Here is a 54,435-nt window from a genome sequence, read left to right as displayed (position 1 = left end):
CTCCCGGTAGGCGGGGAGCATGAACCGGTCCAGGCCGGGCCGGTCCAGCGTCGCACTGCGGACCAGCGCCCGTACGGCGGCGCCCTGGCGGATGGTGACTCCGTGGGTCATCTCGGCTCCTTCGGTCAGTCGGCTCAACAGGCTGTGGACGACGGAGCGTTGGACCTCCAGCCGGCGCTCGGCCGCGCCCAGGTGGTCGCGCAGGGCCGGTGCGATGTCCTCGCCGCCCTCGCTGCGCGCGATCAGCCCCCGCACCTGCTCGATCGGGATGCCGAGCTGCCGGAGTGCGCGGATCAGCTGCGCCGTCCGGAGCTGGTCACGCCGGAAGTAGCGGTAGCCGCTGTCCGGGTCGACCAACGCCGGGGCCAGCAGACCGCTGGCGTCGTAGTGCCGAAGCGCGGTCACCGATAGGCCACTGGCCTGCGCGAACTGCCCGATGGGCAGCAGGTTCGTCCTGTCCACGGAGATGACTGTGCCGTCTCGCGTAACCCGAGAGTCAAGCGCCGAGGGGGAGGCTCCCCGAACGCGCGGAGGCCGGGCGGGCGCCCCCGCGCCGGCCCGGCCTCCGCGCCCCTCAGCGCCTGCGGGTCACCGGGGTCCGATCGGCCCGAGGTAGGTGCCGCCGGAGACGTCGATCGTCTGGCCGGTCACCCAGCGGCCCTGCGGGCCCGCCAGGAAGCCCACCACGTCGGCGACGTCCTCCGGCTCGCCGAGCCGGCCGAGCGCGGTGATCGACTCCAGGTCGGCGACCGCCTCCGGGATCGTCGTGAAGACCGCGGTCAGGTCGGTCTTCACCACGCCGGGCGCGACGGTGTTGACCGTGATGCCGCGGCCGCCGAGCTCGTTGGCCAGGGTCGGGCCCATCGACTCCAGCGCCGCCTTGCTGACGGTGTAGCCGATCTGGGTGGTGACCGCGAAACGGCTCGCCACCGAACCCATGTTGATGATCCGCCCACCGTCGTTCAGCAGCGCCAGCGCCCGCTGGACCACGAAGAACGGCGTGCTCACGTTGACCGAGAGCAGCGCCGCGAACTCCTCCTCGGTGATCTGGCCGATCGGGCTGAACGAGGAGATGCCCGCGTTGTTGACCAGGATGTCCAGGCCCTTCGCCCCGTGCTCGGCGAGCCCGGCCGTCAACCCCTCGAAGAGCTGCCGGACCGCGCCCGCCTCGCCGAACCGCGCCCGTACGGCGAACGCCCGCCCACCGGCCTCGGTGATCCGGGCCACCGTCTCCGCGGCCGCCCCGGCGTTCCCGCCGTAGTGCACCGCGACCAGCGCGCCGTCGGCGGCCAGCCGCAGCGCGACCGCCCGCCCGATCCCGCGCGAACCGCCCGTCACCAGTGCCGTCTTGCCGTTCAGTTCAGTCATCGTCGTCCCCCTGTGTTCGTCGCCGGTCCCCCGTCGGGATCACGGCGGTGGCCCGAGCCGTCCGGCCGTGCTCACGGACCGCGCCGGTGGTCCCCACCACCGGCGCACCTCCGCCGGCCCGTCCTGGCCGACGTGTCCGCGACGGCCCGAGGGGCCTGCGCCCGGCGGTCCAAGCCTTCCACCCGGCGCAGGCCGGGATCAATGCGGATTTCGCTACCATCCCGGTTACCGTGCGGTTATCGATCTAGGGGCGGGCGTGGAGCTGCGGGACATCGAGATCTTCCTGGTGTTGGCCGAGGAGCTTCATTTCGGCCGCACCGCCGAGCGGCTGCACGTCTCGAAGTCCCGGGTCAGCCAGGTGATCAAGAAGCAGGAGCGCCGGATCGGCGGCGCCCTGTTCGAGCGCACCAGCCGGTCGGTCACCCTGACTCCGCTCGGCAACCGCCTGCGCGAGGACCTGCGACAGGCGTACGACCTCATCAACGACGGGATCGCACGGGCCTCGGCCGCCACCGGGGGCGTCCACGGCGCCGTGCGGCTGGGCGTCATGGGCGTGCTGGGCCACGAGATGCAGCCGTTCCTCGAAGCATTCACGACGCAGTACCCGCACTGCGAGGTCACGCTGGCGGAGTTCCACTTCAGCGATCCGTTCGCGCTGCTGCGCACCGGGCAGGTCGACGTCCAGCTCATGTGGCTCCCGGTGCGGGAGCCCGATCTGACGGCCGGTCCCTGCCTGCTGACGGAGGGCCGGGTGCTCGCCGTCCCGGCCGCCTCCGGCTGGGCCCGGCGGGAGTCGATGTCGATGGAGGACCTCGGCGACTGCACGACCTTCGAGTTCGGCCCCCACGTTCCCGGCTACTGGGCCGACGCCATGCTGCCGCGGCACACCCCGGAGGGCCGGCCGATCCCGCGCGGGCCGTCCGCGCGGACCTTCCACGAGGTGCTCGCGCTGATCGCCGCCGGCCGGGTGGTCAGCCCGCTGAACGAGCACGTCACCCGGTACTACACCCACCCCGGCGTCGCCTACGTCCCGCTGCACGACGCACCGCCGACCGAGTGGGCGCTCGTCTGGCCCACGGCCCGGGAGAGTCCGCGCCTGCGGGCCTTCACCGAGACCGCCCGCAGCCTCGGTCCGCGCCCGGTCGGCGGCTCCGTCCCGGCGTAGGGCGAGTGGGCCGGCCCCGGGCCGCCGCCGCCCGCCCCCTCGGCCGGTCCCGCCACGACGTCACCGTCACGGCCCCACCGCCGGCCGCTCCGGACTCCCGCCCCGGCCGCCCCGTCCGCCGTCCGGCCCCCTTCCCGCGGTGCTCCGCCCACGAGGTCTGTAACGCGCGCCCCCTCCCGGCGCGTACTTGGGGGTGACATCAGTTCGAGAAGGGACCATCCGGTGGCGGACACACCCGCGGACTTCCTGGAGTTCGCCCATGCCCGCAGCGACCAGCTGTTCCGCACGGCGTGCCTGCTCACCGGCGACCGGCACCTGGCCGAGGACCTCGTCCAGGAGACCCTCGCCAAGATGTACCGGTCCTGGTGGCGCATCGACCGCACCCAGGCGCCGGTCGCGTACGCCCACACGGTGCTGGTGCGGACCTTCACCTCGTACCGGCGGCGGCGCAGCGCCGACGAGCGTCCGGTCGACCGCCTGCCGGAAGGCGCGGCGCCCGGCGGCGGCGACCCGGACCTGCGGCTGACGCTGCTGGACGGGCTCGCGCGGCTCGCGCCCAAGGAGCGGGCGGTGCTGGTGCTGCGGTATTGGGAGGACCGGCCGGTCGAGGAGACCGCGCGGATGCTCCAGATCAGCGCGGGCGCCGTCCGCACCCGCAGCCTGCGGGCCCTGCAGAAGCTCCGGGCCGTCCTCGGCGACGACCTGCTCGCCGACCTCGAACACATCTGATCGGGCCGTCGCCCCGGCATCCCCGACCCTCGAAAGGAGAGCACCGTGAGCCCCGATCAGCAGTCCGACCGTCGTCTGCGCGACGCGATGCAGTACACCTCCGACGCCTTCGGCCCGCACCGCCCCGATCTCGTCCGCCGCGCGGCCGCCCGTGGCCGCCGGCTCCGCCTCGTCCGCCGCGTGCAGATCGGCACGGCGGCCGCCGCCGTCGCGGGTGCCGCCGCGCTGGGGGCCGCGCAGCTCCCGCTCCGGGCCGCGCCCGCCCCGCCGGCGGCCGTCACCACCGCCCCGACGGCCACCCCCACCGCGACGGCCACGCCCACCCCGAGCAGCGCCCCGACCCGCTCCCCGTCCGCCGCCCCGCCGGTGGGCGGCCCGCGCACGGGCCCGGTCTCGGCCCAGCTGGCGGAGTTCCTGCCGCCGGGCAGGACCACCCGGGTCCTCAGCACCGGCTCCTTCGAGGACGGCCGGCTCGCCACGTCGGCCGGCGGGACGAGCGTGGCGGACGGGCAGGTGCTCTACGACGACGGGAAGGGCCGGGCCTCCGTCGCCGTCAAGGTCATGGACACCCCGCAGAGTACGAGCCGCTCCTGCGAGCAGGCCGTGAAGCCGCTCTTCTGCGACGTCCTCCCGGACGGCACGGTGGTGAAGGCCGAGAAGCTCTCGCTCGTGAACGGGCAGGTCGCGTGGGTGGTGACGGCGACCCGGCCGGACCTGCGGAGGGTCGAGGCGGCCGCCTTCAACACCGACCAGCTGCCCGTCACGGCCGCGAACCGCCCCACCCGGGCCGAACCGCCGCTCACCATCGACCAGTTGCAGGGGATCGCGCTCAGCCCGCACTGGAACCGCTGAGCGGGGGACGGCGGGAGCAGAGGACGGCGGGAGCAGGCGACGGCCGGGACGGGGTGGGTCACCGGCCCGGCCCCGCCGCCCTCGCGCGCGGGGGGCCGGGACGGGGCCGGGCGCTCAGCCCCGGGCCAGCAGGCCCGGCAGCTCGGCGACGGACGCGAGCACGTGGGTCGCCCCGTCCGCCCGCAGCCGCTCCTCCCCGTGGGCGCCGGTGAGGACGCCGGCCACCACCGGGGCGCCGGCCCGGGAGCCGGTCAGCATGTCGTAGCCGGTGTCCCCGGCGACGGCGATCTGCCGGACGGAGTCGGTCTCCGTCCGCAGCAGCGCGGTGAGCGCCAGGTCGGGGTAGGGGCGGCCGCGGCCGGCCTCGGCGGGGCAGAGGGTCAGGTCGGCGACGCTCTCCCAGCCGAGCGCGCGCAGGATGCGGTCCTGGGTCGCCCGCGAGAAGCCGGTGGTGAGGACGACCTTCCGGCCCTGGCCGCGGAGTTCGGCGATCGCCTCGGCGGCGCCGGGCAGGGCGGCGCAGTGGCCGGCGTCGACGAGGTCGTGGTAGGCGGCCTCGAAGGCGGAGTTGGCGGCCTGCGCCTTCTCCTCCGCCCCGAACAGGTGCCGGAAGACGGAGATCTTGGACTCGCCCATGGTGGCCCGGACGTGCTCCAGCATGCGGGCGTGCTCGGGGCTGCCGGCCTCGACGCCGAGCGAGCCGGCGGCGGCCCGGAAGGCCTGCTCGACCAGGCCGTCGTCGGCCACGGTGGTGCCGGCCATGTCGAGGACGACCAGACGGATATCAGGAGACATGTTCAACTACCCTCAGGTGATTACAGGTTGGCGAGTTCGGCGGTCTTCTCGGCGATGGCCGGCGAGCAGGTCATGCCGCGACCACCCGGGCCGGTGACCAGCCAGACGCCGTCCCGGACCTTCTCCCGGTGGACGACGCGGGTGGTGTCGACGCACTGCGCGTACACGCCGGCCCAGCGGCGGCGCACCCTCGGCAGCGGCCGGCCGAGCAACTCCTCGGCCACGCCGACCAGATGGTCGTACGGGTCCTCGACCACGTCGAAGCCGAACGGCTGGTCGTACTCGTGGGTGTCGCCGATGGTCAGGCCGCCGTCGCGGCGCTGGACCATCAGTAGCTGCATCTTGTGCTCGGCGGCGACCGGCGGCTGCGGCTGTGCGGCCTTGAGCTGCTCCAGGGCGCTGCCGGCGAAGGCGGGGTAGTAGCGGAAGCTGTCGCCGTCGGCGACCGAGGTGGTCAGCTCCTCACCCAGCGGATCGGTCTGCATCATCTGCAACCGGACGCGGCGGACCGGGAGTTGCGGTGCCAGCTCGCGCACCAGGCCGCCCAGCCAGGCACCGGTGCAGAGGACGACGAGGTCGCCGGTGTGGACGTCGCCGTGGTCGTCGCGGACGGCGTTCTCGCCGATCACCTCGCGGACCTCGCGCCCGGGCAGGAAGGTGTAGCGGCCGCTCGCCAGCAGGGCGGCGCGCAGCGCGGGCTGGGCCGTGCGCGGCTCGACGGCGGCGTCGCGCCCGCACCACAGGGCACCGAGCAGCTTGCCGCGCAGGGCGGGGTTGGCGGCCCGGGTCTCGTCCGCCCCGAGCAGCCGGTAGCCGCGCGCGGCGGCGTCGGGCCGGGTCAGCGCCTGTTCGGCGACGGCGAGTTCGGCCTCGGTGCGGATCGCGGTGAGCGAGCCGTTGGCCCGGAAGCCGAGGTCGGGCACCCGGGCGCCGATCCCCTCCCACAGCTCACGGGCGCGCAGTGCGGTGTCCAGCTCCTCGCCCCCGGCCCGGCCGCTGACCCAGACCAGCCCGAAGTTGCGCACGGAGGCGCCGCGCGCCTCGGCCTCGCGCTCCAGGTGGACGACCTCGTGACCGCGCTCGACGGCCTGCCAGGCGTGCATGGTGCCGAGCACGCCTGCTCCTACGACGATGACTCTCATGCGGCCAGGCTGGTGCGGCGAGGTGGCCGGGAGGAGTCCGGATCCGGTCCCACAGGTGAACCGACCGAAAAGTTGTACAGACAACCCGGCTCGACGAGGTGCGGGGTGGCAGCACCACCACCCCGCACCTCGCCCCCGGGGGTCACCCGGTCACGCCGCCCGCACCGGGTCGGTGCCGAGCCACCACGCCGGGGCGGCCGTCCCGTCGATCGTCCGGCCGTCGTCGCGCACGTAGTGCCGCACATCGCGTCCGGGCTCGCGCAGTTCACCGTCGAGGGCGCGCTCCAGCCACTCGGCGCCGAAACGGAACACCTCGGCCGCGACACCGCCCAGCGGATGGAACTCGTTCTCGTACACCCGCAGCTCCTTCGGGGCGCGGATCCGCTCGTACGTCGCCATCGCCTGCTCCAGCCGCGTCAGTTCGTCGAACTCCCCGATCCCCAGGAGGACCGGACAGGCGATGTCCCCGACGAGGTCGCCGAGCGGCATGCGGGCGGCGAGCTCGCGGTCGAACTCCTCCTCGTCGGTGTAGCCGGCCATGAACATGTAGTTGTTCTTGAAGCTGGGCTGCGCCCGGTCGAAGATCGTGTGGAAGTCGCCGCTGACGCCCTCGAAGCTCGCGAGCGCCGCGAGCCGGGGGTCCGTGGCCGCGGCCCGCATCCCCCAGTAGCCGCTCATGCTGATGCCGAACATGCCGATGCGGCCGGGGTCGACCTCGGGCAGGCCGACCAGGTGGTCGAGGTAGCGACTGATCGCGCGCTCGTAGTTGGTGAGATCGACGGTGAGCCCGCCGGCCCGGGACTCCCCCTGGCCGGGCCCCTCGATCGAGAGGGCGACCACTCCGCGCGAGGTGTAGTAGCGCTCCGCGGCGTAGATGTAGTCCTCCTTGATCATGTCCATCCCCGGACCGAGGACGACCGCCGGCGCCCCCTCGACCGTCCCGGCCGGCAGGTGCAGCAGGGCATGGAGCTGCCCGCCCTCGAAGTCCAGCACGACCCGGCGCACCCGGCGGCCGCGCAGCTCGCCGAGCCGGGCGACGCAGTGGTTGGTCCGCTCCCGGAAGGCGTGCTTGCGCGGGTCCGCCGCGTCGAGGACGGAGTACTGCGCCCGGCCCCACATCACCGCCGCCCGCAGATAGAGGTCGGCGGCGGTGCGGGGGTACCCGCCCCGCTCGTGGTGGACGGCCCGCTCCTCGGCCTGGCCGGCCACGGTCGCCCACGCCTTGGGCAGCATCGCGCCGCTGCGGACCAGCGCGAAGACCTTGTCGAAGTCGGTGTGGTCGTGGCCGAGCTGCTCCATCGTGCCCTTGGCCTGCGGGTGCAGGGCGTCGAATCCACCCTGGGCGAGGGCGAGGTCCAGGGCCCAGCTCTGTCCGGTCGATCGCACGGTCATGACGGGTACGCTCCGTTCGTCGCAGTTAGATAAGTACTTAATTATTAAGTCCTTATGCTTATCTTGCTGTCAACCCGCCACCGAGGAAACCGCCGGAGAAGGAGCACCCCCGTGCCGCAAGACCCCGCCGCCGACGACGCCACCCGCGCCCTCGCCCTGGACGGGCTGGCCCGCGCCGCCTACAGCCTCAGCGCGGCCGACGCCCGCCTGCGCGGCCGGGCCACCCGCTCGCCCGGTGCACTGTCGCTCACCCACGCGCGAGCCCTGCGGGTCCTGGCCGACGAGGGCCCGCTGCCGGTCGGCCGGCTGGCGGCGGGCACCGAGACGACCCCGGCCGCCACGACCCAGCTGGTCAACGGGCTGGAGGAGGCCGGCTACGTCACCCGCGAACGGCCGGAGCACGACCGCCGTTCCACCCTGGTCACCCTCACCCCGGCCGGCCGCGAGCGGCACCGGCTGCGCACCGCGTCACTGGTGGAGTCGCTGGAACGGCTGACCGCCGGCCTCGACACGGCCGAGGTGGAGACCGTCACGGCCGTCCTCCGCGGCCTGGCCGAGGTCTACGACGAACTCTGAGCCCGCCGCCCGCACGGGCACCCCCACCCACCACACGGGCCGCACCCCGGCCCGGAGACACCGTCCGGAGACCACCTCATGACCGAGCACACCCCCGAACCGTCCCGCCCCCGCGCGGGTCGCCGCGCCGCCGGAGCCGCCGCCGTGCTCGCGGCCCTCGCCGTCGCCGGCCTGATCTGGGCCGTCCTGCACCGGAGCGGTCTCGTACCCCCCGGCTACGGCCTCGCCCACCTCGCCGGCAAGTCGGGCGTCAAGGCCGTTGCGGTGGCCGGCGCGGGGATCGTCGCCCTCGGGTACTACCTCGCCACCCGCCGCCGCAGCGGAACGGACACCACCTCGGAGGCGACCCCGCCGGGGGCAACTCCGTCGGAGGCGATCCCGTCGGAGGCGATCCCGTCGGACACCGCAGCCCGGACGCCGGGGCCGACGCCGACCCCGGCGCCCCACCGCGAGGCCTGAACCGCCACCGGGACCAACGCCGGGACCGCCACCGGGCCGCTACCGCACCACCGCGGCCCGCAGGTAGTTGCGCCGGCCGAAGTGCGGCTCGTCCACCGCCGTCAGCTCCTCCACCTGGAACCGGTACAGCGCGGCGGCCCCGCCGCCGGTCAGGAACTGCCGCCGGACCTCCTCGTCCTGCCCGAAGGCGGGGTACCGGCCCTGGTACGCCGCGAACGCGGCCTGTGCCTGGTGCCCCCACGCCTCCCCCGCGCTGCCGGTCAGCTGGATGCCGCGCAGCTGCTCGCCGAAGACCGGCGGCGGCAGGAAGACGGTGGCCGCCGCCCGGGCCTCCTCGGCGAGGTGGTGGCTGTGCCGGGTGGCGCGCTCGCTGACGAAGTACAGGACGAGGTCGTCGTCGAACGCGTAGAAGGCCAGGTTGGCATGCGGGCCGCGCTCGTGGCCGGCCGTGGCGAGGGTGAGCACCATGGCCTCGCCGAGCAGCCCCTCCACCCCCTTGCGGAGCTCCTCCGCGGGCCAGTCCCCCTGGGTGACGTCGAGTCGGTACGGCATGGGCAGCACTTCCCTCCACGGGCGCGGGCGCCGCGGCGCCCCGGCACGACTGAGCCGGGCGGGCGCCCCGTCACGGAGGCCCCTCGCCCGGCTCACATGCTCCTCCCGCCGCCCCCGGCCGGACAAGGGCCGGGACGGCGGTGGCCGTTCAGCGCCGCTGCGCCTCCAGCGGCGACGGTCCGCCCGTCGTGACGACGGCGCCCGCGCCCAGCAGCGGCCGCAGCGCCCCAGCGCGGGCCCGGTCGACCAGCGGCGCGGCCCGGCCGGCGGCCAGCGCCAGCGGGATCGCCACCAGGACGCCGACCGTGGCCCCGACCAGCACGTCGTGCGGGTAGTGGACACCGACCCAGACCCGCGAGGCGCCCATCAGCACGGCGGCGATCGCGGCGATCCGGCCGAGCCGCCGGTCCGCGAACCAGAGCGCGGTCGCGGCGGCGAAGGCGATCACCGTGTGGTTGCTCGGGAAGGACCAGTCACCGGCGCCGGGGCAGGCCTCCAGCGTGCCGCGCACGCCCAGCTGCGCGCACGGCCGGACCTCCTCGACCACGCTCTTGAAGCCGGAGTTCACCACGTACGCGAGGACCACGATCAGCGGCGAGGCCAGCACCCGGGCCATCACGGACGCGCCGGCGCCGCGCGCCCGCCACCACGCGAGGACCATCAGGACGGCGAAGAGGCCGAGGCCGACCGCGGACCACACCTTGATCAGCTGGTCGAGCCAGTACGGCGCGGCGTCGGCCCAGCCGACCACCCGGCTGTAGAGGCCGCCGTCGATGCCGCTGCCGTCGTACACCGCGAGCGCGCGGGGGGAGGTGGAGGCCGTCACCGGGCGTCACCACCGTCACGCCGGGACTTCCGGGCGCGGAACAACTCAAGAACAATCGGGATCACGGAGACAACTACTACCAGACCGATGATGGGAAGCAGGTACTGGTCGATACTGGGCACCGTCGAACCCAGCGCGTATCCGGCCAGCACCACCCCCACCGTCCAGAGCGTTCCGCCGGCGACCTGCCAGAAGGTGAACGTGCGGACCGGCACCTCCAGGGCGCCGCAGAGCGGGTTGAGCACCGTCCGGACGACCGGGATGAACCGCGCCAGCACGATCGCCTTGCCGTGGCCGTACTTGGCGAGCAGTTCGTCGGCCCGGCCGATGCCCTGCCGGAGGCTCCTGCGCTCGGTGCGGGCCAGCAGCGCGCGTCCGCCGCGCCTGCCGATCAGATAGCCGACCTGGGCGCCGGCCAGCGCACCGACCAGGGCGGCCGGCAGCACCTGGTACAGCTCCAGCTGCGGGCCCTTGGTGACGCCGGGGACGCAGAGCAGGCCGGCGGTGAACAGCAGCGAGTCACCGGGCAGGAAGAACCCGACGAGCAGCCCGGTCTCGGCGAAGAGCACGGCGGCGATGCCGAGTGCGCCGAAGGACGCGAGCAGCGACGAGGCGTCCAGCACGTTCACCGCGAGTGCGTGAACAGCCGGATCGGCGGACGACTGGAGCAAGGCTGGCGGACCTCCCGTACGTTGGGGGCGGCACCAGCGGAGCACACCCCTGACCGTCTACAGTGACGTAGACGGTCTACATGACTGTAGACGAATCCTGGAGGAACCGCCGCCATGTCCGACGTACCGTCCGTCCGCCGGCCAGCCGGGGAGCTGGAGGCCGAGGTGCTGGCCACCCTGTGGGCCGCCCACCGGCCGCTGACGCCGCAGGACGTCCAGACGGCCCTCGGCGGCGGACTCGCCCGGACCACCGTCGCCACGATCCTCGCCCGGCTGCACGAGAAGGGCACCGTGGAACGCACCCGGGCGGGGCGCGCCTACGCGTACACCCCGACCGTGCAGGACCCCGCGGGCCTCGCCGCCCGCCGGATGCACACCGAGCTCGGGCGCGAGGCGGACCGCTCCACCGTCCTGGCCCGGTTCGTCTCCGACCTCTCCGCCGAGGACGAGCGGCTGCTGCGCGAACTCCTCGGCGACGGCGCGGCCGACGGACCCGCGGACGACGCCGGACCGGCGGCCCGGTGATCGCCGCCGTCTGGGCGCCGCTGCTGCTGCCCTTCCTCGCCGCCCCGCTGGCCCGCCGCCTCGCCGAGGCGCTCACCCCGCGCGCCGCCGCCTGGACGCTGGCCGGCACCGCGGCCGTCCTGGCCGGCGGCACCCTCTGCTCGCTCGGCCTGCTCACCGCCGCCGGACTGCTCCAGCTGCCGCCGGTCGCCGCACTCGGCCACCTCTCGCTGCCCTGGCTGACCGCCGCCGCACCGCAGGCCGCACTGCCGGCCGTGCTGGCCGGGCTGGCGCTCACCGTCCTGGCCGTGCTCGGCGTCCGGACCGCATGGCTGCGCCGCCGCGAACTGCACGCCGCCCGCGCCACCCTCGAACCCGGGGGCGGCGGGCACCCCGGCAACGACGCGCCGCAGCCCGGCGACGACCGGCATCCGGACGTGCGCCCCCTCGCCGCCTCAGTGCGCCACGCACGCGCCCGGTCCACACGGCGCACACCGCTCGTCGAGCGCGCCCGCGCACTCCTCCGACCCGCCGGGCCCCACCCGCTCGCGGTCCTGGACGACGAGCGGGCCGACGCCTTCGCCCTCCCCGGCCGCCTCCCCCGGCCCGGCCGGGCCGCCGAACCGGGGCGGATCGTGGTCACCGCCGGCATGCTGCGCGCCCTCACGGCGCCCGAGCGGGCCGCCCTGCTCGCCCACGAACGCGCCCACCTGACCGCCCGCCACCACGTCTTCCTCGCGCTCGCCGAGCACGCCGCCGCCGTCCACCCCGCACTGCGCACGCTGCGCACGCCGCTCGGCTACCACCTGGAGCGGTGGGCCGACGAAGCCGCCGCCGAGCGGGTCGGCGACCGCGCCGTGACCGCCCGCGCGGTCGGCCGCGCCGCCCTGGCGGCGAGCCGCTCCCCCCGGCCGGCCCGTCCCCGGCTGGCCCCGGCCGCCCACTCCGGGCCGGTCCCGCGCCGGGTCGCCGCACTGCTCCAGCCCCGCCCGGCCGCGTCCCGCAGCGGCCGCCGCGCCGCCGCCCTGGCCCTCGCCGCCTGCCTCGCACTGACCGCCGCCACCGCCCTGGACGCCACCGCCGACCTGCACCGCACCGTCGAGTCGGCCCAACAGGGCATCGAATCCCGCCCGTAGGGGCACGCCCCCGGCGGACCGCGGGAGCGGTCACGAGGCCGATCGCCCGAGGTCATGACTGCCATAGCGAGTTGGCATGTTCATTGTCATGTTGCCCGGTGTGCCGACTTGGCAGACCCCGTCCCCAGGACCGGGCCGCCCCCGTACTCTTTCGTCAGCGCGTCGGCCCCGGCGCGTCCTCGATCGGCGGCGAGGAGCAAACCGAGTGCGGCAGACCGGACGGCAGACCCGACGGCCCGAGCGCCGAACCCCGCAGCCCGCGCCCGAGCTGGCCAGGGTCTACGACCGCACCCTCACCGAGGCCGCCGCCCGCGACCTCACGCGGGAGACCGCCCCGGCCGACGGCGGGCCGACCGGCCTCGGACCCCGCCCCGAGATCGGCGACTCCTGGGCGCGCCTGCGCCGCCTCGGCCTCGACCCGGACGCCGGCGCCGCCACCGTCCACCTCGGCCCCGCCGAGATCGAGCACCGCCGCCGGGCCAGCGGGCTCGACGCACTGCTGCCCGTCCTGCGTGACACCCTGCTCGACCCGGCCGGCCAGACCCCGCTGATCCTCGCCATCGCCGACGCCGAGGGCCACGTCCTCTGGCAGGAGGGCGAACGCGGCCTGCGCCGCAGCGCCGACCGGATCGGCTTCCTCACCGGCGCCCGCTGGGCCGAGGAGAGCGTCGGAACCAACGGCATCGCCGCCGCACTGCGTGCCCAACGCCCGATGCAGGTCCACTCCTCCGAGCACTACCTGCGCAGCCACCACGCCTGGACCTGCGTCGCCGCGCCCGTGCACGACCCCGGCACCGGGCGGCTGGTCGGCGCCCTCAACCTCAGCGGCCCGGCCCACTCCGTCCGCCCCTACCTGCTCCAGCTCACCACCACCGCCGCCCGGCTCGCCGAGACCGAGCTGCGCGCCCGCCGCCTGGAGTCGCTGCACCAGCTCCGCATCCTGGCCGCCCCGCTGCTGGCCCGGGTCAACGGCCCCGCCCTGGTCGTCGACGGCGCGGGCTGGACCGCCGCCGCGGCCGGCCTGCCACCACCCGCCCGGCTGCACCTGCCCACCGAAGGCTGGGGATCGACCACCGTGCACTGGCTGCCCGGCCTCGGCCAGTGCGCGATAGAACCACTGGCCGACGGCTGGCTGGTGCGGCCGGTCCGCACCCGGGACGACGAGGCGGCGAACGGCGGGTCGGTCACCGCCGAACAGGCGGAGGGCGCCCGGCTCCGGCTCGACCTGCGCCGCCCCGACCGCCCCGAACTGTCGGTGCGCGGCGCGGCCGGCAGCTGGTCGCACGCGCTCAGCCCGCGCCACGCCGAGCTGCTGCTCCTGCTCGCCGTCGAGCGCGACGGCCACAGCGCGGCGCAGCTCGCCGACGCGCTCTTCGGCGACCCGGCCCGGACGGTCACCGTGCGCGCGGAGCTGTCCCGGCTGCGCCGCTACCTCGGCGGCCTGCTGGCCCACCGGCCGTACCGGTTCGCCGAGTCGGTACTGGTCAGCGTCCTCGGCCCGGACGACCCGTACGACCTGCTGCCGTCCTCCTCCGCGCCGGCCGTGCGCCGACTGCGGGCCGGCCTGGCCGGCGGGGTGGTCCAGCTGCCGGGCGCGCCGCCGGTCCCCGGCCCGCGCAGCCCCGGGGACGACGCCGTGCCCCCGCCGAGGCGGCGTCAGCCGCCGGCGAGCAGCGCGGAGAGCTGGGCGTCGGTCGGACCGTAGGCCTGTTCGGCCTGCTCCGAGACGAGCGCGTACGTCCGGTCCAGCCACGACTGGACGCGGGGCTTGGAGACCTCCAACAGTGCGCTGCCGTGGGGGGATTCGAGGGCCAGGTGCAACGTCGAGCCGTGGCACGGGCAGTACGCCGGCCACAGCTTGACGTCGCCCTGGCCGCTCAGCGAGCGCAGGCCGTCGCGCAGCAGTTCGCGCGAGAACACCCAATCGGCCTCGTCCGGCCGGCCGAGGTGGAACGTCAGCAGCACTTCGTACGGGCGCTCGGCGTCGAACCGGAACCGGGTGCGCACCTCGCCGACCACCTCCTCGCCCAACGAGATCCGCAGCGTCAGCACCTCCTCCACCGCCGCCGAAGCGGCGGTGGAGCTTGCCTCATCGCCGCCCGTGGGGGTGGCGGCGAGAGGGGCACTGGAGGCTGCTGGCAGCGGGTCGGGCGGCATGACGGTCTCTCCGGGACGGCGTGGGATGCCACCAGACTGCGGCACCCCGGGGCGGACCGGCAAGGGTTGCAAGGAGGTTGCAATAATCCCCGCCCGGTATCGGCACTCCTTACCCGCTCTTGTCAGACTGATCGTCAACTTCGTTTCGCTGTAAGGCTTTCCGCCCAACGGAACGATTCCGCACCGGAACCGACCGGCCGACCGGTCACCGCTGGTACGCTCGTGCCCCTGCACGACACGGGCCCCCGCGCGCCCGGGCCGGCGGCCTCCGCACGGGCGGCCGCCGGCGGACGGAACCGGACGGCCGCGGACCCGCCCCCACCGGACGGCCACCGGACGGGAGTCCGCCCGTGACGGCGCTTCGGCCCGGCGGCGACGCATGGAAGAATGCTGCGACCGCAACGGCGACTTCGGGGAGGGAGGGGTCCGGTGGCTCTGCGCGAGGACACCGAGCAAGGCGTGCACCACGAGCGCGACCGGCAGCGCGAACAGTACGGGCGCCGCGGCCGGCACGGCCGGCCGAAGCCCTTCGGCGGCCGACTCCGGCTGCCCACCCTGCGCTTCTCCGGCGCCGCGATGGCGATGTCCACCGTGGTCGGCATCAGCATCGCGACCACCTGCCTGCTCAACGAGCAGCAGGGTGTCGGACGCCGCGCCGGGGTGGCCCGGGTCGGCTCCACCCCGCCGCCCAGCCCGGACGCCACCACGCGGGCCGACGCCGCCGCGAACTCCTCGCCCGCCCCGGTCGAGCCCCGTCCGGCCGACCGCTCCGCCGGCCGGTCCACCGAGGCGCCCTGGGCTCGCGCCACCGCCTCCCACCCGCCGGCCTCCGGCGTGCCCGCGCCCCGGCCGGCCTCCCCGGACACGCCCGCGCCCGATGCGGCCGCGCCGTTCACCGGCCCCGTCCCGGCCCCCTCCGCCGCCCGCACCGGCCCGGCGGAGCAGCCCGGCGGCCCGTCGCAGGGCGGCGACGGGGCCGTGACCGCGGCCGGCTCCGCCGCGCAGGCGACCGCGACCCCGCCGACTGCCGGCCGGCCGGCCGACCAACAGCCGCCGACGCCCCGGCCCCTGGCCCCGGCGGAGCCCGGCACCCCCGTCGCCCCGACCGCCCCGACCGGCCCGGCCGGCCCCACCGAGACCGGGACCGCCCCCACCGGCCCGACCGGCCCCACCGACGACGACGCCGCCGACCAGGCCCTCACCGGCACCGCCCTGGTCCAGCCGCTCGGCCGCGACGGCACCCATCACCTGCTGACGCTCACCGTCACCGAGCCGCTCACCGCGCTCCAGGCCGAGTTCCGCCTCGCCGCGGGCGAACTGGCTCCCGGCACCGCCTGGACCGACCTGTCCGGCGCGGTCGTCACCACCCACCAGGAGCGCGGCACCCTGGTCTACCGGTTCACCACCCCGTCCGGTACCGACGTCCGCCCCGGCCGGTACACCTTCGGCGTCCGCGGCATGCGCCCCGCGCCGACCCCGCCCGGCCCCACCGCCGGCCCCACCGCCGGCCCCACAGTCGGCCCCACCGCCGGACCGGCCAGGCCGACCGGACCCACCGGCGCGACGCGGAAGCCCGCCCCGGCCGAGAGCTGGAACGCCGCCGCCTTCGGGATCGACCGCCCTCGGGCCGTCGCCGCCCTCGGCACCTTCACGCACGCCGACGGCGGCACCACGGACGGCAGCACCGGTACCGCCGGCCGTGCCGGCACCGGCACCGCCGCGCGCTGACCGACCATCCGACAACCCGACAGGTCACCGGCCTGCTCGGGCTCTTCCCAGCAACCCCGTTCGTTACTGTGGGTACCACTCGGCACGGAACCCCGGACGCGGGTCCCCAACGCCGTGCCACCGCATCCGAGGAGGAGTTCGTGTCCACGGTCCTGACCCAAGGCGGCAACGCCCCGCTGACCGCCGCGCGGGTGACCGTCGAGGTCACCGCACCCAAGGCGCTGGACGTCTCCGGCCTGCTGCTGACCGACGCCGGAAAGGTCCGCTCGGACGCCGACTTCGTGTTCTTCAACGCCCCGCAGGGCCCCGGCGTCACCCACCGCCCGGCCTCCGGCGGCGCCCCGGACGCCATCACCATCGACACCGCCGCGATCCCGGCCGGCATCACCAAGATCGTGGTCACCGCCAGCCCCGACGAGGCGGGCGCCACCTTCGCCGGCATCGAGCCGACCGCCACCGTCCGCGACACCGCCACCGGCGAGGTGCTGGTCACCTTCACCCCGCCGCAGCTCGGCCGGGAGACCGCACTGATCGTGGTCGAGGTCTACCAGCGCAACGGCGCCTGGAAGGTCCGCGCCGTCGGCCAGGGCTACGCCAACGGCCTGGCCGGCATCGCCACCGACTTCGGCGTCACCGTCGACGACGAGCCCGCCCCGGCGGCCGCCGCCCCCGTCGCCGCACCGGCTGCCCCGGCCGCTCCGGTCACGCCCGCCGCACCGGTAGCGCCGCCCGCTCCCCCGGCCGCACCGTCGGCTCCCCCCGTCGACCCGCGGGTGGCCCTCGCCGGCAACCCGCCCCCGGCCCCCGCCGCCGCGCCCGCCGCGCCGCCGGCCTCCCTCACCAAGGTCACCCTGGACAAGGGCCGGGTCAGCCTCACCAAGGGCGGCTCCGTCTCCCTGGAGAAGAACGGCAAGCCCTTCCTCTCCTCCGTCCGGATGGGCCTCGGCTGGGAGCCCGCCGGCCGCGGCCGCAACATCGACCTGGACGCGTCCTGCATCGCCTTCGACGCTCAGCGCGAGAAGCTCGACACCGCCTGGTTCATGAAGCTGGGCATCTTCAACGGCGCCGTCGCCCACTCCGGCGACAACCTCACCGGCGAGGGCGGCGGTGACGACGAGTCGATCACCGTCCACCTCAACGGCCTGCCGCCCGAGGTCTGCGGCCTGGTGTTCGTGGTGAACTCCTTCTCCGGCCAGAAGTTCACCGAGGTCAAGAACGCGTACTGCCGCCTGGTGGACGCCGGTTCGGGCCAGGAGCTGGTCCGCTTCGACCTCACCCAGTCCGAGCCGCACACCGGCGTGGTGATGTGCAAGCTGGTCCGCCAGTACTCCGGCGAGTGGGTGATGACCGCGGTCGGCGAGTACGTCGACGCCAAGACCGCCCGCGCCATGGTCAAGCCGGCCGCCTCGATGCTCTGACGGCGGCGGTGGCCGGACGGCGGGGAAAGCTGTTGCCTTCCCCGCCGTCCGACCGTGATCATGTCGCCATGCTGATCAGGGAAGCCACCACCGAGGACTGGCCGGCCGTCTGGCCGTTCTTCCACACCATCGTCTCCGCCGGGGAGACCTTCACCTTCCCGCTCGACCTGGGCTTCGACGAGGGCCGTGGCTGGTGGCTGCTCCCCGAGCCCAACCGCACGGTGGTCGCGGTGGACGAGGAGACCGGCGCGGTCCTCGGCAGCGCCAAGATGAACCGCAACCACCAGGGCAACGGCTCGCACATCGCCAGCGCCAGCTACATGGTCGACCCGGCCCACTCCGGCCGCGGCGTCGGCCGGGCCCTCGCGGAGTACACCATCGACTGGGCGCGCCGGGCCGGCTACCGGGCGATGCAGTTCAACGCCGTGGTCGCCTCCAACGAGCACGCGGTGAAGCTCTACGAGTCGCTGGGCTTCACCGTCATCGGCACCCTCCCCGAGGGCTTCCGCCACCCGACCGAGGGCTACGTCGGCCTGCACATCATGCACCGGGCACTCTGAACTCCCCTGCCGCTACTCCTCGATGGCGCCGCCGATCCGCCGCAGGTGCTGCCGGAAGCCGTACGACGGGTCGGCGGCCCGGCGCGCCAGGTAGTCGTCGAAGGCGGTCTGCCGTCGCAGTGTTTCGCCCGAGCGGATCCGCTCCGCCTGCGCGCGCTCGGTCCGCGCGATCCCGGCGGCCGTCTCCACCACCTCGTCCACCCGCGCGGCCGGGACGAACAGCACGCCGTCGGCGTCGCCGAACACCACGTCCTCCGAGCCCACCAGGTGCGGCCCGAACCGTGCCGTGACCAGTGCCTCCGGCTCCCGCGCGTCCAGCCGCACCGGGCCGAGCGGCAGGCTGCCGTAGCTGAACACCGGCAGCCCGATCTCCACCAGCTCCGAGGTGTCCCGGTGCAGGCCCCACACCACCAGCCCGGCCACCCCGGCGGCCCGCGCCTCCAGCACCGCGAGGTCCCCGACGCAGGCCTCGTCCGTCCGGCCGCCGTTGTCGATCACCAGCACGTCCCCCTGCCCGGCCGCGCCGTACGCCTCCAGGAAGACGTCCACGCTCCCGTAGTGCCGCGCCGGCAGCACCCGCCCGGCGATCCGGCTCCCCGGCACCACCGCCCCGACGCCCGCCGGCGCCGCCCGCAACCCCACTCCGAGCCGCACGCACGCATCCGCCACCAACGGCGTCGACAGTTCCGCGAAGGCCTTCAGCATCCCAATTCCTCTCACAGGAAGCCCGGTTCACCAGCCCAACGATGCCAGGGCGACCGACGCTCTCACCCCGTCGGATGAAAAAGAGGCGTGCCCGGCATAACGGCCGCGAACCCGCTACTAGCGTGACTCGCACCTGAAGGAGGGGCATCATGAGTGCTGTGGCGCATGAGCAACCGATCGCGGACTCTCCATCGCAGGAGAACATCCTGCTGGAGGGCTTCCTGAGCCTGCACTCCCCCGAGGGCTTCCGGGCCGAGCTCATCGAGGGAGAGATCATCGTGGCACCACCGCCGGACGGCGATCACGAGGACTACATCAGCCACCTGGTCAAGCAGGTGGTCCGATACTCCGCAACCGACATGAGTATCTCCGGTGGAAAGGGTCTCCGTCTGGTGAGCGGTGGGCTCTGCCCGAAGAACCACGTCATCCCGGACGCCACCTTCGCCCCCGAGGAACTCCGCCTCTTCCGCGGAGCCCCCTCCTGGATGGAGCCGGACGGCGTGGCCATGGTCGCCGAGGTCACGTCCGGCAAGCCCGACCAGGACCGGATCACCAAGCGCCACTGCTACGCCCGCGCCGGGATCCCCCTCTACCTGCTCGTCGACCGCGAGAAGTCGCAGGTGAGCCTCTTCGGTAAGCCGCACCGCGACGAGTACACCGAAGTGCATCTCGCCGCCTTCGGCGAGACGCTGGCCCTCCCCGCGCCCTTCGAGTTCGAGCTGGACACCAAGCCCTTCCTGTAGGCCGGCAGGCCGGAACGGACGAACGGCCCGCACCCCCCTTCCACAAGGGGTGCGGGCCGTTCGCGGTTCTGCGGACCTCAGCCGCGCGTCGCCATGGCGCGCAGGAAGAAGGTCAGGTTGGCCGGGCGCTCGGCGAGGCGGCGCATGAAGTAGCCGTACCACTCCTGGCCGTAGGGCAGGTACACGCGCATGGTGTTGCCCTCGCCGGCGAGGCGCAGCTGCTCCTCGGGACGGATGCCGTAGAGCATCTGGTACTCGAAGGAGTCGCGCTTGCGGCCGTTCCACTGGGCGAGCTGGCCGGCGATCTTGATCATGTTGGGGTCGTGCGAGGCGATCATCGGGTAACCCTCGCCGGCCATCAGCACCTTGAGGGCGCGGACGTACGCGAGGTCGACGTCGTGCTTGCCCTGGAAGGCGACCGACTCGGGCTCCTTGTAGGCGCCCTTGCAGAGGCGCACGCGGGAGCCGGCGCCGGCGAACTCGCGGCAGTCGGCCTCGGTGCGGCGCAGGTAGGCCTGGAGGACGACGCCCAGCCAGGGGAAGTCGGCCCGCAGCTCGCGCGCGATGGCGAGGGTGGAGTCCGTGGTGGTGTGGTCCTCCATGTCGAGGGTCACCGTTGTGCCGGCGTCGGCGGCGGCCTCGCAGATCCGGCGGGCGTTCTCCAGGGCGATCTTCTCGCCGTCCACGGGCAGGAACTGGCCCACGGCGGACAGCTTCACCGAGACCTCGGCGCCGGCGGCGAGGCCGGTGTCCTTGAGGGCGGCGAGCAGGTGCTCGTACGCCTCGGCGGTCCCGGCGGCCTGGGCGGCGTCCTGGGTGTCCTCGCCGAGGTGGTCCAGGGTGACCTTGCGGCCGGTGGCGACCAGGTCGTCGCACGCGGTGACGGCGTCGTCGAGCTGCTCGCCGGCGACGAAGCGCTCGACTATGGCGTGGGTCGGCGGGAACTTCTCGACCACGGTGCGGACCTGCGGGGAGCGGGAGGCCGCGAGGAGGGCGGAACGGAGCATCGTGACTCCTGGAGCTGGTGCTTCTAAGGGTGGCAGAAAGCGGGCGGCGGACCAGGGGGTGGGGTCCGCCGCCCGGGTGCGCCCGGCTGCGGGACCGGGCGCGGGAAGGGGCACTCAGCCCATGTGCGGGTAGCGGTAGTCCGTCGGCGGGACGAAGGTCTCCTTGACCGAACGGGTCGAGGTCCAGCGCGCCAGGTTCTGCTTGGCGCCGGCCTTGTCGTTGGTCCCGGAGGCCCGGCCGCCGCCGAAGGGCTGCTGGCCGACGACCGCGCCGGTCGGCTTGTCGTTGATGTAGAAGTTGCCGGCCGCGTTGCGCAGCTTGAGCATCGCGTGCTGGACGGCCTCGCGGTCCTGGGCGATGATCGCGCCGGTCAGGCCGTAGGCGGACACCGACTCCATCTGCGCCAGCATCTCGTCGTACTTCTCGTCCTCGTAGACGTACACGGCGAGGATCGGGCCGAAGTACTCGTCCTTGAAGTACTCGCTCGCCGGGTCCTGGCAGACCAGCACGGTCGGGCGGACGAAGTAGCCCACCGAGTCGTCGTACGTGCCGCCGGCCAGCACCTCGACCTGCGGGTCGGCCTGGGCCCGGTCGATGGCGGCCTTGTTCTTGGCGAACGAGCGCTCGTCGATGACGGCCGACATGAAGTTCGACAGGTCGCTGACGTCACCCATGGTGAGGCCCTCGACCTCGTCGCGGAACGCGTCCTTGAGGCCGGCCCAGAGCGAGGCCGGGACGTAGGCGCGCGACAGGGCGGAACACTTCTGGCCCTGGAACTCGAAGGCGCCGCGGGTCATCGCGGTCTTCAGCACGGCCGGGTCGGCGGACGGGTGGGCGACCAGGAAGTCCTTGCCGCCGGTCTCGCCGACGATCCGCGGGTAGGTGCGGTAGCCGGCGATGTTGTTGCCGACCTCGCGCCACAGGTGCTGGAAGGTGGCGGTGGAGCCGGTGAAGTGGATGCCGGCCAGCGACGGGTGCTTCAGCGCGACGGCGGAGACGTCCAGGCCGTCACCGGTGACCATGTTGATGACGCCCTTGGGCAGCCCGGCCTCCTCCAGCAGCTGCATCAGCAGGTGCGCGGAGAACTGCTGGGTCGGGGACGGCTTCCAGAGCACCACGTTGCCCATGAGCGCCGGCGCGGTCGGCAGGTTGCCGGCGATGGCGGTGAAGTTGAACGGGGTGATCGCGTAGACGAAGCCCTCCAGCGGGCGGTGGTCGCTGCGGTTCCACACGCCGTCCGAGGAGATCGGCTGCTCGGCCATGATCTGGCGGGCGAAGTGCACGTTGAAGCGCAGGAAGTCGACCAGCTCGCAGGGGGTGTCGATCTCGGCCTGCTGGGCGGTCTTGGACTGGCCGAGCATGGTGGCGGCGGCCAGGGTCTCGCGCCAGGGGCCGGCCAGCAGGTCGGCGGCCTTGAGGAAGATCGCGGCCCGCGAGTCGAAGGAGAGCGCCTGCCAGGCCGGGGCGGCGGCCAGGGCAGCGTCGATGGCGTCCTGCGCGTCGGCCTGGGTGGCGTTGCGCAGCGTACCGAGCCTCGCCGCGTGGTTGTGCGGCTGGACGACGTGGATTTCGGTGCCGCCGCCGAGGCGGCGCTCACCGTTGATCGTCATGGTCAGCTGGACCGGCTCCTGGCCGCCCAGCTCCTTCAGCTTGGCCTCCAGGCGGGCCCGTTCCGGGCTGCCGGGGGCGTAGCTGTGGACCGGCTCGTTCACCGGCGCGGGGACCTGGGTCACAGCATCCATGAGCGCACGCTCTCCTTCGGTTCATGGGGGGATGCCGACGTGGGTCGCACGTCGGCCACAACCCGAACGCTATTCCTGCACCGGGCCCCACTTGATTGGCCTGGCGGCTAAAGTCCCCCGTACGGCGTTGTCCGCCCCGACGAAGAGGGTCACGCCGCGGTCACGGCCCGCCCCTGACGGCCCGTCGTGCCGGGGGCCACCGGGAGCACCCGCCGGTCCCAGTCGATCCGGTACCCGTGCACCGGCCGCAGCGTCTTCTCGGGGCTCATGAAGGTCCGCATCGCGATCGGCGCGATCACCTTGAACAGCATCCGCCCGACCGGCCCGGAGGACTTCTGGCTGTTGGTGCGCGCCGCGTCGGCGGCGATCTTCCTGACCCGGGGCCGGCGCATCGCCTCGTACGCGGCGAAGGCGGCGGTGTGGTCGGGCAGGTCGCGCAGGCAGCGGGCGAGTTCGACGGCGCTCTCGACGGCCAGCGAGACGCCCTGGCCCGAGCTGTTGGACGGGGCGTGCACCGAGTCGCCGACGAGGACCATCCGGCCGCGGTACCAGTGCGGCACGGACGGCATGATCTCCAGCCGCGGGAAGACCTCCATGGTGGTGGCGTCGGCGACCCGCAGCACCTCCCGGGCGGGCAGGTCGTCGGCGTGCAGGTCGCGGCAGCGGCGCAGCCACTCCTCCTGGCCGACGGCGCGGACCTGCTCCAGGCCGAGCGGCTCGGGCTGCGGGATGTTGCTGAACCAGGCCGTGCCGCTGCCGTCCGCGAGGCCCCAGTAGCCGAAGAAGGCCCGGGCGCCGTTGGCGAAGTGCACGGACTCGCCGCGCCCGGCCCGGCCGGGCAGCCGGTAGGGGCTGTAGCCGCCGATGCCGAGCAGACCGGTGTACTCGGCGGCGGGTGCGGCCGGGTCGATCAGGGTGCGGACGGTGGAGCCGGTGCCGTCGGCGCCGATCAGCAGGTCGCCGGTGGCGGTGGTGCCGTCGGCGAAGCGGGCGGTGATCCCGTCGGGGCCCTCCTCCGCGCCGACCAGCCGCTTGCCGTACCGGACCTCGATGCCGCTCTCGCGCAGCCGCTGCTGCAGCACCTCGTACAGCTCGGCGCGGCGCATCAGCCGGCCGCGCGGGAGGTCGGCGAGGCCGCTGAACTCGGCGAGGACGCGGCCCTTGCCGTCCTCGATGACCATCGGTCCGACCGGCTGCCCGATCCGGCCGACCTCCGCCTCCAGCCCGACGGTCGCCAGCGCGCCGAGCCCGTTGGGGGCGATCATGAAGGTGCCGCCGATCCCCTCGGCGGAGGTCCGGTACGCCTCGAAGACCTCCGCCTCGATGCCGGCCCTGCGCAGCGCCAGCGCCGTCACCGGTCCGGCGATGCCGCCGCCGACGACCAGCGCCTTCCTGGTGGTGCGGGTGGTGCCGGTGTTGCCCTCAGTACTGGTGGCGCTCATTCCAGGCTCCTCAGGAACTCGTGCAGGGTCCGGGTGAAGTCCGGATCCCCGAGCTGGGCGATGAGGCGTTCGGTGTAGCGCCGCTCGGCCTGCAGCAGCGCCAGGGCGTACTCGTCCTCGATGACGAACATCGGGTGGACGTCCATCCCGGCGGCCTTGTGCAGCTGGGCGCGCTCGGCGTCGATCCGCGCGTCCAGCGCTTCGAGCCGGCGCCCGAGCAGCTCGGCCGCCTCGGCGGGCGGGACCACCACGAGCAGGCACAGGGCCACGCCGAAGGACGGGTACTCCTCCTGCGGTTCGGCGATCCACTCGCGCATCCAGTCGTCGAGTTCCGCCTTCCCCTCGGGCGTGAGGGCGTAGACGGTGCGCTCCGGCCGCTGGGTGTCGCGGACGGTCTCCTGCTCGGCGACGAACCCGGCCTTCCGCAGCTGCTCCACGACCATGTACAGCGAGCTGCGGTTGTACTTGATGTTGCGGTCCTTGCCGTGTTCCTGGAGCCGGCGCCCCATCTCGTACGGGTGCATCGGCTCGGCCGTGAGCTCGGCCAGGACCGCGAGGGCCAGCGGGTTCGACACCTTGCGTCGCTTCGCCATGAGAACGTTCCTCATCACTTGGTCAGTACTGACTATCCATTCTCGGATAGTCAGGGTCAACTATTCAGGATCGACGAACCTCAACTCTGTCCGCCCGGCTAAAATCGACCAGACGCCGTTGTCCGAACGGATGAAGGAGGTCCAGAGTGACCACGCCCGGCCTCCCGCCCACCTCCGGGCTCCCGCTCCGTCAGCTGCTGATGTCCCTCGGCGAGCCGCTGGTCGAACTCCAGGCCGCCCCCCACGGGTTGGACGTCCCGGTCCGCGACGTCGCGATCCTCGACCCCGAGGACCCGCCCGCCGCCGCCCCCGGCGAACTCGTCCTCGCCATCGGTGCCCGCGGCCGGGCCGCACTCCCGGCACTGCGCGCGGCCGGCCGGGCCGGTGCGGCCGCCGTCGCGGTGAAGCTGGACGCGCCCGGCCAGGCCGACGCCCTGCGCGAGGCGGCCACCGAGGCGGGCGTCGCCCTGCTCTCCGTGCGCCGCGAGACCCGCTGGGAGCACCTCGACTCGCTGGCCCGCGCGGTCATCGCCGGACCGGACGCCCCGGACGCGCCCGGCGCCCCCGAGCACAACGCGGGCGACCTCTTCTCCCTCGCCCAGACCGTCGCCGTGCTCACCAACGGCATCGTCTCGGTCGAGGACACCTCCAGCCGGGTGCTGGCCTACTCCCGCTCCTCCGACTCCGACGAGGTCGACGACCTCCGGCGGCTCTCCATCCTCGGCTGGCAGGGCCCCGAGCCGTACCTGTCCAAGCTCCGCGAGTGGGGCATCTTCCAGCACCTGCGCACCTCGGACGCCCCGATCGCGGTCGAGCCGCACCCCGAACTCGGCCTGCGCCGGCGCCTGGCCATCGGCATCCGGGCCGGCGCGCAGCCGCTCGGCACCATCTGGGTCCAGGAGGGGGCCCAGCCGCTGGCCCCGCTCGCCGAACAGGCCCTGGTCGGCGCGGCCCGGGTGGCGGCGGCCCAGCTGGTGCGCCGGCGCCGGGAGCTCTCGGCGGACGTCCGGCTGACCCAGACCCTGCTCACCGGCCTGCTGGAGGGCTCGACCGGCCCCCAGTCGCTCGCCACCCACCTCGGCCTGGACCTGCGCCGCCCGGCCACCGTCCTGGCGTACAGCGCACGGACCACCGAGGCACTCACCCGCGCCGAGGTGACCGGCCTGATCTCGGTGCACACCGCCGCCCGGCACCGCGCCGCCCTGCTCGCCCCGATCGAGTCGCGGGTGTACGTGCTACTGCCGGAACTGCCGGCCGGCCTGCCGATGACGACGGTCCGCGACTGGGCGCAGGAGGTGGTCGAGGCGGCCCGGGACCACCTGGGCGTCCCGCTGCGGGCGGCCATCGGCTCGACGGTGGACGGCCTGGCCCAGGTGCCCGACTCCCGGGCGCAGGCGGACCGGATCCTGGACGCGATGGGCCGCGGCGGGGTGGAGCTGGAGGTCGCCGCGCTGATCGACGTCCAGGCGGAGGTGCTGGTCAGCGAGATGCTGGCGCTGCTCCAGGAGCGGAGCGGCCTGCGCGACCCGCGGCTGACCGCGCTGGCGGCGTACGACCGCCGCCACGGCACCCGGCTCGCCGAGTCGGTGCTGGCCTGGCTGGACGCGCTCGGCGAGGTCCGGGTCGCGGCGGACGCCCTGCACATCCACCCCAACACCCTGCGCTACCGGGTCCGCCGGGCCGAGCAGCTGACCGGCATCGACCTGGCCCAGCCGCAGCAGCGGCTGCTGGCCATGCTCCAGCTCCGGCTGCCCGCGGACGCCTGAGACCCGCTGAGCGCCGCCGGGACCCGCCGGGACCCGCGAACGGCTGAACCCCACGGACAGCTGAAATACCTACGGACAACCGGAAAGGGGCCCGCCGGAGCAGGCCCCTCACCGTCAGGCCGTCAGGCTCACTGACCGTAGCCCTGGCCGCGCTTGTGCTCGTTCAGCCGGTGCCACGGGCCGGTGATGGCCAGCTGGATGCCCGGGGTCTGGATGTTGGCGAACAGCGTCTTGCCGTCGTCCGAGAAGGTGACGCCGGTGAACTCGCTGAACTCCGGCTTCTCGGCGCTGCCGATGTTCAGCTCGTTGCGGGCGATCGGGTAGGTCAGCCCGTCCTCGGTGGCGCCGAACAGGTGCGAGACGCCCTCGCCGTCCTCGGCGATCACGATGCCGCCGTACGGCGAGACGGTGATGTTGTCCGGGCCGTCGAAGTTGTCGTGGTCGCCCCAGACGTCGGTGTTGACGCCGAGCAGCACCTTCAGGGTGATGGTGCGCCGGACGGGGTTGAAGAACCAGACCTGGCCGTCGTGCTGGAGCGGGCTCTCCGAGCGGGCGAAGCTGGAGACGAAGTAGAAGCCGCCGTCACCCCACCACATGCCCTCCAGCTTGCGGGCGCGGGTGACCTCGCCGTCCTTGAACTGCTTGCGGATGGAGACCGTCTGCGCGTCGCGGTCCTGGACCTTGACCCAGTCCACGCCGTAGGTGGTGCCGACCTTGGTGGCGCGCGAGAGGTCGTCGACCAGCTTGCCCTGCGCGTCGAAGACCTTGAAGGCCTCCAGCACGCCGGCGTCGGCGGCGAGCCCCCGCAGCTGGTAGCGGCCGTGCTTGAAGCCGGCCGGCGGGGTCCAGCGGAAGAGCAGGCCGTTGGGGTTCGAGGCGTCCTCGGTCAGGTAGACGTGGCCGCGCTTCGGGTCCACCACGACGGCCTCGTGCGCGAACCGGCCGAAGGCCTTCACCGGCTGGGGGTTCTGGTTGTACTCGTCGTCGAACGGGTCGACCTCGAAGATGTAGCCGTGGTCCTTGGTGAAGCCGTTCTTGCCGGCCTTGTCCTCGGTCTCCTCGCCGGACAGCCAGGTGCCCCACGGGCTCACGCCACCGGCGCAGTTGGTGGCGGTGCCGGCGATGCCGACCCACTGCTCGACCTTGCCGTTGGCCTTGGCGTGCACGATGGTGCAGCCGCCGGCCGCGCCCGGGTCGTAGACGTGGCCCTCGATCAGCGGCACCGGGTGCGGCCAGTTGGCGCGGGCGCCGCCGAGCTCGTGGTTGACGACCAGCAGGTTGCCGCCGCGCTCGTCCTCGAAGGCCGAGGTGCCGTCGTGGTTGCTCGGGGTGAACTCGCCGGTGCGCAGCTTGGTGACGCCGGCCCGGTTCACCACCGTGTACTTGAAGCCCTTGGGCAGCGAGAGCAGGTTCTCCGGGTCCTTGACCAGCGGGCCGTAGCCGACGGCGGCACGCTCGGCGTCGGCGGTCGCGGCGTCCTTCACCTCGCCGCCGACGGGGGCGGCGATCGCACCCGGGGCGCTGGCCAGGGCCTCGGCGCTGCCGGCGATCAGGACGCCGGCCCCGACGAGGGTGGAACGGTTGACGAAGTCCCGGCGGGACAGCGACATGGAGTCACTCCTGAGAGGTGGGCCGCCGACCGGGCGGGCCCGGTACGTGGCGTGCGAGGTGTCGAGGCTGGTCGCCGACGCCCAGCAGACTCCGCCGGTACGGTGAACGCACGGTTAATCCGATGCCTCGTCAGCGTGGTCATTTGCCGACCGTATTCGAACCCATGACCCGTTCTTTGCCGTGAGCACCACAGGTCACGGCCCCGCCGGGCCGCGCCGACGCCGTCACCGCCGTGCGCGTGCCGCCCGCCACTGCTCCCAGGCCGCGAGCCAGAGCTGCTCCCCGAGCCGCTGTTCCTCCCCGCAGTCACCCTCGCCGCCCTGCCGGTTGCGCCACACCCGCTCCCAGGCCCGCTGCGCCGGCAGGCTGGCCACCTCGCTGGCGAACACCGTGTAGCGGATCACCTCCTCGACGGCGGCCTCCCCCTCCGGCGTGCCGACCACCCACTGGGTCTGCAGCGAGAGCCGGTTGAGCTGGTTGACCATCGCCGTCACGGCCGCCACCGCCTCCTCCCGGGTCTCCGAGGCGAGCCGCATCTGCTGGCGCACCGCGGCCTCCCGGCGCAGCGCGCCGGCCTCGCCGCGCAGCCCGCGGGGCAGCCGGGGCGTCCGCCCGGCCCGCACCTGCCCCTCGATCGCGGCGGACTCGGCGATGCCGTGCGCGATCACCGCCCGGTGCGCCTCCAGCCCGGCCGCCGGGGCGAGTTCACGCTCCTCGACGGGGACGTACCGGCCGCGCCGGGAGGCGAGCGAGCGCAGCAGCGCGGTCCGGCCGCGCAGGTAGCGCTCGACGTCCGCTACCGGGGCCAGCTCGACGCCGCCGGGCGCCACCCCGCGCCCGCAGACGGTCACGGCCATCCCGTCCACCCACAGCCGCACGGCCCAGACCGGCCCGGCACCGGGCCTGGGGCAGACGCCGGGGAGGGCGGCCTCCGGGCGGTCCCAGAGCTCGCGCCGGTCCTCGTACACCTCGACCGCCTGCGGCTCGCCGTCGACGGTGATCCACTCGCGCAGCGCCCGGACCCGTCCGGGGCAGTCGCCCTCGTCCACGCCGAGCTGCTCGTAGACCCGGTCGCGCTCGTCCTCGACCACGTCCTCCAGCTCGGGCAGGGCGCCGGGCCGGTCGGCGCCGGGCCGGTGGGTGCGCACGGTGACGTACGGGCCGTCGGCGGAGGTCCAGTCGCCGGAGCGGACCTCGACCCAGGAGAGCAGGCCGTCCGAGGTCTCGAAGGCGGCCAGTGCGTCGCCCTCCGGGCCCACCCCGGTGGCGACCCCGTACACCGGGAAGTCGGCCGCGGCGAGGGTGCGGCGGGCGAAGTCCTCCTGGTCGGCGAAACGGTCCTCGCGCGCCCGCGCCTCCACCCGCCCGGGCCCGTCCCCTCGGAGACCGTCCTGCCTGCCACCGCTCTCCCGCGTCATCCCGCGCCGCACCCCCGAATCCTCACCGCTCCCGCGCGTCTGCCGGACACGATACGTGGCCCGACCTGCCGGGTCATCAGCTCCTTTGCCCCGCCGGGCGGACGGGTACCCGTGACACCGTGTCAGGAACGCGGTTTGTCAGTCCCGCTTCCTAGGCTGTCGGGCATGACAGCTTCCAAGGACTTCCCGGCCCGCATCAGCATCGTGACGCTCGGGGTGGCCGACCTCGACGCCAGCGCCCGCTTCTACGAGGCGCTGGGGTGGCGGCGCTCGTCGGCCTCCAGCCCGGAGATCGTCTGGTTCCGGACCGCCGACTCGGTGCTCGGGCTCTTCCCGCACGACGAGCTGGCCGCCGACGCCGGCGTGCCCCCCACCGGCGAGCCCTCGTTCCGGGGCGTCACCCTGGCGGTGAACCTGGAGTCCCCCGAGCTGGTGGACGCCGCCCTGAAGACGGCCGTCGCGGCGGGGGCGACGGTGGTCAAGCCCCCGACCGCGACCAGCTGGGGCGGCTACTCCGGCTACTTCGAGGACTTGGACGGCCACCTCTGGGAGCTGGCGCACAACCCGTTCTTCCCCTTCACCGAGGACGGCTCGCTGGACCTCCCGTAGACCCCCGCCGCGCGGGCCACCTCACTTCCTCGACCTCACTTCTTGGACCGCGCCTTGAAGGCCGCCTTGCGGGCCTCCTTGGCCACCGTCCGGTCCAGGTGCAGCTCGCCGACCACCTCCAGCACGTCCGCCGTGTACGGGTGGTCGACCCGCCAGAGCTCGCCGAAGTAGCTCGCCGGGTTGTCGGTCACCGGCAGCTCGGCGATCAGCTCGCGCAGCAGTTCGGCGTCGCCCCCGGTGTCGAGCAGCTGGGCCGCGAAGGTGTCGACGACCGTCCAGAGCGCCATCCCGCGCTCCGGCGCGGGCACGTCGGCGGCCCCGAGGCCGGCCAGCCAGGCCCGCGCGCCCCCGCCCAGCTCCGGGTCGTCCAGCACCTCCCGGACGGCCGGCTCGGCGGGCGCGCCCAGCATGGCCAGCGCCAGCTGGCAGAGCATCCGGCGCATCGGCGCGTACGCGTCGTTGCCGCGCGCCGCGGCGAGCAGCTCGCGTGCCGCCTCCTCCGGCTCCCGGCCGGTGATCCAGACCCGCAGCTCCTCGTCGGGCAGCACGTTGGCCGACTCGCAGACCGCGCGCAGCAGCTCGGCGGCGTCGCCCTGGGCCAGCTCGCCGACCAGCGGCGCGTCGTAGCCGTCCTCCAGCAGCCACTGCCGGATGCCGTACTGGCCGAGCGGGGTCAGCCGGACGAGGCCGAAGCGGGCCGACTCCTCCTCGTCCAGCGGCTCCTCGCCGACGGCCGGGCCGGCGGGCTGCGCGCCCTCCTCGCCCTCCTCCTCGTCGAACAGCTCCGGGTCGATCGGGCGGTAGTCCAGCACGCCCAGCTCGGCGAGGTCGCCCAGCATCGGGTCCAGCGTGACCATCACGTCGGTGATGTCGCCGAGCAGCTCCTCGCTCGGCTCCTCCCCCTCGGGGACGACCAGCAGGGCGGCCAGCACCCCGAGCGGCACGGTCTCGGTACCGGGCTCGGCGAAGGCGGTGGTCTCGTACAGCACCTGGAGCGCCTCGTCGAGCAACTCCGCGGCCTCGTCCCTGGCCTCCTCGACCTGCGCCAGGCGCGCCTCGTCCTCTTCGTCCTCGTCGGCCGCCTCCGCCCCGGCGGCGCCCTCCCCGCCCTCCTCCGGCATCGAGTCCGCCTCCACCGCCAGCTCCCGGACGATCCCGGCGGCGGTCAGCCAGAGCTCCAGGACGGTCTCCGCGTCCCCCTGCTCGGCCGGTTCGAGGTCCGGCCCGGGGACGGCCACGTGCTCGCCGGCCTCGGTGGTGCCGATCTCGACCAGGTCCAGGTCGCAGGCCAGCGACCAGGCGCGCATCGCCTCGACCACGGCCTCCTCCGGCGCGTCCCCCTCCTCGGGGGCCAGGCCCAGCAGCCGGGCGGCGGGCGCCCGGTCCGGCCCGGTGAGGTCGCCGAACTCGTCCACCGCCCGGTGCGGCGCGGCCCAGCGGGCCAGCTTCAGCGCGTACCCGAACATCGGGACGGCCTTCGCCTGCGCGGCCAGCTCCGCCTCGGCGGGCAGCTTCACCGGCGGCACCAGGACGGCCGCGTCGTCGAGGTCCTCGTCGTCCAGCCCGTGCGCGGCGAACGCCCCGTAGAGGTCCTGCAGCTCCAGGTCGGCCGGCAGCACCGCACCGGCCGCCCCCTCCTCGCCCGGCGCAGCCGCCGACGAGGCCCCAGCGTTCTTCCGACGTCGTCCGGCCATCGTTGCGCGTTCTCCCTACAGCCAGCGGTCAGCCGATCAGCTCCGCGTACATGTCTACTTCCTCAGCGTATAGGTCCGGCACCCCCGACGCCCGGCCTCCCGGGGCGCGCGCCGCAGCCGTGCGCCCACCCCTTATCCTTCGAAACGGTGCCGTGCACACCCCGCGCGGGCCACCGGGCAACGAAGCCCTCCCCCTGAACAAGCTCACCCGCTCCACCAGAGGTACCCGTACCAGGCCACCACCCCGGGCCATGTCGGCCCGAGGTGGTGCCCTGGCCACAGGAGACCCCTGATATGGCGGACCTCTCCCCTGCCGGCTCCGGCCTGCGCACCGCGCAGTTCGACGGACGCCGACTGTCGGAGGCCCTGCTTCCCCTGGAGCTCGCGCCGCGTGCCCAGCTCCAGCTCGCCGCGATCAGCCGCTGGAACGCGTTGCGCGGTGTCCGCGTCGGCCTCGTCGCCGCCGGCCTCCTCTTCATGCTGGTCGGCGCCAACCTGGCGACCCCGATCTACCCGCTGCTCCAGCAGCGGCTGGCGCTCACCCCGCTCGACACCACGATCCTCTTCACGATCTACGTGTTCGCGCTGGTCCCGGTGCTCGCCGCGGTCGGCCACTGGTCGGACCACCTCGGCCGGCGCGCCCTGATCCTGCCCGCCGTGGCCCTGGCCGCCGCTGGGGACGCCGTCTTCGCCACCGCGGGCAGCTTCTGGCAGCTCGCCGCGGGCCGTGCCGTCCAGGGCGTCGCGGTGGGCCTGTCCACCGGTGCTGCCGGCGCCGCGCTCGGCGACCTGCTGCCGGAGCGCCCCACCCTGGCCGCCAAGCTGACCCTCGCCTGCTCGGCCGGTGGCGTCGCGCTCGGCCCGGTGGTCGGCGCCCTGCTGGCCGGCGGCTCCGATCCGCTGCTGACCCCGTTCCTGCTGCACGCCGTCGCCCTGCTCGCGCTCTGCGTGCCGCTCGCCGTGGTCCACCCCCGGATGCCCGGCCGCAACCGCCCGCCGGCCTCCCCGCCGCGCATCACCACCCCGGCCCACCTGCGCCCGCAGCGGCTCGCCCTGCCGGCCACCGGCCGCCGCGAGTTCCTGCTGGCCTCCGGCGCCGGCTTCGTCTCGTACGCGGTCTTCGGCGTCTACCTCAGCCTGGCCCCGGCGTTCTCCGCCAAGCTGCTGCACAGCGACTCCCGGCTGACCGGCGCCGTGGTCGCCGCCCTGCTGCTCGGCTCCTCGGCCGTCGCCCAGCTGCTCGTCCCGCCGACCGCCGACCGCGTGGTGATCGCCCTGGGCCTGACCGGCCTGGCCGCCGGCCTCGGCCTGGTCGTCACCGCCCAGTACACCGGCACCCCGGCCCTGCTCTTCATCGGCAGCGTCCTCGGCGGCGCGTGCCAGGGCGTCGCGTTCCGCTCGCTGTTCACCTCCGCCGTGGCGGCGATGAATCCGGAACGCCGGGGCTCCGAGCTCAGCTCGCTCTGGGTCATCGTCTACCTCGGCTCGTCGCTGCCGATCGTCGGCGTCGGCGCGCTCGTCCAGGTCTACGGACTGCTCCCCGCCGTCAGCGGCTTCGCCGCCGTGGCCGCACTCGTCTGCGTGGCCTTGGCGGCCGCCGTGGCCAAGCGCCCGAAGCGGGCCTGACCTCCTGACAGCAAGAAGCCGCCGCCCGGTACGGATCCCGTACCGGGCGGCGGCGTTTCGTGCGGGCCTACAGGGCCCAGGGCTTCCAGCCGTCCGTACGGATCTCGAAACCGAAAGGCGCCGGCAGCTCCAGCGGCTCACCGAACTTCCATTCGCCGAGGACCTCGTAGCTCCCCTCACCGCGGTCCGGCTCGCCGAACAGCGTGACGCCGGGGTTCCGCGGATCACGGTCCACGAGCAGGTAGTACGGCATACCGGTGCGCGCGTACCCGCTCCACTTGGTGGGCTTGAGCCGCCGGCCGAGCACGGGACGACGGTCGTTGTGCGCGTTGGAGGAGGAGGTCACCTCGACAACGAGCCCCAGGTCTCCCGGATGAACGTGCAGTGTCTCCTCGGCGCGTCCTCGGGCATCGGTGTCCCTGTGCACGATCACCATGTCCGGGACGTAACCGTCCCCGATCTCCACAAGGTCGAGGTTGACGGTCTGGACACCCCGCCAGGCGAACTCCGCATCTGCGATCTTCGCTCGCAGGACCGCCTCCTGGATGTCCGAGAGGATGCCCCCGTGGGCGTATACCGGTGCTGGTGACACGACGAACTCCCCTCCGACCACCTCGACCCGCGTGCCGTCGTCGGGGATCCGCAGGTACTCGTCGAGCTCGCCCCGGACCCACATGGCGTACGCCGAGTCGGGCAGCGTCCAATGCCCGACAGCTTCCACAGCCATCACGTCGCTCCCTCCGTGGTCGCGGCAGCAGTCTCGCCACCCACCGGCAGATATACCACTGCCGCGCGAATCATTCCCCCGAAGGGGAGAATCGCGCGGCAGCGGGTTGACGGGCGGCAGGCCTCAGACGTTGAAGCCGAGGGCGCGGAGCTGGTCGCGGCCGTCGTCGGTGATCTTGTCGGGGCCCCACGGCGGCATCCAGACCCAGTTGATGCGCAGGTCCTGGACGAGGCCGTCGGTGGCCGTCTTGGCCTGGTCCTCGATGACGTCGGTCAGCGGGCAGGCCGCCGAGGTGAGCGTCATGTCGATGGTGGCCACGTCGGACTCGTCGATGTGGATCCCGTAGATCAGGCCCAGGTTGACGACGTCGATGCCCAGCTCGGGGTCGACGACGTCCATCAGGGCCTCGGTCAGGTCCTCGACGGAGACGGTGCCGGCGGTGGTGCCGACGATGACGGTCGGGCCGCCCTCCGCGGAAGGGGCGGGCGTCTCGGTGGTGTCGCTCATGGTTCGGTCCTCCTCTTCTGCGTCAGTCGGTGGGGGCGTCGGTGACCGCGGGCTGCCCGGCGAGCGCCTTCGCGGTGGCGTCCTTCCAGGCCATCCAGCTCAGCAGCGCGCACTTGACCCGGGCCGGGTACTTGGAGACGCCGGCGAACGCGACCGCGTCCTCCAGCACCTCCTCGTCGCCCTCGCCCTGGCCCTTGCTCTGCATGAGCTCCAGGAAGGCCTCCTGGACGGCCTGCGCCTCGCCGACGGTCTTGCCGACCACCAGGTCGTTCAGCACCGAGGCGCTGGCCTGGCTGATGGAACAGCCCTGCGACTCGTACGAGACGTCGGCGACCTTGGCGCCGTCGAGCCTCACCCGCAGGGTGATCTCGTCCCCGCAGGTGGGGTTGACGTGGTGCACCTCGGCGTCGCCGTCCCGCAGACCCTTGCCGTGCGGGTTGCGGTAGTGGTCCAGGATGATGTCCTGGTACATCGAGTCGAGCTTCATGTGGTGGGCCGTCCTGTCAGCCGAAGAAGTTCCGGACGTGGTGCAGGCCGTCGATCAGGGCGTCGACCTCGCCCGGCGTCGAGTACAGGTAGAACGACGCCCGCGTGGTCGCCGGAATTCCGTACCGCAGGCAGACCGGCCGCGCGCAGTGGTGGCCGACGCGCACGGCGATGCCCTGCTCGTCCAGCACCTGGCCCACGTCGTGCGGGTGGATGTCGCCGAGCGTGAACGAGATGGCCGCACCGCGGTCCACGGCCGTGCGCGGGCCGATGATCCGCAGGTCCGGAACCTCCAGCAGCCGCTCGACCGCGTACGCGGTGATGGCGTGCTCGTGGGCGGCGATCTTCTCCATGCCGATGCCCGACAGGTAGTCGATGGCCGCGCCCAGCCCGACCGCCTGGGCGATCGGCGGGGTGCCCGCCTCGAACTTGTGCGGCGCCGGGGCGTAGGTGGACGAGCCCATGGTGACGGTCTCGATCATCTCGCCGCCGCCGAGGAACGGCGGGAGGTCCTCCAGCAGCTCCTGGCGGCCCCAGAGCACGCCGATGCCGGTCGGGGCCAGCATCTTGTGGCCGGTGAAGGCGACGAAGTCGGCCTCCAGCGCCTGCACGTCGAGCAGCATGTGCGGCGCGGCCTGCGAGGCGTCGATCACCACGAGGGCGCCGACGTCCTGGGCCTTGCGCACGATGGTCTCGACCGGGTTGACGGTGCCGAGCAGGTTGGAGACCAGGGTGAACGAGACCACCTTGGTCTTCTCGGTGATCAGCTCGTCGATGTTGGACAGGTCGAGCCGGCCCTCGTCGGTCAGCCCGAACCACTTCAGCTTCGCGCCGGTGCGCTGCGAGAGCAGCTGCCACGGGACGATGTTGGAGTGGTGCTCCATCTCCGTGATGACGATCTCGGACTCGGCGTCCACCCGGTACGGCTCGTCCGCCCAGGTCAGCATGTTGGCGACCAGGTTGAGCGACTCCGAGGCGTTCTTGGTGAAGACCACCTCGTTGCGGCTCGGCGCGTTGATGAACGCCGCGACCTTGTCACGGGCGCCCTCGTACAGCGCCGTGGCCTCCTCGGCGAGCACGTGCACGCCGCGGTGGACGTTGGCGTTGTGCCGCTCGTAGTAGGCGTTCAGCGCCTCCAGGACCTGGCGCGGCTTCTGCGAGGTCGCCGCGTTGTCCAGGTAGACCAGCGGCTTGTCGTCGTGCAGCAGGCGCTGGAGGACGGGGAAGTCCTTGCGGATCGCGTCGGTGTCGAGCAGGCCCTGCAGGACCGCCGACTCGTGCGTATGGGTCACTCGGAAGCGCCGCCCTTCACGTAGGACTCGTAGCCCTCGTTCTCCAGCTTGTCGGCCAGCTCGGCACCGCCGGACTCGACGATGCGGCCGCCCGCGAAGACGTGGACGTGGTCGGGCTTGATGTACCGCAGGATGCGGGTGTAGTGCGTCACCAGCAGGGTGCCGACCTCGCCGGTCGAGCGGACCCGGTTGATGCCCTCGGAGACGATCCGCAGCGCGTCGACGTCCAGGCCCGAGTCGGTCTCGTCGAGGATCGCGATCTTCGGCTTGAGCAGCTCCAGCTGGAGGATCTCGTGGCGCTTCTTCTCACCGCCGGAGAAGCCCTCGTTGACGTTGCGCTCGGCGAAGGCCGGGTCCATCTGCAGGGCGGCCATCGCCTCCTTGACCTCCTTGACCCACAGCCGCAGCTTGGGGGCCTCGCCGCGGACGGCGGTGGCGGCGGTGCGCAGGAAGTTGGAGACCGAGACACCGGGGACCTCGACCGGGTACTGCATGGCCAGGAAGACGCCGGCCCGGGCGCGCTCGTCGACGGACATCTCCAGGACGTCCTCGCCGTCCAGCAGCACGGAGCCGCCGGTGACGGTGTACTTGGGGTGGCCGGCCAGCGAGTAGGCCAGGGTGGACTTGCCGGAGCCGTTCGGACCCATGATCGCGTGGGTCTCGCCCTGCTTCACGGTCAGGTCGACGCCCTTCAGGATCTCCCGGGGGCCGGTCTCCGCCTCGACGGAGACGTGCAGGTCGCGGATTTCAAGGGTTGCCATGTGTACTCAGGACTCCTGGTTGACGGAGACGAGCACATCGTCCCCTTCGATCTTTACGGGGTAGACAGCGACCGGCTTGGTGGCGGGCAGGCCGGAGGGCTTGCCGGTGCGCAGGTCGAAGCTGGAGCCGTGCAGCCAGCACTCGATCATGCAGTCCTCGACCTCGCCCTCGGAGAGCGAGACGTTCGCGTGCGAGCAGGTGTCGTTGATCGCGAACACCCCCTCGTCGGTGCGGACGACGGAGACCGGAACGCCGTTGAGGTCGACGCGCCTGGGCACGTCCTCGGCCAGCTCGCTGAGCGCGCAGGCGCGGAGAAAGCTCATCGGACTCAGACCGCCGATTCCAGCTCGGCCTCGATCTTCTCCATCAGCTGGTCCTGGATCTCGGCGACGCCGATCTGCTGGACCAGCTCGGCGAAGAAGCCGCGCACCACCAGGCGGCGGGCCTCGTCGGCCGGGATGCCGCGGGCCTGGAGGTAGAAGAGCTGCTCGTCGTCGAAGCGGCCGGTCGCGGAGGCGTGGCCGGCACCGACGATCTCGCCGGTCTCGATCTCCAGGTTCGGGATCGAGTCGACCCGGGCACCGTCGGTGAGCACCAGGTTGCGGTTGTGCTCGTAGGTGTCGGTGCCCTCGGCGGCCGCGCGGATCAGCACGTCGCCGACCCAGACGGCGTGCGCGTCCTGGCCCTGCAGCGCGCCCTTGTAGACCACGTTGGAGCGGCAGTGCGGGGTGTCGTGGTCGATGACCAGACGGTGCTCCAGGTGCTGGCCGGCGTCCGCGAAGTAGAGGCCGAACAGCTCGGCCTCGCCGCCGGGCGCGGCGTAGGAGACCCGCGGGTGGATGCGGACCACGTCGCCGCCGAAGGTGACGACCACGGACTTCAGCGAGGCGTCCCGGCCGACCAGGGCGGTCTGCTGGGCGGCGTGCACCGCGTCGCGCTCCCAGTCCTGGACGGAGACGAAGGTGAGCTTGGCGCCGTCGCCGACCAGCAGCTCGACGTTGGCGGCGCGGGTGCCGCTGCCGGTGTGGTTGATCACCACGACGGCCTCGGCGAACGGCTTGACGTCGACCACCACGTGGGCGAAGCGGGTGCCGCCCTCGCCGTGCACGTCGATCTTGACCGGCTCGGTGAGCACCGTCTCCTTGGGGACGGTGACCACGAGCGCCTCCTCGAAGGCGCTGAACGCCTGGGCGGCGACCCGGTCGACCGGCTTGCCGGCCTTGCCCAGGCGGGCGTCGTCGCGGCCGACGGTCTCGGCGGTGACGCCGTCCGGCAGGCTCAGCTCGACCTTGTCCTCGCCCTTGGCGGCCTCGGCGGCGCTGCCGTCGTGCAGGCCGTTCAGGCGGTGGAGCGGGGTGAACCGCCAGTCCTCCTCGCGGCCGGTCGGCACCGGGAAGTCGCCGACCTCGTAGGAGGGCTTGACCGCGACGCGGGCGTCGATCGGCTGCTGGACGGTGGCGCGGCCGGTGCCGGGGCCGGCGAGCTGCGCGCCCGCCCCGGCGGTACCGACCTCGATCGAACCGGCGGTCGTGGAACCGGCGGTGTTCACTGCGACATTCGAAGGCGTGTCAGCCATGGCTGTTCGTGGTGCTCTCTTCCTCAACGTGCGGACGGACTGCGTACGGCTGCGGCGTCAGCCGACGGAGCCCTCCATCTGCAGCTCGATCAGCCGGTTCAGCTCCAGCGCGTACTCCATCGGCAGCTCGCGCGCGATCGGCTCGACGAAGCCGCGGACGATCATCGCCATCGCCTCGAACTCGGTCATGCCCCGGCTCATCAGGTAGAAGAGCTGGTCCTCGCTGACCTTGGAGACGGTCGCCTCGTGGCCCATGGACACGTCGTCCTCGCGGACGTCCACGTACGGGTAGGTGTCCGAGCGGGAGATCGTGTCGACGAGCAGCGCGTCGCAGAGCACGTTGGACTTGGCGCCCTTGGAGCCCTCGCCGATCTCGATCAGACCGCGGTAGGAGGTGCGGCCGCCGCCCCGCGCCACCGACTTGGAGACGATGTTGGAGGAGGTGTTCGGCGCCATGTGGACCATCTTGGCGCCGGCGTCCTGGTGCTGGCCCTCACCGGCGAAGGCGATCGACAGGGTCTCGCCCTTGGCGTGCTCGCCCATCAGGTAGACGGCCGGGTACTTCATGGTGACCTTGGAGCCGATGTTGCCGTCGATCCACTCCATGGTCGCGCCCTCGTACGCCACGGCGCGCTTGGTGACCAGGTTGTAGACGTTGTTCGACCAGTTCTGGATGGTCGTGTAGCGGCAGCGGCCGCCCTTCTTGACGATGATCTCCACGACCGCGGAGTGCAGCGAGTCGGAGGAGTAGATCGGCGCGGTGCAGCCCTCGACGTAGTGGACGTAGGCGTCCTCGTCGACGATGATCAGCGTCCGCTCGAACTGGCCCATGTTCTCGGTGTTGATCCGGAAGTAGGCCTGGAGCGGGATGTCGACGTGCACGCCCTTCGGCACGTAGATGAAGGAGCCGCCGGACCAGACCGCCGTGTTCAGCGCGGCGAACTTGTTGTCGCCGGCCGGGATGACGGTGCCGAAGTACTCCTTGAAGATCTCCGGGTGCTCCTTCAGAGCGGTGTCGGTGTCCAGGAAGATGACACCCTGCTCCTCCAGGTCCTCGCGGATCTGGTGGTAGACGACCTCGGACTCGTACTGCGCGGCGACACCGGCGACGAGGCGCTGCTTCTCCGCCTCCGGGATGCCGAGCTTGTCGTACGTCGCCTTGATGTCCGCGGGCAGGTCCTCCCAGGACTCGGCCTGCTTCTCGGTCGAGCGGACGAAGTACTTGATGTTGTCGAAGTCGATGCCGGAGAGGTCCGAGCCCCAGGTCGGCATGGGCTTCTTGCCGAACAGCTTGAGGCCCTTGAGCCGCAGGTTCAGCATCCACTCGGACTCGTTCTTCTTCGCCGAGATGTCGCGGACGACGTCCTCGCTGAGCCCGCGCTTGGCAGCCGCACCGGCGGTGTCCGGGTCGGCCCAGCCGTACTCGTAGGTGCCCAGGCCTTCGAGCTCCGGGTGCGAAACGGTGTCAGTCATGCGAGCTTCCTAACGCGCGGACGCTGAGTCTTCGATGGACGTACCGGCAGTCGGCACTGCACCGGTACCCGGTCCTGCGGCACGCAGGGCGGGCGACGATGCGGCACCGGATGCCGGCACATAGGTGGTGCAGACCCCGTCGCCGTGGGCGATGGTGGCCAGCCGTTGCACATGGGTGCCCAGCAGTTGGGAGAAGACCTCGGTCTCCGCCTCGCAGAGCTGCGGGAACTGCTCGGCGATGTGCGCGACCGGGCAGTGGTGCTGGCAGAGCTGGGCGCCCGCCGGGGCTTTCGCCGCGGCCGACGGCACACGCCGCACGGTGGCAGCGTACCCGTCCGCGCTCAGCGCCTGGGCGAGCGCCTCGGTGCGCTCCCCGGCCGCGGCCTGGCGCAGCGCGGCGAGGTAGCGCTCGCCCTGCTTCCCGAACCGGGCCCGGGCGAAGGCGGCGACCGCCTCCTCGCCCGCCTTGCCGCCGCCCACCGAGTCGGAGATCCAGCGCAGCGCGTCGGCCGCGAGCTGGTCGTACGCCTGGTAGAAGGCGTCCCGTCCGGCGTCGGTGAGGGCGAAGACCTTGGCGGGACGGCCCCGGCCGCGGCTGCCGTACACCCGCTGTTCGCGGGCGTCGACCAGGCCGGCGGCGGCCAGTCCGTCCAGGTGACGGCGGACGGCCGCGGTGGTCAGACCGAGCCGGCTCGCCAGGTCGGCGGCGGAGGAGGGGCCGTGGTCGAGGATCGAACGGGCGACCCTGTCCCGGGTCGCCCGGTGGCCCTCCAGCAGCACCTCGGCCGCCGTCGCGGGCACGGCACAGCCGGGGGCCGACTCGGCCTCCTGCTGCGTGGGGTGCTCGCGCATGTTTTTCACAACACCAGTGTTGCGTAATTACTTCCGACGGGACAAGCCGTGATCCAGGCCTCACTGGTGTCATCTGTCACGCAGGTAAGGCTTACCTGACCTGGGTGAACGGTCATCCGGCCCGGCTTCGGCCCGCGGCGTTCACGCCTCTTACACTCGCCGGTATGCATTCCGAACCCGCGGTCCAGATCACCGGGCTGGTCAAGCGCTACGGCGAGAAGACCGCGGTGGACGGTCTCGACCTCACCCTCGCACGCGGCGCGATCACCGCCGTGCTCGGCCCCAACGGCGCCGGCAAGACCACCACCATCGAGACCTGCGAGGGCTACCGCCGCCCCGACGCCGGCACCGTCCGCGTCCTCGGCCTCGACCCGGTCACCCAGGGCGACCGGCTGCGCCCCCGGATCGGCGTGATGCTCCAGTCCGGCGGTGTGTACGCGGGCGCGCGCGCCGTCGAGATGCTCCGGCACACCGCGAAGCTGCACGCCCACCCGCTCGACGTCGACGCCCTCGTCGAGCGGCTCGGCCTCGGCTCCTGCGGCCGCACCACCTACCGCCGGCTCTCCGGCGGCCAGCAGCAGCGCCTCGCCCTGGCCATGGCCGTGGTCGGCCGCCCGGAGCTGGTCTTCCTGGACGAGCCCACCGCCGGCCTCGACCCGCAGGCCCGCCGCGCCACCTGGGACCTCGTCCGCGACCTGCGCCGGGACGGCGTCACCGTGGTCGTCACCACCCACCACATGGACGAGGCCGAACAGCTCGCCGACCGGGTCGCCGTCGTCGACCGCGGCCGCGTGATCGCCGAGGGCACCCCGGAGGAGCTCTGCCGCGGCGGCGCCGAGTCCTCACTGCGCTTCGACGGGCCGCCCGGGCTGGACCTCGGCCCGCTGCTCAAGGAACTGCCCGAGGGCGCCACCGCCACCGAGGCCACCCCCGGCAGCTACCGCATCGAGGCGCCCGTCGACCCGCAGCTGCTGGCCACCGTCACCGGCTGGTGCGCGGCCTCCGGCATCCTCCCCGAGCGGCTCGCCGTGCAGCGCCGCAGCCTCGAAGACGTCTTCCTCGACCTGACCGGACGGGACCTGCGCTCGTGACCTCCGTGGACTACTCCCCCGACTACTCCCCCAAGCCGGGTGCGGCCCCCGTCGGCCGGATGCTGCTCGCCCAGACGGCCTTCGAGACGAAGATGCTGCTGCGCAACGGCGAACAGCTGCTGCTCACCGTGGTCATCCCGACGGTGCTGCTGGTGCTCTTCTCCGCCGTCGACATCGTCGCGGTGGACGGCCCCGGCAAGCGGGTCGACTTCCTGGCCCCCGGCCTGCTCGCGCTGGCCGTGATGTCCACCGCCTTCACCGGACAGGCCATCGCCACCGGCTTCGAGCGGCGGTACGGCGTGCTGAAGCGGCTGGGCGCCAGCCCGCTGCCGCGCTGGGCGCTGCTCACGGCGAAGACGGGCTGCGTGCTGGTGACGGAGGCGCTGCAGGTGGCGCTGCTGAGCGTGATCGCCCTGGCGCTCGGCTGGTCCCCGCAGGGGAACGTCCTGGCCGTACTGGCCCTCCTCGTCCTCGGCACCGCCGCCTTCTCCGGCCTCGGCCTGCTGATGGCCGGCACGCTCAAGGCGGAGGCCACGCTGGCCGCCGCGAACCTGGTCTTCATCCTGCTGCTGCTGGCGGGGGGTGTCATCGTGCCGCTGTCGAAGTTCCCCGCCGCCGTCCAGTCGGTGCTGGAGCTGCTGCCGATCGCGGCACTGTCCGACGGTCTGCGCTCGGTGCTCCAGACGGGCGCCGGCGTGCCCTGGGCGGACCTCGGCATCCTGGGCGGCTGGGCGGTACTCGGACTGGCGGCGGCCGCACGGTTCTTCCGCTGGGAGTAGCGGCGCGGTTCGTCCGCTGGGAGTAGCGGCCCCCGATCGCCGCGAGGCCCCCGTCCTGATGGGCGGGGGCCTTCGCGTTGGCTGATCAGGTGGGTATGCGGTGCCGGCCGCGGGCGGGCGGGTCAGGGTTGGTTCGGTGGCGGATCTCGGGGCCGTAGTGGCCGGCCTGGCGGGCGATCCAGGCGTACTCGTGGGTGCCGTCGGGGAGTCTGCGCAGCTCCCAGCGGCCGTGGCGGGTGATCGGGGGCGGGGGTTCGTGCTGCTCGTCGTTGACCTTGAGGGCGGTGACGACGCCGAGGACGACGGTGGCGAGGGCGAGGGCGAGGAGGGCGGCGAACGCCGCGCCGACCAGGAAGTTGACGGTGCCCGTCCTCATCGGCGGATGCCGATCACACGGTGGCCGAGGTGGGCGGCGAGGCCCTGGAGGAGCTCGTGGGCCTGGTCGCGGGTGAGGGGGAGGGCGAGGTATTCGCCGGGGGCGGCGTTGATGTCGAGGTCGACGGCGGCACGGAGCTGGACGGTCGCGTCGGGGACGTTCTCGACGGCGAGGTAGTGGACAGTGGTGCGCTCGGTGTGGACGGCCCGGGTGGCCATCGGGGTCACGACGCCCACGCGGCACGGTCCAGCTCGAACCAGACGAGCTTGCCCTTGCCGTGCCGGCGCGGGTCGGCGCCGAAGCGGTGGGTGAGCGAGCGGACGAGGTGCAGGCCCCGGCCGGACAGCTCGTACGGGTCGGCGGAGACGCGGGGCTCGGGCAGGTCCGGGTTGTCGTCCGCCACGGAGACGCGGAGGGTGCGGTCCGCGAGGAGGACGACGACCACGGTCGGCGCGGGGCTGCCTCCGTGCCGCCAGGCGTTGACGAACAGCTCATGGAGGGCGAGTTCGGCGTCGGAGATGAGGTCGTCCGGCCAGCCGGCGGCGGACGTGGCGTTACGCAACGCTTCACGGGCGGCGGACCAGTCGGGCGGGTTGAGGGCACACATGGGGAACCTCCGGATGAGGTTGTGCTGATGGGGTTCGTCGATCACCGGCGGAGACGTCGCCGTGAGCCAGGCCAGGACATGGCTGCTCTGCGGTGCGAGGGCAGCAGGCGCCTACTGCCCTAGATACAGGCGTTACTGACGATCCGTCGGATCGACTTGTGGACGACGATAGCTCACACGGCTTGAAGATTTAGGCGACTGCTGAAAAATTCACCCTCCGGTGGCTGGGCGCACCCAGCTTCAGATGGACCCATACGCCGCCATCGCGGCACACTGGCCCCACTGCCCGCCGAGAGGACACCATGGCTGTTCGCACCAACCCGACCCTTCGTCAACGTCGGCTGGGCGTAGAACTGCGGAGGATGAGAGAGCAGGCAGGCCTCGGCAGCAGTCAGCTCGCCAAAACGCTGGGCATCAGCCCTGGCCAGATGACCCAGATGGAGACCGCGAGGATCGGCGTCAGCCCTGAGCGCCTTCGCACAGTGGCCGCAGCATGCAGTTGTGCCAACCAGCCGCTCATCGATGCACTGGCAGAGATGGCCTCAGATCGGCGAAAGGGCTGGTGGGAGGAGTACCGCGCGGTTCTGCTGACAGACTTCCTTGAAGTTGCAGAACTCGAAGGTCGAGCCACGCGGCTGGCTGTCAGCACCACCACGTACATGCCTGGCCTGTTCCAAACCAGCGCCTACGCATCTGCGGTATTCGGTCGGGTGGTTCCGCCGCTGCCTCCACAGGATATCGAGACGAGGACCGCGTTTCGTATCAAGAGACAACAGCTCATTCGCTCCGGCAGGACTCCGCTTCAGGCGTTCATTCACGAGGCTGCGCTGCGGATGCAGTTCGGCGGCCCCGAGGTACTTGCCGACCAGCTTGAGGCCCTCCTCGAAGACTCCGAGCGGCCGGGGATCTCTATCCGCGCCGTGCCGTTCTCTGTCCACACCTTCCCTGGCGCCGGTGAGAACCTCACCTTTGCAGAAGGCCCTGTGCCTGAGCTGGATACTGTTCAGATGGATGTCTCCCAGGGCGCACTCTTCTTCGACTCACCAGCCGACCTGGCCAAGCATCGATTCATCTTCTCGCGGCTGGACGCCACCGCGCTCTCCGAGGAGGGATCGCGCGAGTTCATCCGATCCATCATGAAAGAAGTGAAAGCCGCGAATGCCTGACCCAGACTGGCAGAAGTCCAGCTTCAGCGCCTCCAACAACGAATGCGTCGAGGTCCGCACCGCCGACGGGCTGGTCGAACTCCGCGAATCCGACGCCCCCACCACCATCCTCCGCACCACCCCCACCACCTTCGCCAAGCTCCTCCAAGCCGCCAAAGCCGGCGAGTATGACTACCGAACCGCCCTCAGCCCCTGAACCCCTCGGCCAACCGCCCGCCCCGGTACCTGACGGATCGGTTCACGCCATCGAATACTGATGCGCCCGTACAGGAGCGGTTCGATCCGGCCTCAGCTGACGGCTCTCCAGCCCCACGGCCGCGGACCGCTGTCTCCTTGCAGACAGGCGAGACGGTAGTGGGCCTCCGATCGATGTCGGACAGGATCGGCCGCGGCGTGCTGGAGGGCGAAACAGGTGACTCTGAGCTCTCGGATATCCCGCAGTACCGGGTATCCGGCCCAGGTCATCACGTCGGCTCCGTACGCCTCGCAGAAGGCGGTGTACTCGCCGTCCGAAACAGTGCCGAAGGTGCCGTAGCCGACGGCGGTGGCGGTGAGGTCCCACTCGGGAGGTCCGAGGGAGGTTCGTTCGAAGTCGAGCAGGTAGGTGGTGGTCGGTGTGACCGCCGCGTTGCCGCCCCAGGCATCGCCGTGTATGACGCTCGCGGGCAGGCCAGGCGGGAGGCTCAGCCATGCTGTTTGGAGTTCAGCCAGGCGGTCGCGGAGCCACCGCCTCTGCCTGTCGTCGAGCGTGGCCGCGCCGTCGATCCTGTTGGCGAGCCGGACGAACGGGTCGAGGCCGCCCAACGGGAAGTCCGGAACGGGAAGTCCGTGGACGCGGCGCAGGAGCGGCGCGATGTCGGCAGCGGTTCCTGGCCGGTGCGGTGGCAGCTCGTACCAGAAGGTCACCGGGCTGCCATCCACGTCCAGGGGCTCCCGCTGGTGATCGAGCGGTCGCACCGCAGGCACCCCGCAGTCACCCAGCCACCGGGCGACCGCCAGTTCGCGGCTCGCGGCCGCCGACTGCCCGGGTCGGCTGATGCGGGCCACGACCCCGAGCGGCAATCGCCACAGCGCGTTCTCCCCGATCTGGATCGGTTCGGCGCCCGCCGGGGACAAGCCGACCGTCGCGCACGCCTTGAGCAGTAGGGAGCGGGAGTCCTCGGTGTTGCTCACGCCGCCACCGTAGCGGCGATCTGTTCCCGAAGGTCCCGGATGTCGCCGAGGCTGCGGTGGCGATGGGCGACCCGGCCGAGCTCAGCCAGCTCGTGGTTGGCCCGCAGCGAGCGGAGGTTGTAGGAACCGCGCGCAGTGGCCAGTTGTCCACTTCCTCGGCACACGAGGTGGCGAACGCGAACAGACGGTGGGCGTCGTCGTGGGCGAAGGCGTCGAAGGCCGAGGCGCCGACCACGGTTGCCAGACGGCTGACGGCGCCGAACAGCTCAGCCCGGAGCGGAGTGGGGCAGCGACTGTTCAGGAGGCCGGCAGCCCAGCGGAGTTGGGCGAGTGCGGTGTCGCGAACGACGCCTCGGGCCGAGTCCTCATGGTGACGTTCTCAGAGGATCGTGATCGTCTAGTCTCGGCGGCAGCCGACGGCACGGTCAGGGCCTGGTTGCTCGGGCACAAACAGCTCGCCGAGGTTCGCGTCGACACGGCGCCGAACTGCCCCCGCAACCGGCGCCGGGCGAAATCCTCGTCGGTAGTGCCGTCGAGTCGGCCCTGCTCCGGTTCAACGACCACGATCTTGACACTGCCCTTGATCCTCTCGAGGTCAAGGGCAGGACCGCCACCCGATGATGACGAAAGAGACGAGCCCCGACGTGTCGACCGCACCAGTGATCCGCAGCAACGTCCCCGGGTCCTTCGCCTGGGGCGTATTCCACGAGCGTCACCCCAAGCTCATCCAGCAGGTGCTCGACGCGCTGCCGTACGGTCCCGCCGAACAGACCGCGGTCGAGCGGCTCCTCACGGAGAGCACCACCAGCGTGCTGGAGCCGCTGGGTCCGGACGCCCCGGACCACGCGCAGTGGCTGGAGTGGGGCCGGGGCCTGTGGGGCAAGCCCTGGGGCGAGGCTCCGTTCCTTTGGGCCGAGAGCTACTTCTACCGACGGCTGCTGGAAGCCACCGGCTACTTCCAGCCCGGAGCATGGCAGGGCGTCGATCCCTTCGCGCCGTTCAAGAACGCGGAGCTGGGCGGTGTGGCAGTTGACGACGAGCTGGCCGCGCTGAGCAAGCTCAACACTCTGCCGGAGCCGCAGCGGGCGGAGGCGCTTCTGTCGTCCGCACTGTGGGGCAACCGCGCCGACCTCAGCTTCCAGATCACCGCGAGCGCTGGTGTGTCGACCGTGTCCGATCTGGTTGCTGACGACAGCGCGACGTTCTGGGCCGAACTGGGGCAGGCCGGGGGTGGGCGGATCTGCGTCGTCGCGGACAACGCCGGCCGCGAACTGCTGCCCGACCTGGTGCTGATCGACCACCTCCTGGCCGGCGGCCTGGCATCCCGGGTCACCCTGTACGTGAAGCCCCATCCCTATTACGTGTCGGACGCGACGATGGCCGACGTCCTCGCCACGGTCGAACGCCTGCGCACCGCGCCGTCGCCGGCCGCGGGGGCAATCGGCCAACGGCTGTGGGTGGCGATGAACGAGGGCACGCTCGCAGTTCGCACACACGCGTTCTTCTGCGCGCCGCTGCCGTTTCACGACATGCCCAACGACCTGCGCACCGAGTTCGCTGGTGCCACGATGGCGATCCTCAAGGGCGACCTCAACTACCGCCGGCTCGTCGGCGACCGGCTCTGGTCATCGACCACGCCCTTCAGCCGGACCGTGGGCCACTTCCCCAGTCCCGTCGCCGCCCTGCGGACTCTGAAGTCCGACGTGCTCGTCGGCATCGACGCCGCCGTCGTCACCCACCTCGACAGCACGGGAACGCCGTGGCGTACCGATGGCCGCCACGCCCTCGTCCAGGTCCACCGCTGACCGCCGGGTCATCTCGTGTGTCCCACAGCTGTGACTTCACCGCTTCGGCGCCGCTCACAACGGCAGCCCCTGGCTCACACAGGAGAACGCTGTTGGTTGATTCGGAGCCTTGATCACTGCGCCCCGCCGAGCTGGTGCTCGGCGGGGCGCAGTACTGCGAAGTGGCTGGTGCGAGTACGGGCCCCGGGACACCTCGGTGCGGAGGGCGTCCATGCGGGCGAGGTTGATCGCCGCGGCGTTGAGCCGGCGTTGGAGGCTGGTGTTCGCTAGGCGCCCTGGTAGCGGGACCTTCGCAGGCCATAGCGCTGGATGCCCTGGGGGAACCGCCGTTGTCGGCGCCACGCCGGGCCTCGCGCCTCCGGCCTCGTGGCGGGCCGTTGACGCGGCAGCGGTGAAGAAGATCTCCCGCCCGCGCGACATCCTGCCGTCCCACGTAGTCATGAGGGGTATGCACGGGGATCACAGGACGAGGGAACAGGCGGGGACCGAGTGAAATCAGCTCAGGAGAACGAGTACCTGGAGTTCGTGGCCGCGAGGGCCAAGGCGCTGTACCGCTCGGCGTACGTGCTCACCGCCGGTGACGCGCACCTTGCCGAGGACCTGGTGCAGGAGACGCTCAGCCGGGTGTACGTGCACTGGAAGCGGGTGGCCGGTGCGGACAATCCGGCGGCCTACGCCCAGACGGTCCTGGTCCGCACGTTCCTCAGCCTGCGGCGTCGGCGGAGCACCACGGAACGCCCGGTCGGGAACGTGCCCGACGGTGCGTCGTCCGGCCCGGACACCGCGCTGCGGCTCACCCTGCTGGACGCCCTCGGCCAACTCCCGCCCCGTGACCGGGCGGTGCTTCTGCTGCGCTACTGGGAGGACCGCAGCATCGAGGAGACCGCCCGGATGCTCAGGCTGAGCAGCAGCGCGGTCCGCTCCCAGGGCACCCGCGCGCTCGGCAGGGTGCGCGCGCTGCTCGGCGACAGCCTGTCCGACCTGGTGCCGCACTGAGCACGTGCCCGCAGGTCAGAACCGCCGCAAGGCCCCGCCCCCATCAGCGACAGAAAAGGTGACTTCAGCATGCCGTTCGAAGCAGACCTCGCACACGCCCTGGACCGCACGGCCGACTCCCTCGACCCCGATCTCACCACGTTCGTGAGCGGAGCCGTCGAGCGCGGGCGCAGCCGCCGGCGTCGACGCACCGCGGGCGTCATCGCCGGTGTCACCGCCGGGGTCGGCGCCTGCGCCTTCACCGTGGTCGCGGCGACCGGCCTGGTGTTCCCCGGTGCACTCCCCGGGCTCCACCCCGCAGGATCCGACGTCGAGCCGGCGGCGCACGCGGCGCCCCGTTCCGCGATCACCGACACCCAGATGATCAAGGCCCTGGAGCTGACGTTCCCCGGGGGCCGGTTCAGCCAGGAGACCGGGCAGAGCAACGACCCCGCGGATCCGTCCGGCGGAATGGTCGCCATGGGTTCACTGGTCGTCGACGACGGTGGCGGCGCCTCCAGCGTCGGCGTCTCGGCCGTGCGGCTCAAGCTGCCGCTCAGGGACGGTGACGGGCTGAGCTGCGAGCAGACGAAGCCCGCGCGCGCCTCCGGTGACTCCTGCACGCTGAGCGAGCTGCCGAGCAGTGCCACGATCCCCGGCGGGGCCGTGGTGATGTCGGAGGAGATCGCGGCCAAGCACCCGGCCGGTGTCGACGCCGCCCACCGCTGGACGGTGACGGTGACCCTGAAGTCGACCGGTGCGCAGCTGCAGATGGTGCAGTGGAACAGCGCCGGCGGTTTTGGTGCCAGTGAGGTGCCGAAGCCGACCCGGGTCGCTCCCCCGCTCTCCCAGCAGCAGGCGGTGGCCGCACTCACCGGTGCCGCCTGGGCGCCGATCATCGCCGCCCTCGGCTGACGGTCCGTCGATTGCCCGTCGATAGGGCCCAGGAGCAGCCCGCACCGGCGATGACCGGTGAGCGGTGACCGGTCACCGTCGGAAGTCGGCCACGCCGACTTCCCACTCCACGCCCGGAGCACACACCACGGCGGCCCCCGCTCGACGAGTCGAGCGGGGGCCGCCGTGGTCAGCGGGGGGCCGCCGGGGTCACCTGTCGCAGGCGTCAGCTCTCGCTGCTGCCGCCGCGGCGCTTGCGGGCGACGAAGACGAGCCCGCCGCCGAGCAGGACGACGGCGCCGCCGGCCGCGGCGATGACCGGGGTCGAGTCGTTGCTACCGGTCTGGGCGAGCACCGGGCCCGGGGTCGGGGTCGCGGTCGCGGTGGTCGGCGCCTGGGTGGGCGTCTTGGTCGCGGTGGGGGTCGCCGTCGCGGTGGCGGTGGGCGACACCGTCGGGGTCGGGGTCGCCGTCTTGGTGGGCGACACCGTCGCGGTGGGCGTCGGCGTGGGGGTCGGGGTCGCCGTCTTGGTGGGCGTGGGGGTCGGAGTCGGGGTCGGCGTCTTGCAGACCTCGATCGTCCTGGTCTCGGTCTTGTTCCAGTCGTGGTTCTTCGGGTCCTCGGTGGTGGTGACCACGAAGGTGGCGGTGACCGGCTTGTCGTGGTCCTTGACCGGGTACGTGCCGTGGAACTCCTTGCCGAACTCCTTCTGGTCGACCACCTTCACGCCGTCGATGGTCAGGCTGACGACGTTCTTCACGCCCGCCGCGTCGCTGTAGTTGGTCAGGTCGATCACGACCTTGTCGCAGGTCGTGGTCCATACGGGCGTGTGCGCCGAGGCACTGGTGGCCAGGGCCATCGGCAGCAGGACGGCGGCCGCCGCCGCCCCCGCCAGTGCCGCGCTCCTGATGCCGATCTGCCGCTGCTGTCGCGCCATTTCGTTGTCCCCTCCGAACGGTCTTGTGCAGCAGGCGTGTTGAGTGGTTTGGCGGTGGCCCGCTACGACTGTCCGGGGGACTCTACCTGCACTTACGCCCCTCCCCACACCCCGCCGACGACCGGATTTCATCTGTCCGTCCGGTCCCGGATGTGCATTGAGCAGCCCATCACGCCCGCCACCTCGCATGACGTGGTTTCGGCAAACTTGAATGGACTTCGTCACACTGCCATGTAGAACGGCGCCCGCGGTGATCGGGTTCAGTCACCGCGGGCGCGCGTATCGATCGGCCGGACCGGTCGGCCGATGAGGCTTCAGGCCTTCCTGGCCGCCCGGCGACGGGTGGCCACCACGATCGCGCCACCGGCCGCGATCACGACCGCGCCGCCGATCGCCAGCGGGACGACCGGGCCGGAGCCGGTGTGCGCGAGGTTGCCGCCGCCGGTGGCCTCGGCCGACCGGCTCGCGGAGGCGGTCGGCACGGCGGTCGGTACGGCCGCCGGGGTGGAGGCCGACGGGCTTGCGGAGGCGCCCGGGCTCGGCCTGCCGCTCGCCGGCGCGGTCGGGCTGCCGGAGGCACCCGGGGTCGCCGAGGCGGACGGCACCCCCGGGGTGGTGCCCGGCGTGCTCGGGGCGGTGGACGCCGACGGCGAGCCGCTCGGGACCACCGGCGGCACCGTCGGAACGGTGGTCGGCGGCGGCACGACGACGGGCAGGCAGCCGGCGAACGGGTAGTGGTGCGTCTCCGCACCGCCCTTTCCGGTCAGCGCCTTGGCGATGACCGAACCGTTGACCGGTCCGCCGCTGCCGAGGTCGAAGGCCGCGTTCGGCGCCAGGACGGTGCCGGCCCAGGCGGCCTGGCTGTTCTTGACCACCTTGGTGGCGGTCGGGAAGTTCCACAGCAGCCTGGCGCGGACGGCCCCGCCCGCGGCGCTCTGCGGCTTGTCGTCCAGGACGTACGACTGCTTCGCCTCGTCCCACAGGTGGAAGCCGGTGGTCTTCGCGGCGGCCATGTCGTACGCGTCGCCGGTCACGTTGATCACGGTGACCGAGCCGGCCGGCACCTTAAGGAAGACGTCGGTGGCGCCCTGGAGCGTCGCGGCGCTGACGGTGAAGCTGTTGAGCCCGGCGTCGGTGCCGCCCAGGCGGAGCTCCTTGCCCTTGGCCTCGACCGTGGCGCCGGCGGTCTGCGGTGCGGCGGCGAGCGAGGCGGAGGCGGAGCGCAGCTTGGCGAACTCGGCCTTGAAGTCGATCGGGGACGCGCCCTGGCCGACCTTGCCCTGGTGCGCCTCGACCACCGCGCCCGCGGCCTTCGAACCGTAGACCCCGTTCCCCTTCATGACCTGGGTGTTGTGCCCGGTCACGCTGCCGGCCACGACCAGCGCGTTGCCGCCGGGCAGCGCCGCGACCTGCTCGGGGGTGAGCTCCTGGCCGACCGAGAAGCCGCCGGTGAAGTCGGCGTTGCCGCCGACCGCCACCGCGCCCTCGGCGTCCGGCGTGTGGGTGTCGTCGCCCTCGATGAACTCCCCGTAGAGGTTGGCGACGCCGAGGCTCTGGCACGGCCGGCCGGGCTCGCCGGCGTGGGCGGCCGGGGCGACGAGGGCGGCCAGGGCGAGGGATCCGCCGACTGCGAGCGCCGCGGCGGGTGTGGGTATGCGCATGTGCAGGATCTCCGCTTGACGTGCGGGGGTGGGTGGGGCCCGAAAAGGTATGGACCAAGCCGCACTCTTTCGGCCAGTCGGGTAATTGGTCAAGACCAATGACCGACATGCCCGAACAGTCCGGTTTCCGCCAACGCTCTTGCCGGAGCGGCAAACCGCACGGGGCCCGTACGGCGCGCGGCCGCCCCGCCCCAAGATCGGCTGTAAGGCCGCCTACGATTGACCCCGTGCGTACCCCCTTCTCCCTGCTCGCCGAGCGCTGGCAGCCGTCCTCCGCCATGGTCAGGCGTGCCGCGTTCGCCGCGCTGGTGATGAGCGTGGTCATCGTGGTCACCGGCGGCGCCGTCCGGCTCACCGCCTCCGGCCTCGGCTGCACCACCTGGCCCCGCTGTACCGACGAGAGCCTGACGCCGACGCCCGAGATGGGCTTCCACGGCGTCGTCGAGTTCACCAACCGGATGCTCACCTACGTGCTGAGCGCCGCGGTCGGCTGGGCCATCCTGGCCGCCCGCTGCCACCGCCCGTGGCGGCGACAGCTGACCAAGCTGGGCTGGGCGCAGTTCTGGCTGGTGATGAGTAACGCGGTGCTCGGCGGCATCACCGTGCTGACCGGCCTCAACCCGTACACCGTCGCACTGCACCTGATCGCCGCGATGGGCCTGGTCTGGGTCGCACTGCTGATGTGGGAGCGGTCCGGCGAGGGCGACGGACCCCCGCAGCCGGCCGTGGCCCGCCCGATCGTGCAGCTCTCCTACGTCCTCGTCGTCGTGATCGGCCTGCTGGTGGCGGCCGGGACGCTGGTGACCGGCGCCGGGCACCACCCGGGGACGCCCAGGGACAACAAGATCGTGCCGCGCATCCCGCTCGACTACGACCGCCTGGCGCAGTTCCACGCCGACCTGGCCTTCGTCTCGGTCGGCCTGGCGATCGCGGTGCTGTTCGTCTTCGCCGCGGTGAAGGCCCCGCCGGCCGCCCGGGCCCGCGCCCGTGAGCTGCTCGTCGTGCTGCTGCTCCAGGGCGTGCTCGGCTTCGTCCAGTACTTCACGGACGTCCCGGAGATCCTGGTCGGCCTGCACATGCTGGGCGCCACGCTCACCTGGATCGCCGCGCTGCGCATCCCGCTCGCGCTGCGGGTCCGCACGGACGGGGACGCGCCCGCCCCGCTGCCGGCCCGCGAGCCGCAGGCCGCCGCGGTCTGAGCCCGTACGCGAAGGGGCCCCGGGATCACCCGGGGCCCCTTCCGCATGTCCGGGCGGCGTCAGCCGCCGATCTGGATGCCGGCCATCCGCTTCCACTCGTACGGGCCGGTCTTCACCTTCAGGCCCAGCTCGCCCTCGAAGTCGTCGTGGAGGGTGACCCCGGCCAGCTCGGCGGCCCGGCGGCCGACGGCGTAGCTGGGGGCGACCTGGTCGCCCCAGGTGCCGTCCGCGCCGACCACCACGATGCGGGTGGCCACGGCGCCGACGTACTCGACGACGCCGTCGGCGCTGCCGCCGTGCTGACGGGCGAAGCTGGAGAGGTGCTTGGCGATGCGCTTGGCGCGGCGCTCGGCGCGGGCGTCCGGCGCGGCGGTGGTGGCGGTCTCTGCGCTGCTCATGCCCGCATGCTACCGATCGGTAGCGGAGCTGGCGACGGGAGCGGACTGTGCACCGGGCCACATGTCGGCCCCGCGCACCACATACTGGCCCCGTGACCTTCCAAGGCTGGCCCGCCGAGGCGCTCGACTTCTACGAGCACCTGGAGGCCGACAACTCCAAGACCTTCTGGCAGTCCCACAAGGACCAGTACGACCACGCCGTCCGGGAGCCGATGGAACGGCTGCTGGAGGAGCTGGAACCCGGCTTCGGTCCCGGCAAGATCTTCCGCCCCAACCGCGACGTCCGGTTCAGCGCCGACAAGTCCCCCTACAAGACGCACATCGGCGCCCATCTGGAGGCCGGCGGCTACGTCCAGCTCTCCGCCGACGGGCTGGCCTGCGGCAACGGGCTCTACCAGCTCGCCCCGGACCAGCTGGAGCGCTACCGGGCCGCCGTCGCCGAGGACGTGACCGGCGCCGAGCTGGAGCGGGTGGTCGCCGCGGTCCGCAAGGCCGGCCCGCAGGTGGTCGGCCGGGACAGCCTCAAGTCCGCGCCGCGCGGCTACCCCAAGGACCACCCCCGGATCGAGCTGCTCCGCCACAAGGGCCTGGTCGCCTGGCAGGAGTGGCCGCCAGGAGCCTGGCTCGGCACCCGGACGGCCTACCGGCGGATCACCGGCTTCCTCCGGGCCTCCCAGCCCCTCAAGGACTGGCTGGACGGCCACGTCGGCCC

57 protein-coding genes and 1 pseudogene (2 of these 58 only partly in view) are annotated in these 54,435 nt (G+C 72.8%); 24 read left to right on the top strand and 34 right to left on the bottom strand.

The window, feature by feature from the left end:
• On the bottom strand, window positions 1-462 hold the 5' portion of the coding sequence (locus J5Y04_RS10895; RefSeq protein ID WP_307853049.1) for a MerR family transcriptional regulator. It extends 390 nt beyond the left edge of the window; only the first 462 of its 852 coding nucleotides appear in the window; its start codon is at window positions 460-462; its stop codon lies beyond the left edge, outside the window.
• Window positions 463-588: 126 nt separating this feature from the next.
• Window positions 589-1,368 (bottom strand): SDR family oxidoreductase, encoded by a 780-nt coding sequence (locus J5Y04_RS10890; RefSeq protein ID WP_209411743.1) that lies wholly within the window; start codon window positions 1,366-1,368, stop codon window positions 589-591.
• A gap of 256 nt (window positions 1,369-1,624) precedes the next feature.
• On the opposite strand from J5Y04_RS10890, the gene J5Y04_RS10885 reads away from it, so the two are divergent.
• From J5Y04_RS10885 to J5Y04_RS10875, 3 genes are all read left to right on the top strand, one after another.
• On the top strand, window positions 1,625-2,533 hold the full coding sequence (locus tag J5Y04_RS10885; protein WP_209411742.1) for a LysR family transcriptional regulator: 909 nt from the start codon (window positions 1,625-1,627) through the stop codon (window positions 2,531-2,533).
• 222 nt (window positions 2,534-2,755) lie between these two features.
• Entirely contained in the window at window positions 2,756-3,262 is a 507-nt protein-coding gene (locus tag J5Y04_RS10880; protein WP_209411741.1) for a SigE family RNA polymerase sigma factor, read from the top strand.
• Between the two features lie 45 nt (window positions 3,263-3,307).
• Window positions 3,308-4,114 carry a hypothetical protein gene (locus tag J5Y04_RS10875; RefSeq protein WP_209411740.1) on the top strand — a complete coding sequence of 269 codons (807 nt, stop codon included), beginning with the start codon at window positions 3,308-3,310 and terminating at the stop codon, window positions 4,112-4,114.
• A gap of 114 nt (window positions 4,115-4,228) precedes the next feature.
• Here the strand turns inward: J5Y04_RS10875 and J5Y04_RS10870 are convergent, their stop codons facing one another.
• The 3 genes from J5Y04_RS10870 to J5Y04_RS10860 all read right to left on the bottom strand — a co-directional run bounded on the left by J5Y04_RS10870 (window position 4,229) and on the right by J5Y04_RS10860 (window position 7,443).
• Window positions 4,229-4,909: a phosphonatase-like hydrolase gene (locus tag J5Y04_RS10870; RefSeq protein ID WP_209411739.1), complete on the bottom strand. Its 681-nt coding sequence runs from the start codon at window positions 4,907-4,909 to the stop codon at window positions 4,229-4,231.
• Window positions 4,910-4,929: 20 nt separating this feature from the next.
• Window positions 4,930-6,051: a TIGR03364 family FAD-dependent oxidoreductase gene (locus J5Y04_RS10865; protein WP_209411738.1), complete on the bottom strand. Its 1,122-nt coding sequence runs from the start codon at window positions 6,049-6,051 to the stop codon at window positions 4,930-4,932.
• 150 nt (window positions 6,052-6,201) lie between these two features.
• Window positions 6,202-7,443: an alpha/beta hydrolase gene (locus J5Y04_RS10860; RefSeq protein WP_209411737.1), complete on the bottom strand. Its 1,242-nt coding sequence runs from the start codon at window positions 7,441-7,443 to the stop codon at window positions 6,202-6,204.
• Between the two features lie 111 nt (window positions 7,444-7,554).
• Here J5Y04_RS10860 and J5Y04_RS10855 point away from each other — a divergent pair, with 111 nt between their 5' ends.
• Complete coding sequence (locus J5Y04_RS10855) at window positions 7,555-8,019, top strand: MarR family transcriptional regulator (RefSeq protein WP_307853048.1); 465 nt, start codon at window positions 7,555-7,557, stop codon at window positions 8,017-8,019.
• 78 nt (window positions 8,020-8,097) lie between these two features.
• Window positions 8,098-8,478 carry a hypothetical protein gene (locus J5Y04_RS10850; protein ID WP_209411735.1) on the top strand — a complete coding sequence of 127 codons (381 nt, stop codon included), beginning with the start codon at window positions 8,098-8,100 and terminating at the stop codon, window positions 8,476-8,478.
• Window positions 8,479-8,517: 39 nt separating this feature from the next.
• On the opposite strand, the gene J5Y04_RS10845 is transcribed toward J5Y04_RS10850, so the two are convergent.
• The 3 genes from J5Y04_RS10845 to J5Y04_RS10835 all read right to left on the bottom strand — a co-directional run bounded on the left by J5Y04_RS10845 (window position 8,518) and on the right by J5Y04_RS10835 (window position 10,527).
• The gene (locus J5Y04_RS10845; RefSeq protein WP_209411734.1) at window positions 8,518-9,030 is read right to left on the bottom strand and encodes a pyridoxamine 5'-phosphate oxidase family protein; all 513 of its coding nucleotides are present in this window, start codon (window positions 9,028-9,030) and stop codon (window positions 8,518-8,520) included.
• Between the two features lie 148 nt (window positions 9,031-9,178).
• A complete protein-coding gene (locus J5Y04_RS10840) occupies window positions 9,179-9,856 on the bottom strand; it encodes a phosphatase PAP2 family protein (protein ID WP_209411733.1) in 678 nt (225 codons plus the stop codon).
• Window positions 9,853-10,527, bottom strand: coding sequence for a DedA family protein (locus J5Y04_RS10835; protein WP_245204588.1), 675 nt, complete (start codon window positions 10,525-10,527; stop codon window positions 9,853-9,855). The genes J5Y04_RS10840 and J5Y04_RS10835 overlap by 4 nt, the downstream gene beginning before the upstream one ends.
• Window positions 10,528-10,641: 114 nt before the next feature.
• On the opposite strand from J5Y04_RS10835, the gene J5Y04_RS10830 reads away from it, so the two are divergent.
• From J5Y04_RS10830 to J5Y04_RS10820, 3 genes are all read left to right on the top strand, one after another.
• Window positions 10,642-11,052 (top strand): BlaI/MecI/CopY family transcriptional regulator, encoded by a 411-nt coding sequence (locus J5Y04_RS10830; protein WP_209411732.1) that lies wholly within the window; start codon window positions 10,642-10,644, stop codon window positions 11,050-11,052.
• Window positions 11,049-12,167, top strand: coding sequence for a M56 family metallopeptidase (locus tag J5Y04_RS10825; RefSeq protein ID WP_307853047.1), 1,119 nt, complete (start codon window positions 11,049-11,051; stop codon window positions 12,165-12,167). The genes J5Y04_RS10830 and J5Y04_RS10825 overlap by 4 nt, the downstream gene beginning before the upstream one ends.
• Window positions 12,168-12,372: 205 nt before the next feature.
• Window positions 12,373-13,872 (top strand): GAF domain-containing protein, encoded by a 1,500-nt coding sequence (locus tag J5Y04_RS10820; RefSeq protein WP_209411731.1) that lies wholly within the window; start codon window positions 12,373-12,375, stop codon window positions 13,870-13,872.
• Here J5Y04_RS10820 and J5Y04_RS10815 read toward each other — a convergent pair.
• Complete coding sequence (locus J5Y04_RS10815; RefSeq protein ID WP_209411730.1) at window positions 13,824-14,324, bottom strand: SsgA family sporulation/cell division regulator; 501 nt, start codon at window positions 14,322-14,324, stop codon at window positions 13,824-13,826. The genes J5Y04_RS10820 and J5Y04_RS10815 overlap by 49 nt on opposite strands.
• Window positions 14,325-14,753: 429 nt before the next feature.
• On the opposite strand from J5Y04_RS10815, the gene J5Y04_RS10810 reads away from it, so the two are divergent.
• The 3 genes from J5Y04_RS10810 to J5Y04_RS10800 all read left to right on the top strand — a co-directional run bounded on the left by J5Y04_RS10810 (window position 14,754) and on the right by J5Y04_RS10800 (window position 18,030).
• Window positions 14,754-16,052, top strand: coding sequence for a hypothetical protein (locus J5Y04_RS10810; RefSeq protein WP_209411729.1), 1,299 nt, complete (start codon window positions 14,754-14,756; stop codon window positions 16,050-16,052).
• Between the two features lie 152 nt (window positions 16,053-16,204).
• Window positions 16,205-17,470 (top strand): TerD family protein, encoded by a 1,266-nt coding sequence (locus J5Y04_RS10805; protein ID WP_209411870.1) that lies wholly within the window; start codon window positions 16,205-16,207, stop codon window positions 17,468-17,470.
• 68 nt (window positions 17,471-17,538) lie between these two features.
• Complete coding sequence (locus tag J5Y04_RS10800; RefSeq protein ID WP_209411728.1) at window positions 17,539-18,030, top strand: GNAT family N-acetyltransferase; 492 nt, start codon at window positions 17,539-17,541, stop codon at window positions 18,028-18,030.
• A gap of 12 nt (window positions 18,031-18,042) precedes the next feature.
• Here J5Y04_RS10800 and J5Y04_RS10795 read toward each other — a convergent pair whose 3' ends face one another.
• Window positions 18,043-18,735: an RraA family protein gene (locus tag J5Y04_RS10795; protein ID WP_209411727.1), complete on the bottom strand. Its 693-nt coding sequence runs from the start codon at window positions 18,733-18,735 to the stop codon at window positions 18,043-18,045.
• A 149-nt stretch (window positions 18,736-18,884) separates the two neighbouring features.
• On the opposite strand from J5Y04_RS10795, the gene J5Y04_RS10790 reads away from it, so the two are divergent.
• On the top strand, window positions 18,885-19,478 hold the full coding sequence (locus J5Y04_RS10790) for a Uma2 family endonuclease (RefSeq protein WP_209411726.1): 594 nt from the start codon (window positions 18,885-18,887) through the stop codon (window positions 19,476-19,478).
• A 77-nt stretch (window positions 19,479-19,555) separates the two neighbouring features.
• On the opposite strand, the gene J5Y04_RS10785 is transcribed toward J5Y04_RS10790, so the two are convergent.
• From J5Y04_RS10785 to J5Y04_RS10770, 4 genes are all read right to left on the bottom strand, one after another.
• The gene (locus J5Y04_RS10785; protein WP_209411725.1) at window positions 19,556-20,485 is read right to left on the bottom strand and encodes a proline dehydrogenase family protein; all 930 of its coding nucleotides are present in this window, start codon (window positions 20,483-20,485) and stop codon (window positions 19,556-19,558) included.
• 114 nt (window positions 20,486-20,599) lie between these two features.
• Window positions 20,600-22,228: an L-glutamate gamma-semialdehyde dehydrogenase gene (pruA, locus tag J5Y04_RS10780; protein ID WP_209411724.1), complete on the bottom strand. Its 1,629-nt coding sequence runs from the start codon at window positions 22,226-22,228 to the stop codon at window positions 20,600-20,602.
• A gap of 149 nt (window positions 22,229-22,377) precedes the next feature.
• Window positions 22,378-23,670, bottom strand: a complete 1,293-nt coding sequence (locus J5Y04_RS10775; RefSeq protein WP_209411723.1) for an NAD(P)/FAD-dependent oxidoreductase — start codon at window positions 23,668-23,670, stop codon at window positions 22,378-22,380.
• On the bottom strand, window positions 23,667-24,263 hold the full coding sequence (locus J5Y04_RS10770) for a PadR family transcriptional regulator (protein WP_209411722.1): 597 nt from the start codon (window positions 24,261-24,263) through the stop codon (window positions 23,667-23,669). The genes J5Y04_RS10775 and J5Y04_RS10770 overlap by 4 nt, the downstream gene beginning before the upstream one ends.
• 146 nt (window positions 24,264-24,409) lie before the next feature.
• On the opposite strand from J5Y04_RS10770, the gene J5Y04_RS10765 reads away from it, so the two are divergent.
• Window positions 24,410-26,029 (top strand): helix-turn-helix domain-containing protein, encoded by a 1,620-nt coding sequence (locus J5Y04_RS10765; RefSeq protein ID WP_307853046.1) that lies wholly within the window; start codon window positions 24,410-24,412, stop codon window positions 26,027-26,029.
• Window positions 26,030-26,157: 128 nt separating this feature from the next.
• Here the strand turns inward: J5Y04_RS10765 and J5Y04_RS10760 are convergent, their stop codons facing one another.
• Window positions 26,158-27,639: an alkaline phosphatase PhoX gene (locus J5Y04_RS10760; RefSeq protein ID WP_209411721.1), complete on the bottom strand. Its 1,482-nt coding sequence runs from the start codon at window positions 27,637-27,639 to the stop codon at window positions 26,158-26,160.
• 225 nt (window positions 27,640-27,864) lie between these two features.
• Window positions 27,865-29,058 carry a hypothetical protein gene (locus J5Y04_RS10755; RefSeq protein ID WP_209411720.1) on the bottom strand — a complete coding sequence of 398 codons (1,194 nt, stop codon included), beginning with the start codon at window positions 29,056-29,058 and terminating at the stop codon, window positions 27,865-27,867.
• Window positions 29,059-29,223: 165 nt separating this feature from the next.
• Between J5Y04_RS10755 and J5Y04_RS10750 the strand changes: the two genes are divergently transcribed.
• Window positions 29,224-29,667 (top strand): VOC family protein, encoded by a 444-nt coding sequence (locus tag J5Y04_RS10750; RefSeq protein WP_209411719.1) that lies wholly within the window; start codon window positions 29,224-29,226, stop codon window positions 29,665-29,667.
• Between the two features lie 35 nt (window positions 29,668-29,702).
• Here J5Y04_RS10750 and J5Y04_RS10745 read toward each other — a convergent pair whose 3' ends face one another.
• The gene (locus J5Y04_RS10745; protein WP_209411718.1) at window positions 29,703-31,361 is read right to left on the bottom strand and encodes a hypothetical protein; all 1,659 of its coding nucleotides are present in this window, start codon (window positions 31,359-31,361) and stop codon (window positions 29,703-29,705) included.
• Between the two features lie 294 nt (window positions 31,362-31,655).
• Here J5Y04_RS10745 and J5Y04_RS10740 point away from each other — a divergent pair, with 294 nt between their 5' ends.
• On the top strand, window positions 31,656-32,987 hold the full coding sequence (locus tag J5Y04_RS10740; protein WP_209411717.1) for an MFS transporter: 1,332 nt from the start codon (window positions 31,656-31,658) through the stop codon (window positions 32,985-32,987).
• Window positions 32,988-33,054: 67 nt separating this feature from the next.
• Here J5Y04_RS10740 and J5Y04_RS10735 read toward each other — a convergent pair whose 3' ends face one another.
• The 9 genes from J5Y04_RS10735 to J5Y04_RS10695 all read right to left on the bottom strand — a co-directional run bounded on the left by J5Y04_RS10735 (window position 33,055) and on the right by J5Y04_RS10695 (window position 40,662).
• Entirely contained in the window at window positions 33,055-33,714 is a 660-nt protein-coding gene (locus tag J5Y04_RS10735) for a Uma2 family endonuclease (RefSeq protein WP_209411716.1), read from the bottom strand.
• 123 nt (window positions 33,715-33,837) lie between these two features.
• Window positions 33,838-34,221: a metal-sulfur cluster assembly factor gene (locus tag J5Y04_RS10730; protein ID WP_148642511.1), complete on the bottom strand. Its 384-nt coding sequence runs from the start codon at window positions 34,219-34,221 to the stop codon at window positions 33,838-33,840.
• Window positions 34,222-34,243: 22 nt separating this feature from the next.
• The gene (gene sufU, locus J5Y04_RS10725; RefSeq protein WP_209411715.1) at window positions 34,244-34,708 is read right to left on the bottom strand and encodes a Fe-S cluster assembly sulfur transfer protein SufU; all 465 of its coding nucleotides are present in this window, start codon (window positions 34,706-34,708) and stop codon (window positions 34,244-34,246) included.
• Between the two features lie 16 nt (window positions 34,709-34,724).
• Window positions 34,725-35,972 carry a cysteine desulfurase gene (locus J5Y04_RS10720; RefSeq protein ID WP_209411868.1) on the bottom strand — a complete coding sequence of 416 codons (1,248 nt, stop codon included), beginning with the start codon at window positions 35,970-35,972 and terminating at the stop codon, window positions 34,725-34,727.
• 23 nt (window positions 35,973-35,995) lie between these two features.
• Window positions 35,996-36,760, bottom strand: coding sequence for a Fe-S cluster assembly ATPase SufC (gene sufC, locus J5Y04_RS10715; protein ID WP_209411714.1), 765 nt, complete (start codon window positions 36,758-36,760; stop codon window positions 35,996-35,998).
• Between the two features lie 6 nt (window positions 36,761-36,766).
• Entirely contained in the window at window positions 36,767-37,084 is a 318-nt protein-coding gene (locus J5Y04_RS10710) for a bifunctional 3-phenylpropionate/cinnamic acid dioxygenase ferredoxin subunit (protein ID WP_209411713.1), read from the bottom strand.
• Between the two features lie 5 nt (window positions 37,085-37,089).
• Entirely contained in the window at window positions 37,090-38,337 is a 1,248-nt protein-coding gene (sufD, locus tag J5Y04_RS10705) for a Fe-S cluster assembly protein SufD (RefSeq protein WP_209411712.1), read from the bottom strand.
• A gap of 57 nt (window positions 38,338-38,394) precedes the next feature.
• Window positions 38,395-39,810: a Fe-S cluster assembly protein SufB gene (gene sufB / locus J5Y04_RS10700; RefSeq protein ID WP_209411711.1), complete on the bottom strand. Its 1,416-nt coding sequence runs from the start codon at window positions 39,808-39,810 to the stop codon at window positions 38,395-38,397.
• A 9-nt stretch (window positions 39,811-39,819) separates the two neighbouring features.
• Window positions 39,820-40,662 carry a metalloregulator ArsR/SmtB family transcription factor gene (locus J5Y04_RS10695; protein ID WP_209411710.1) on the bottom strand — a complete coding sequence of 281 codons (843 nt, stop codon included), beginning with the start codon at window positions 40,660-40,662 and terminating at the stop codon, window positions 39,820-39,822.
• Between the two features lie 164 nt (window positions 40,663-40,826).
• Here J5Y04_RS10695 and J5Y04_RS10690 point away from each other — a divergent pair, with 164 nt between their 5' ends.
• Both J5Y04_RS10690 and J5Y04_RS10685 read left to right on the top strand, forming a co-directional pair.
• Window positions 40,827-41,753 (top strand): ABC transporter ATP-binding protein, encoded by a 927-nt coding sequence (locus J5Y04_RS10690; protein WP_209411709.1) that lies wholly within the window; start codon window positions 40,827-40,829, stop codon window positions 41,751-41,753.
• Between the two features lie 59 nt (window positions 41,754-41,812).
• Window positions 41,813-42,532, top strand: a complete 720-nt coding sequence (locus tag J5Y04_RS10685) for an ABC transporter permease (RefSeq protein WP_209411867.1) — start codon at window positions 41,813-41,815, stop codon at window positions 42,530-42,532.
• An 85-nt stretch (window positions 42,533-42,617) separates the two neighbouring features.
• Here J5Y04_RS10685 and J5Y04_RS10680 read toward each other — a convergent pair whose 3' ends face one another.
• The 3 genes from J5Y04_RS10680 to J5Y04_RS10670 are packed head-to-tail and all read right to left on the bottom strand — an operon-like array spanning window position 42,618 to window position 43,515.
• On the bottom strand, window positions 42,618-42,908 hold the full coding sequence (locus J5Y04_RS10680; protein WP_209411708.1) for a hypothetical protein: 291 nt from the start codon (window positions 42,906-42,908) through the stop codon (window positions 42,618-42,620).
• Window positions 42,905-43,144 carry a hypothetical protein gene (locus tag J5Y04_RS10675; protein WP_209411707.1) on the bottom strand — a complete coding sequence of 80 codons (240 nt, stop codon included), beginning with the start codon at window positions 43,142-43,144 and terminating at the stop codon, window positions 42,905-42,907. Before J5Y04_RS10675 ends, J5Y04_RS10680 begins: the two co-directional genes overlap by 4 nt.
• A complete protein-coding gene (locus tag J5Y04_RS10670) occupies window positions 43,132-43,515 on the bottom strand; it encodes an ATP-binding protein (RefSeq protein ID WP_209411706.1) in 384 nt (127 codons plus the stop codon). The genes J5Y04_RS10675 and J5Y04_RS10670 overlap by 13 nt, the downstream gene beginning before the upstream one ends.
• A 302-nt stretch (window positions 43,516-43,817) precedes the next feature.
• Here J5Y04_RS10670 and J5Y04_RS10665 point away from each other — a divergent pair, with 302 nt between their 5' ends.
• A complete protein-coding gene (locus J5Y04_RS10665) occupies window positions 43,818-44,681 on the top strand; it encodes a helix-turn-helix transcriptional regulator (protein ID WP_209411705.1) in 864 nt (287 codons plus the stop codon).
• Entirely contained in the window at window positions 44,674-44,877 is a 204-nt protein-coding gene (locus J5Y04_RS10660) for a DUF397 domain-containing protein (protein WP_209411704.1), read from the top strand. Before J5Y04_RS10665 ends, J5Y04_RS10660 begins: the two co-directional genes overlap by 8 nt.
• Before the next feature lie 92 nt (window positions 44,878-44,969).
• Here J5Y04_RS10660 and J5Y04_RS10655 read toward each other — a convergent pair whose 3' ends face one another.
• The gene (locus J5Y04_RS10655; protein WP_209411703.1) at window positions 44,970-45,854 is read right to left on the bottom strand and encodes a phosphotransferase family protein; all 885 of its coding nucleotides are present in this window, start codon (window positions 45,852-45,854) and stop codon (window positions 44,970-44,972) included.
• Between the two features lie 617 nt (window positions 45,855-46,471).
• Between J5Y04_RS10655 and J5Y04_RS10650 the strand changes: the two genes are divergently transcribed.
• Window positions 46,472-47,659 (top strand): damage-control phosphatase ARMT1 family protein, encoded by a 1,188-nt coding sequence (locus J5Y04_RS10650; RefSeq protein WP_245204586.1) that lies wholly within the window; start codon window positions 46,472-46,474, stop codon window positions 47,657-47,659.
• A 113-nt stretch (window positions 47,660-47,772) separates the two neighbouring features.
• Here J5Y04_RS10650 and J5Y04_RS41535 read toward each other — a convergent pair.
• Window positions 47,773-47,964, bottom strand: a pseudogene (locus J5Y04_RS41535) (IS5/IS1182 family transposase); the annotation flags it as partial.
• Window positions 47,965-48,148: 184 nt separating this feature from the next.
• Here J5Y04_RS41535 and J5Y04_RS10645 point away from each other — a divergent pair.
• Both J5Y04_RS10645 and J5Y04_RS10640 read left to right on the top strand, forming a co-directional pair.
• Window positions 48,149-48,655 (top strand): SigE family RNA polymerase sigma factor, encoded by a 507-nt coding sequence (locus tag J5Y04_RS10645; RefSeq protein WP_209411702.1) that lies wholly within the window; start codon window positions 48,149-48,151, stop codon window positions 48,653-48,655.
• A gap of 69 nt (window positions 48,656-48,724) precedes the next feature.
• Complete coding sequence (locus J5Y04_RS10640; RefSeq protein WP_209411701.1) at window positions 48,725-49,549, top strand: hypothetical protein; 825 nt, start codon at window positions 48,725-48,727, stop codon at window positions 49,547-49,549.
• A 205-nt stretch (window positions 49,550-49,754) separates the two neighbouring features.
• On the opposite strand, the gene J5Y04_RS10635 is transcribed toward J5Y04_RS10640, so the two are convergent.
• The gene (locus J5Y04_RS10635; protein ID WP_209411700.1) at window positions 49,755-50,465 is read right to left on the bottom strand and encodes an LAETG motif-containing sortase-dependent surface protein; all 711 of its coding nucleotides are present in this window, start codon (window positions 50,463-50,465) and stop codon (window positions 49,755-49,757) included.
• 314 nt (window positions 50,466-50,779) lie between these two features.
• Window positions 50,780-52,126 carry a choice-of-anchor A family protein gene (locus J5Y04_RS10630; RefSeq protein ID WP_209411699.1) on the bottom strand — a complete coding sequence of 449 codons (1,347 nt, stop codon included), beginning with the start codon at window positions 52,124-52,126 and terminating at the stop codon, window positions 50,780-50,782.
• Window positions 52,127-52,344: 218 nt separating this feature from the next.
• Between J5Y04_RS10630 and J5Y04_RS10625 the strand changes: the two genes are divergently transcribed.
• Window positions 52,345-53,325, top strand: coding sequence for a heme A synthase (locus J5Y04_RS10625; RefSeq protein ID WP_374105988.1), 981 nt, complete (start codon window positions 52,345-52,347; stop codon window positions 53,323-53,325).
• A 59-nt stretch (window positions 53,326-53,384) separates the two neighbouring features.
• Here the strand turns inward: J5Y04_RS10625 and J5Y04_RS10620 are convergent, their stop codons facing one another.
• Window positions 53,385-53,723 carry a hypothetical protein gene (locus J5Y04_RS10620; protein ID WP_148642535.1) on the bottom strand — a complete coding sequence of 113 codons (339 nt, stop codon included), beginning with the start codon at window positions 53,721-53,723 and terminating at the stop codon, window positions 53,385-53,387.
• Between the two features lie 92 nt (window positions 53,724-53,815).
• Between J5Y04_RS10620 and J5Y04_RS10615 the strand changes: the two genes are divergently transcribed.
• Window positions 53,816-54,435 carry the 5' portion of a DUF2461 domain-containing protein gene (locus J5Y04_RS10615; protein ID WP_209411698.1) on the top strand. The gene runs 22 nt beyond the window's last position, so only the first 620 of its 642 coding nucleotides appear in the window; it begins with the start codon at window positions 53,816-53,818; its stop codon lies off the right edge, out of view.

This window comes from Kitasatospora sp. RG8 (assembly GCF_017813315.1).
Taxonomy (GTDB): Bacteria; Actinomycetota; Actinomycetes; order Streptomycetales; family Streptomycetaceae; genus Kitasatospora.
Note: the sequence above shows the minus strand (reverse complement) of the source record. Positions and strands in the feature narration are given on the sequence as shown.

Coding starts and splice junctions, on each gene's coding strand:
- J5Y04_RS10670 (WP_209411706.1), bottom strand. CDS start 43,515: ATGTGTGCCCTCAACCCGCCCGACTGGTCCGCCGCCCGTGAAGCGTTG.
- sufC (WP_209411714.1), bottom strand. CDS start 36,760: ATGGCAACCCTTGAAATCCGCGACCTGCACGTCTCCGTCGAGGCGGAG.
- J5Y04_RS10755 (WP_209411720.1), bottom strand. CDS start 29,058: ATGACGCGGGAGAGCGGTGGCAGGCAGGACGGTCTCCGAGGGGACGGG.
- J5Y04_RS10630 (WP_209411699.1), bottom strand. CDS start 52,126: ATGCGCATACCCACACCCGCCGCGGCGCTCGCAGTCGGCGGATCCCTC.
- sufD (WP_209411712.1), bottom strand. CDS start 38,337: ATGGCTGACACGCCTTCGAATGTCGCAGTGAACACCGCCGGTTCCACG.
- J5Y04_RS10830 (WP_209411732.1), top strand. CDS start 10,642: ATGTCCGACGTACCGTCCGTCCGCCGGCCAGCCGGGGAGCTGGAGGCC.
- J5Y04_RS10800 (WP_209411728.1), top strand. CDS start 17,539: ATGCTGATCAGGGAAGCCACCACCGAGGACTGGCCGGCCGTCTGGCCG.
- J5Y04_RS10690 (WP_209411709.1), top strand. CDS start 40,827: ATGCATTCCGAACCCGCGGTCCAGATCACCGGGCTGGTCAAGCGCTAC.
- J5Y04_RS10750 (WP_209411719.1), top strand. CDS start 29,224: ATGACAGCTTCCAAGGACTTCCCGGCCCGCATCAGCATCGTGACGCTC.
- J5Y04_RS10850 (WP_209411735.1), top strand. CDS start 8,098: ATGACCGAGCACACCCCCGAACCGTCCCGCCCCCGCGCGGGTCGCCGC.
- J5Y04_RS10665 (WP_209411705.1), top strand. CDS start 43,818: ATGGCTGTTCGCACCAACCCGACCCTTCGTCAACGTCGGCTGGGCGTA.
- J5Y04_RS10795 (WP_209411727.1), bottom strand. CDS start 18,735: ATGCTGAAGGCCTTCGCGGAACTGTCGACGCCGTTGGTGGCGGATGCG.
- J5Y04_RS10710 (WP_209411713.1), bottom strand. CDS start 37,084: ATGAGCTTTCTCCGCGCCTGCGCGCTCAGCGAGCTGGCCGAGGACGTG.
- J5Y04_RS10620 (WP_148642535.1), bottom strand. CDS start 53,723: ATGAGCAGCGCAGAGACCGCCACCACCGCCGCGCCGGACGCCCGCGCC.
- J5Y04_RS10890 (WP_209411743.1), bottom strand. CDS start 1,368: ATGACTGAACTGAACGGCAAGACGGCACTGGTGACGGGCGGTTCGCGC.
- J5Y04_RS10865 (WP_209411738.1), bottom strand. CDS start 6,051: ATGAGAGTCATCGTCGTAGGAGCAGGCGTGCTCGGCACCATGCACGCC.
- sufB (WP_209411711.1), bottom strand. CDS start 39,810: ATGACTGACACCGTTTCGCACCCGGAGCTCGAAGGCCTGGGCACCTAC.
- J5Y04_RS10745 (WP_209411718.1), bottom strand. CDS start 31,361: ATGGCCGGACGACGTCGGAAGAACGCTGGGGCCTCGTCGGCGGCTGCG.
- J5Y04_RS10770 (WP_209411722.1), bottom strand. CDS start 24,263: ATGGCGAAGCGACGCAAGGTGTCGAACCCGCTGGCCCTCGCGGTCCTG.
- pruA (WP_209411724.1), bottom strand. CDS start 22,228: ATGGATGCTGTGACCCAGGTCCCCGCGCCGGTGAACGAGCCGGTCCAC.
- J5Y04_RS10845 (WP_209411734.1), bottom strand. CDS start 9,030: ATGCCGTACCGACTCGACGTCACCCAGGGGGACTGGCCCGCGGAGGAG.
- J5Y04_RS10660 (WP_209411704.1), top strand. CDS start 44,674: ATGCCTGACCCAGACTGGCAGAAGTCCAGCTTCAGCGCCTCCAACAAC.
- J5Y04_RS10680 (WP_209411708.1), bottom strand. CDS start 42,908: ATGAGGACGGGCACCGTCAACTTCCTGGTCGGCGCGGCGTTCGCCGCC.
- J5Y04_RS10860 (WP_209411737.1), bottom strand. CDS start 7,443: ATGACCGTGCGATCGACCGGACAGAGCTGGGCCCTGGACCTCGCCCTC.
- J5Y04_RS10815 (WP_209411730.1), bottom strand. CDS start 14,324: ATGCCGCCCGACCCGCTGCCAGCAGCCTCCAGTGCCCCTCTCGCCGCC.
- J5Y04_RS10790 (WP_209411726.1), top strand. CDS start 18,885: ATGAGTGCTGTGGCGCATGAGCAACCGATCGCGGACTCTCCATCGCAG.
- J5Y04_RS10640 (WP_209411701.1), top strand. CDS start 48,725: ATGCCGTTCGAAGCAGACCTCGCACACGCCCTGGACCGCACGGCCGAC.
- J5Y04_RS10785 (WP_209411725.1), bottom strand. CDS start 20,485: ATGCTCCGTTCCGCCCTCCTCGCGGCCTCCCGCTCCCCGCAGGTCCGC.
- J5Y04_RS10740 (WP_209411717.1), top strand. CDS start 31,656: ATGGCGGACCTCTCCCCTGCCGGCTCCGGCCTGCGCACCGCGCAGTTC.
- J5Y04_RS10635 (WP_209411700.1), bottom strand. CDS start 50,465: ATGGCGCGACAGCAGCGGCAGATCGGCATCAGGAGCGCGGCACTGGCG.
- J5Y04_RS10695 (WP_209411710.1), bottom strand. CDS start 40,662: ATGCGCGAGCACCCCACGCAGCAGGAGGCCGAGTCGGCCCCCGGCTGT.
- J5Y04_RS10870 (WP_209411739.1), bottom strand. CDS start 4,909: ATGTCTCCTGATATCCGTCTGGTCGTCCTCGACATGGCCGGCACCACC.
- J5Y04_RS10735 (WP_209411716.1), bottom strand. CDS start 33,714: ATGGCTGTGGAAGCTGTCGGGCATTGGACGCTGCCCGACTCGGCGTAC.
- J5Y04_RS10730 (WP_148642511.1), bottom strand. CDS start 34,221: ATGAGCGACACCACCGAGACGCCCGCCCCTTCCGCGGAGGGCGGCCCG.
- sufU (WP_209411715.1), bottom strand. CDS start 34,708: ATGAAGCTCGACTCGATGTACCAGGACATCATCCTGGACCACTACCGC.
- J5Y04_RS10650 (WP_245204586.1), top strand. CDS start 46,472: ATGATGACGAAAGAGACGAGCCCCGACGTGTCGACCGCACCAGTGATC.
- J5Y04_RS10685 (WP_209411867.1), top strand. CDS start 41,813: ATGCTGCTCGCCCAGACGGCCTTCGAGACGAAGATGCTGCTGCGCAAC.
- J5Y04_RS10760 (WP_209411721.1), bottom strand. CDS start 27,639: ATGTCGCTGTCCCGCCGGGACTTCGTCAACCGTTCCACCCTCGTCGGG.
- J5Y04_RS10775 (WP_209411723.1), bottom strand. CDS start 23,670: ATGAGCGCCACCAGTACTGAGGGCAACACCGGCACCACCCGCACCACC.